The sequence below is a fragment of the Paraliobacillus salinarum genome (genome assembly GCF_014083865.1).
In the GTDB taxonomy this organism is placed as follows: domain Bacteria; phylum Bacillota; class Bacilli; order Bacillales; family Amphibacillaceae; genus Paraliobacillus; species Paraliobacillus salinarum.
The window spans coordinates 1-57,671 of record NZ_JACEFA010000003.1 but is presented as its reverse complement, the minus strand read 5'-3'; the positions used below and the strand labels follow the sequence as shown (position 1 = coordinate 57,671).

Annotated in this window: 63 protein-coding genes (1 of these 63 running past the window's edge); 36 read left to right on the top strand and 27 right to left on the bottom strand. The window is 34.4% G+C overall.

Annotation, left to right across the window (positions count from 1 at the left end; genetic code table 11):
• Positions 1-424: the final stretch of a potassium/proton antiporter gene (locus HP569_RS04345; protein ID WP_182199939.1), read on the top strand. 1,052 nt of this gene lie to the left of the window's left edge; only the last 424 of its 1,476 coding nucleotides appear in the window; its start codon lies off the left edge, out of view; it ends in the stop codon at positions 422-424.
• Positions 425-481: 57 nt separating this feature from the next.
• Here the strand turns inward: HP569_RS04345 and HP569_RS04340 are convergent, their stop codons facing one another.
• Positions 482-682, bottom strand: a complete 201-nt coding sequence (locus HP569_RS04340) for a cold-shock protein (protein ID WP_017471671.1) — start codon at positions 680-682, stop codon at positions 482-484.
• Between the two features lie 293 nt (positions 683-975).
• Here HP569_RS04340 and rlmN point away from each other — a divergent pair, with 293 nt between their 5' ends.
• From rlmN to HP569_RS04320, 4 genes are all read left to right on the top strand, one after another.
• The gene (rlmN, locus tag HP569_RS04335; protein WP_182199938.1) at positions 976-2,034 is read left to right on the top strand and encodes a dual-specificity RNA methyltransferase RlmN; all 1,059 of its coding nucleotides are present in this window, start codon (positions 976-978) and stop codon (positions 2,032-2,034) included.
• Between the two features lie 155 nt (positions 2,035-2,189).
• A complete protein-coding gene (locus tag HP569_RS04330) occupies positions 2,190-2,360 on the top strand; it encodes a hypothetical protein (protein WP_182199937.1) in 171 nt (56 codons plus the stop codon).
• Between the two features lie 244 nt (positions 2,361-2,604).
• Positions 2,605-4,302 carry a glycoside hydrolase family 13 protein gene (locus tag HP569_RS04325; protein ID WP_182199936.1) on the top strand — a complete coding sequence of 566 codons (1,698 nt, stop codon included), beginning with the start codon at positions 2,605-2,607 and terminating at the stop codon, positions 4,300-4,302.
• Positions 4,299-5,960 (top strand): glycoside hydrolase family 13 protein, encoded by a 1,662-nt coding sequence (locus HP569_RS04320; RefSeq protein WP_182199935.1) that lies wholly within the window; start codon positions 4,299-4,301, stop codon positions 5,958-5,960. The genes HP569_RS04325 and HP569_RS04320 overlap by 4 nt, the downstream gene beginning before the upstream one ends.
• A gap of 58 nt (positions 5,961-6,018) precedes the next feature.
• Here HP569_RS04320 and metA read toward each other — a convergent pair whose 3' ends face one another.
• The 5 genes from metA to HP569_RS04295 all read right to left on the bottom strand — a co-directional run bounded on the left by metA (position 6,019) and on the right by HP569_RS04295 (position 7,984).
• Positions 6,019-6,927 carry a homoserine O-acetyltransferase MetA gene (gene metA / locus HP569_RS04315; RefSeq protein ID WP_182199934.1) on the bottom strand — a complete coding sequence of 303 codons (909 nt, stop codon included), beginning with the start codon at positions 6,925-6,927 and terminating at the stop codon, positions 6,019-6,021.
• Between the two features lie 138 nt (positions 6,928-7,065).
• Positions 7,066-7,203, bottom strand: a complete 138-nt coding sequence (locus tag HP569_RS04310; protein WP_182199933.1) for a YvrJ family protein — start codon at positions 7,201-7,203, stop codon at positions 7,066-7,068.
• A gap of 60 nt (positions 7,204-7,263) precedes the next feature.
• Positions 7,264-7,476, bottom strand: a complete 213-nt coding sequence (locus HP569_RS04305; protein ID WP_182199932.1) for a DUF2922 domain-containing protein — start codon at positions 7,474-7,476, stop codon at positions 7,264-7,266.
• A 33-nt stretch (positions 7,477-7,509) separates the two neighbouring features.
• Positions 7,510-7,734, bottom strand: coding sequence for a DUF1659 domain-containing protein (locus HP569_RS04300; RefSeq protein WP_182199931.1), 225 nt, complete (start codon positions 7,732-7,734; stop codon positions 7,510-7,512).
• A 70-nt stretch (positions 7,735-7,804) separates the two neighbouring features.
• A complete protein-coding gene (locus HP569_RS04295) occupies positions 7,805-7,984 on the bottom strand; it encodes a YjzC family protein (RefSeq protein ID WP_182199930.1) in 180 nt (59 codons plus the stop codon).
• Positions 7,985-8,115: 131 nt separating this feature from the next.
• Between HP569_RS04295 and HP569_RS04290 the strand changes: the two genes are divergently transcribed.
• The 9 genes from HP569_RS04290 to HP569_RS04250 all read left to right on the top strand — a co-directional run bounded on the left by HP569_RS04290 (position 8,116) and on the right by HP569_RS04250 (position 16,818).
• Positions 8,116-9,078, top strand: a complete 963-nt coding sequence (locus HP569_RS04290) for a LacI family DNA-binding transcriptional regulator (protein ID WP_182199929.1) — start codon at positions 8,116-8,118, stop codon at positions 9,076-9,078.
• 59 nt (positions 9,079-9,137) lie between these two features.
• Complete coding sequence (locus HP569_RS04285) at positions 9,138-9,917, top strand: Cof-type HAD-IIB family hydrolase (RefSeq protein WP_182199928.1); 780 nt, start codon at positions 9,138-9,140, stop codon at positions 9,915-9,917.
• A 231-nt stretch (positions 9,918-10,148) separates the two neighbouring features.
• Complete coding sequence (locus HP569_RS04280; RefSeq protein ID WP_182199927.1) at positions 10,149-11,357, top strand: NAD(P)/FAD-dependent oxidoreductase; 1,209 nt, start codon at positions 10,149-10,151, stop codon at positions 11,355-11,357.
• A gap of 379 nt (positions 11,358-11,736) precedes the next feature.
• Positions 11,737-12,459 (top strand): YebC/PmpR family DNA-binding transcriptional regulator, encoded by a 723-nt coding sequence (locus HP569_RS04275; RefSeq protein ID WP_182199926.1) that lies wholly within the window; start codon positions 11,737-11,739, stop codon positions 12,457-12,459.
• A 176-nt stretch (positions 12,460-12,635) separates the two neighbouring features.
• Positions 12,636-13,259: a 3'-5' exonuclease gene (locus HP569_RS04270; protein WP_182199925.1), complete on the top strand. Its 624-nt coding sequence runs from the start codon at positions 12,636-12,638 to the stop codon at positions 13,257-13,259.
• A gap of 98 nt (positions 13,260-13,357) precedes the next feature.
• A complete protein-coding gene (locus HP569_RS04265; protein WP_182199924.1) occupies positions 13,358-14,518 on the top strand; it encodes a M20 family metallopeptidase in 1,161 nt (386 codons plus the stop codon).
• Between the two features lie 112 nt (positions 14,519-14,630).
• Positions 14,631-15,413, top strand: coding sequence for a transporter substrate-binding domain-containing protein (locus HP569_RS04260; RefSeq protein WP_182199923.1), 783 nt, complete (start codon positions 14,631-14,633; stop codon positions 15,411-15,413).
• A 30-nt stretch (positions 15,414-15,443) separates the two neighbouring features.
• Positions 15,444-16,103 carry an amino acid ABC transporter permease gene (locus tag HP569_RS04255; protein WP_182199922.1) on the top strand — a complete coding sequence of 220 codons (660 nt, stop codon included), beginning with the start codon at positions 15,444-15,446 and terminating at the stop codon, positions 16,101-16,103.
• Positions 16,096-16,818, top strand: a complete 723-nt coding sequence (locus HP569_RS04250) for an amino acid ABC transporter ATP-binding protein (protein ID WP_182199921.1) — start codon at positions 16,096-16,098, stop codon at positions 16,816-16,818. The genes HP569_RS04255 and HP569_RS04250 overlap by 8 nt, the downstream gene beginning before the upstream one ends.
• Before the next feature lie 88 nt (positions 16,819-16,906).
• Here HP569_RS04250 and ebgA read toward each other — a convergent pair whose 3' ends face one another.
• A complete protein-coding gene (ebgA, locus tag HP569_RS04245) occupies positions 16,907-19,900 on the bottom strand; it encodes a beta-galactosidase subunit alpha (RefSeq protein ID WP_182199920.1) in 2,994 nt (997 codons plus the stop codon).
• Positions 19,897-21,363, bottom strand: a complete 1,467-nt coding sequence (locus HP569_RS04240; RefSeq protein WP_182199919.1) for an amino acid permease — start codon at positions 21,361-21,363, stop codon at positions 19,897-19,899. Before HP569_RS04240 ends, ebgA begins: the two co-directional genes overlap by 4 nt.
• Before the next feature lie 172 nt (positions 21,364-21,535).
• Here HP569_RS04240 and HP569_RS04235 point away from each other — a divergent pair, with 172 nt between their 5' ends.
• Both HP569_RS04235 and HP569_RS04230 read left to right on the top strand, forming a co-directional pair.
• Positions 21,536-22,393 carry an AraC family transcriptional regulator gene (locus tag HP569_RS04235; RefSeq protein ID WP_182199918.1) on the top strand — a complete coding sequence of 286 codons (858 nt, stop codon included), beginning with the start codon at positions 21,536-21,538 and terminating at the stop codon, positions 22,391-22,393.
• A 269-nt stretch (positions 22,394-22,662) separates the two neighbouring features.
• Complete coding sequence (locus HP569_RS04230; RefSeq protein ID WP_182199917.1) at positions 22,663-23,106, top strand: DUF5392 family protein; 444 nt, start codon at positions 22,663-22,665, stop codon at positions 23,104-23,106.
• Between the two features lie 465 nt (positions 23,107-23,571).
• Here HP569_RS04230 and HP569_RS04225 read toward each other — a convergent pair whose 3' ends face one another.
• A complete protein-coding gene (locus HP569_RS04225; RefSeq protein WP_182199916.1) occupies positions 23,572-23,778 on the bottom strand; it encodes a helix-turn-helix domain-containing protein in 207 nt (68 codons plus the stop codon).
• A 9-nt stretch (positions 23,779-23,787) separates the two neighbouring features.
• Positions 23,788-24,312 (bottom strand): DUF2975 domain-containing protein, encoded by a 525-nt coding sequence (locus HP569_RS04220; RefSeq protein ID WP_182199915.1) that lies wholly within the window; start codon positions 24,310-24,312, stop codon positions 23,788-23,790.
• A gap of 182 nt (positions 24,313-24,494) precedes the next feature.
• On the opposite strand from HP569_RS04220, the gene HP569_RS04215 reads away from it, so the two are divergent.
• From HP569_RS04215 to HP569_RS04195, 6 genes are all read left to right on the top strand, one after another.
• A complete protein-coding gene (locus HP569_RS04215; protein ID WP_182199914.1) occupies positions 24,495-24,884 on the top strand; it encodes a GntR family transcriptional regulator in 390 nt (129 codons plus the stop codon).
• Positions 24,877-25,773 (top strand): ABC transporter ATP-binding protein, encoded by an 897-nt coding sequence (locus tag HP569_RS04210; protein ID WP_182199913.1) that lies wholly within the window; start codon positions 24,877-24,879, stop codon positions 25,771-25,773. The genes HP569_RS04215 and HP569_RS04210 overlap by 8 nt, the downstream gene beginning before the upstream one ends.
• Positions 25,748-27,727 carry a DUF6449 domain-containing protein gene (locus HP569_RS04205; RefSeq protein WP_182199912.1) on the top strand — a complete coding sequence of 660 codons (1,980 nt, stop codon included), beginning with the start codon at positions 25,748-25,750 and terminating at the stop codon, positions 27,725-27,727. The genes HP569_RS04210 and HP569_RS04205 overlap by 26 nt, the downstream gene beginning before the upstream one ends.
• A gap of 17 nt (positions 27,728-27,744) precedes the next feature.
• Complete coding sequence (locus HP569_RS04200) at positions 27,745-28,317, top strand: RNA polymerase sigma factor (RefSeq protein ID WP_182199911.1); 573 nt, start codon at positions 27,745-27,747, stop codon at positions 28,315-28,317.
• An 81-nt stretch (positions 28,318-28,398) separates the two neighbouring features.
• Positions 28,399-28,533 (top strand): hypothetical protein, encoded by a 135-nt coding sequence (locus tag HP569_RS14515; RefSeq protein ID WP_281366419.1) that lies wholly within the window; start codon positions 28,399-28,401, stop codon positions 28,531-28,533.
• 119 nt (positions 28,534-28,652) lie between these two features.
• A complete protein-coding gene (locus HP569_RS04195; RefSeq protein WP_182199910.1) occupies positions 28,653-29,702 on the top strand; it encodes a lactonase family protein in 1,050 nt (349 codons plus the stop codon).
• A 43-nt stretch (positions 29,703-29,745) separates the two neighbouring features.
• Here HP569_RS04195 and leuD read toward each other — a convergent pair whose 3' ends face one another.
• The 8 genes from leuD to HP569_RS04155 all read right to left on the bottom strand — a co-directional run bounded on the left by leuD (position 29,746) and on the right by HP569_RS04155 (position 39,694).
• Positions 29,746-30,336 (bottom strand): 3-isopropylmalate dehydratase small subunit, encoded by a 591-nt coding sequence (gene leuD, locus HP569_RS04190; protein ID WP_182199909.1) that lies wholly within the window; start codon positions 30,334-30,336, stop codon positions 29,746-29,748.
• 25 nt (positions 30,337-30,361) lie between these two features.
• Positions 30,362-31,777 carry a 3-isopropylmalate dehydratase large subunit gene (gene leuC, locus HP569_RS04185; protein ID WP_182199908.1) on the bottom strand — a complete coding sequence of 472 codons (1,416 nt, stop codon included), beginning with the start codon at positions 31,775-31,777 and terminating at the stop codon, positions 30,362-30,364.
• A gap of 28 nt (positions 31,778-31,805) precedes the next feature.
• Positions 31,806-32,870 (bottom strand): 3-isopropylmalate dehydrogenase, encoded by a 1,065-nt coding sequence (gene leuB / locus HP569_RS04180; protein ID WP_182199907.1) that lies wholly within the window; start codon positions 32,868-32,870, stop codon positions 31,806-31,808.
• 19 nt (positions 32,871-32,889) lie between these two features.
• Entirely contained in the window at positions 32,890-34,437 is a 1,548-nt protein-coding gene (locus tag HP569_RS04175; RefSeq protein WP_182199906.1) for a 2-isopropylmalate synthase, read from the bottom strand.
• Complete coding sequence (ilvC, locus tag HP569_RS04170) at positions 34,424-35,455, bottom strand: ketol-acid reductoisomerase (protein ID WP_182199905.1); 1,032 nt, start codon at positions 35,453-35,455, stop codon at positions 34,424-34,426. Before ilvC ends, HP569_RS04175 begins: the two co-directional genes overlap by 14 nt.
• Positions 35,456-35,514: 59 nt before the next feature.
• The gene (ilvN, locus tag HP569_RS04165) at positions 35,515-36,039 is read right to left on the bottom strand and encodes an acetolactate synthase small subunit (RefSeq protein ID WP_182199904.1); all 525 of its coding nucleotides are present in this window, start codon (positions 36,037-36,039) and stop codon (positions 35,515-35,517) included.
• Positions 36,036-37,769 carry an acetolactate synthase large subunit gene (gene ilvB / locus HP569_RS04160; RefSeq protein ID WP_182199903.1) on the bottom strand — a complete coding sequence of 578 codons (1,734 nt, stop codon included), beginning with the start codon at positions 37,767-37,769 and terminating at the stop codon, positions 36,036-36,038. The genes ilvN and ilvB overlap by 4 nt, the downstream gene beginning before the upstream one ends.
• A 596-nt stretch (positions 37,770-38,365) precedes the next feature.
• On the bottom strand, positions 38,366-39,694 hold the full coding sequence (locus tag HP569_RS04155) for a TrkH family potassium uptake protein (RefSeq protein WP_182199902.1): 1,329 nt from the start codon (positions 39,692-39,694) through the stop codon (positions 38,366-38,368).
• Between the two features lie 206 nt (positions 39,695-39,900).
• Between HP569_RS04155 and HP569_RS04150 the strand changes: the two genes are divergently transcribed.
• Together HP569_RS04150 and HP569_RS14510 are read left to right on the top strand one after the other, a co-directional pair.
• On the top strand, positions 39,901-40,134 hold the full coding sequence (locus HP569_RS04150; RefSeq protein ID WP_182199901.1) for a phage holin: 234 nt from the start codon (positions 39,901-39,903) through the stop codon (positions 40,132-40,134).
• A gap of 36 nt (positions 40,135-40,170) precedes the next feature.
• Positions 40,171-40,986, top strand: coding sequence for an N-acetylmuramoyl-L-alanine amidase family protein (locus tag HP569_RS14510; RefSeq protein ID WP_343051104.1), 816 nt, complete (start codon positions 40,171-40,173; stop codon positions 40,984-40,986).
• Positions 40,987-41,017: 31 nt separating this feature from the next.
• On the opposite strand, the gene HP569_RS04140 is transcribed toward HP569_RS14510, so the two are convergent.
• Complete coding sequence (locus HP569_RS04140; protein WP_182199900.1) at positions 41,018-41,299, bottom strand: hypothetical protein; 282 nt, start codon at positions 41,297-41,299, stop codon at positions 41,018-41,020.
• A gap of 87 nt (positions 41,300-41,386) precedes the next feature.
• Here HP569_RS04140 and HP569_RS04135 point away from each other — a divergent pair, with 87 nt between their 5' ends.
• Complete coding sequence (locus tag HP569_RS04135) at positions 41,387-42,376, top strand: zinc-binding dehydrogenase (protein ID WP_182200145.1); 990 nt, start codon at positions 41,387-41,389, stop codon at positions 42,374-42,376.
• A 19-nt stretch (positions 42,377-42,395) separates the two neighbouring features.
• Here the strand turns inward: HP569_RS04135 and spoVAE are convergent, their stop codons facing one another.
• From spoVAE to HP569_RS04115, 4 genes are read right to left on the bottom strand one after another with little or no spacing between them, the layout of a single operon-like run.
• Positions 42,396-42,746, bottom strand: a complete 351-nt coding sequence (spoVAE, locus tag HP569_RS04130; RefSeq protein ID WP_182199899.1) for a stage V sporulation protein AE — start codon at positions 42,744-42,746, stop codon at positions 42,396-42,398.
• Between the two features lie 3 nt (positions 42,747-42,749).
• On the bottom strand, positions 42,750-43,760 hold the full coding sequence (gene spoVAD, locus HP569_RS04125; protein ID WP_182199898.1) for a stage V sporulation protein AD: 1,011 nt from the start codon (positions 43,758-43,760) through the stop codon (positions 42,750-42,752).
• Positions 43,760-44,227, bottom strand: a complete 468-nt coding sequence (gene spoVAC / locus HP569_RS04120) for a stage V sporulation protein AC (protein WP_182199897.1) — start codon at positions 44,225-44,227, stop codon at positions 43,760-43,762. Before spoVAC ends, spoVAD begins: the two co-directional genes overlap by 1 nt.
• Before the next feature lie 17 nt (positions 44,228-44,244).
• On the bottom strand, positions 44,245-44,670 hold the full coding sequence (locus HP569_RS04115) for a YhcN/YlaJ family sporulation lipoprotein (RefSeq protein WP_182199896.1): 426 nt from the start codon (positions 44,668-44,670) through the stop codon (positions 44,245-44,247).
• A gap of 215 nt (positions 44,671-44,885) precedes the next feature.
• Here HP569_RS04115 and HP569_RS04110 point away from each other — a divergent pair, with 215 nt between their 5' ends.
• Positions 44,886-45,335 carry a hypothetical protein gene (locus HP569_RS04110; RefSeq protein WP_182199895.1) on the top strand — a complete coding sequence of 150 codons (450 nt, stop codon included), beginning with the start codon at positions 44,886-44,888 and terminating at the stop codon, positions 45,333-45,335.
• Between the two features lie 44 nt (positions 45,336-45,379).
• Here HP569_RS04110 and HP569_RS04105 read toward each other — a convergent pair whose 3' ends face one another.
• The gene (locus HP569_RS04105; protein ID WP_182199894.1) at positions 45,380-46,129 is read right to left on the bottom strand and encodes a hypothetical protein; all 750 of its coding nucleotides are present in this window, start codon (positions 46,127-46,129) and stop codon (positions 45,380-45,382) included.
• 168 nt (positions 46,130-46,297) lie between these two features.
• On the opposite strand from HP569_RS04105, the gene HP569_RS04100 reads away from it, so the two are divergent.
• Positions 46,298-46,465, top strand: a complete 168-nt coding sequence (locus HP569_RS04100) for a Spo0E family sporulation regulatory protein-aspartic acid phosphatase (protein ID WP_246366914.1) — start codon at positions 46,298-46,300, stop codon at positions 46,463-46,465.
• Between the two features lie 4 nt (positions 46,466-46,469).
• On the opposite strand, the gene HP569_RS04095 is transcribed toward HP569_RS04100, so the two are convergent.
• Positions 46,470-47,624: an aminotransferase A gene (locus HP569_RS04095; RefSeq protein WP_182199892.1), complete on the bottom strand. Its 1,155-nt coding sequence runs from the start codon at positions 47,622-47,624 to the stop codon at positions 46,470-46,472.
• Between the two features lie 222 nt (positions 47,625-47,846).
• Here HP569_RS04095 and HP569_RS04090 point away from each other — a divergent pair, with 222 nt between their 5' ends.
• Both HP569_RS04090 and HP569_RS04085 read left to right on the top strand, forming a co-directional pair.
• Entirely contained in the window at positions 47,847-48,701 is an 855-nt protein-coding gene (locus tag HP569_RS04090; protein ID WP_182199891.1) for a patatin-like phospholipase family protein, read from the top strand.
• A gap of 72 nt (positions 48,702-48,773) precedes the next feature.
• Complete coding sequence (locus tag HP569_RS04085) at positions 48,774-49,139, top strand: hypothetical protein (RefSeq protein WP_182199890.1); 366 nt, start codon at positions 48,774-48,776, stop codon at positions 49,137-49,139.
• A gap of 2 nt (positions 49,140-49,141) precedes the next feature.
• On the opposite strand, the gene HP569_RS04080 is transcribed toward HP569_RS04085, so the two are convergent.
• Complete coding sequence (locus tag HP569_RS04080; protein ID WP_182199889.1) at positions 49,142-49,606, bottom strand: YkyB family protein; 465 nt, start codon at positions 49,604-49,606, stop codon at positions 49,142-49,144.
• A gap of 312 nt (positions 49,607-49,918) precedes the next feature.
• On the opposite strand from HP569_RS04080, the gene cbpB reads away from it, so the two are divergent.
• The 4 genes from cbpB to HP569_RS04060 all read left to right on the top strand — a co-directional run bounded on the left by cbpB (position 49,919) and on the right by HP569_RS04060 (position 52,703).
• Positions 49,919-50,383 (top strand): cyclic-di-AMP-binding protein CbpB, encoded by a 465-nt coding sequence (gene cbpB / locus HP569_RS04075; protein WP_182199888.1) that lies wholly within the window; start codon positions 49,919-49,921, stop codon positions 50,381-50,383.
• Positions 50,384-50,454: 71 nt separating this feature from the next.
• On the top strand, positions 50,455-51,177 hold the full coding sequence (gene dapD, locus HP569_RS04070) for a 2,3,4,5-tetrahydropyridine-2,6-dicarboxylate N-acetyltransferase (protein ID WP_182199887.1): 723 nt from the start codon (positions 50,455-50,457) through the stop codon (positions 51,175-51,177).
• 85 nt (positions 51,178-51,262) lie between these two features.
• Positions 51,263-52,378: an N-acetyldiaminopimelate deacetylase gene (locus tag HP569_RS04065; protein ID WP_182199886.1), complete on the top strand. Its 1,116-nt coding sequence runs from the start codon at positions 51,263-51,265 to the stop codon at positions 52,376-52,378.
• 85 nt (positions 52,379-52,463) lie between these two features.
• Positions 52,464-52,703: a YkuS family protein gene (locus HP569_RS04060; protein WP_182199885.1), complete on the top strand. Its 240-nt coding sequence runs from the start codon at positions 52,464-52,466 to the stop codon at positions 52,701-52,703.
• Between the two features lie 44 nt (positions 52,704-52,747).
• On the opposite strand, the gene HP569_RS04055 is transcribed toward HP569_RS04060, so the two are convergent.
• Positions 52,748-53,575 (bottom strand): mechanosensitive ion channel family protein, encoded by an 828-nt coding sequence (locus HP569_RS04055; protein ID WP_182199884.1) that lies wholly within the window; start codon positions 53,573-53,575, stop codon positions 52,748-52,750.
• 252 nt (positions 53,576-53,827) lie between these two features.
• On the opposite strand from HP569_RS04055, the gene HP569_RS04050 reads away from it, so the two are divergent.
• The 3 genes from HP569_RS04050 to HP569_RS14595 form a co-directional block, all read left to right on the top strand.
• On the top strand, positions 53,828-55,579 hold the full coding sequence (locus HP569_RS04050) for an ABC transporter ATP-binding protein (RefSeq protein WP_182199883.1): 1,752 nt from the start codon (positions 53,828-53,830) through the stop codon (positions 55,577-55,579).
• Between the two features lie 15 nt (positions 55,580-55,594).
• Positions 55,595-57,424, top strand: coding sequence for an ABC transporter ATP-binding protein (locus HP569_RS04045; protein WP_182199882.1), 1,830 nt, complete (start codon positions 55,595-55,597; stop codon positions 57,422-57,424).
• A 72-nt stretch (positions 57,425-57,496) separates the two neighbouring features.
• Positions 57,497-57,671 (top strand): transposase (locus HP569_RS14595; RefSeq protein ID WP_182199881.1); only part of this gene is annotated, 175 nt, incomplete at its 3' end.

Here is a 57,671-nt window from a genome sequence, read left to right as displayed (position 1 = left end):
TTTAGCCACGTTTCCTATGCTTGCTAATGTAGAAGGAAGCCAGCAAATTTTCAATGTTGTCTTTTTTGTTGTATTAACTAGTTGTCTGATTCAAGGAACAACAATTACTGTCTTAGCTGATAAATTAGAGCTTTTCGGTCCGAAGAAATCGATGCCAATTCATACATTAGAGCTTATCGCATTAGGAAAGGCTAAGGCTGAAATGATTGAGTATGAAATGGAAGAAGAAGCAATCATTAATGGAAAGACATTAAATGAGATTTCATTCCCTGAGCATACTTTAGTTAATGCGATTATTCGAGACCAAAGCTTGATCACGCCTTCAGGTGATACTGTAATTCAATCAGGGGATTTTTTGTATATTTTGACATCACGAGATAATAAAAAAGCGTTACAAAGGTTATTGAATAAGAAAAAACAGTAAAAATGGTAAAAAAAAATACCAGTCAAGAGACTGGTATTTCTTATTTAAAAGCTGTTATTAGTTTTTTTCAACGTTAGCAGCTTGTGGTCCGCGGTTACCTTCTTCGATATCGAATGTTACGCTTTGACCTTCTTCAAGTGTTTTAAAGCCTTCGCCTTGGATTGCAGAGAAGTGTACGAATACATCGTCTTGTCCTTCAACTTCGATAAATCCAAATCCTTTGTCTGCGTTAAACCATTTAACTGTACCTTGTGCCATATTACTTTTCCTCCTCGTGTGGTCGATCCACACAATGTATTACTATTCTTGCTCATGCATCAAAACGAAACCTTTCACGTTGCAAGTTACTTGAAGTGTTTTGTCGAACAAAATAGCTACGTTCATTATAACAACTTGATTTAAATAAAGCAAACTTTTATTTAAAAATTTTTTTTAGTATTGCGAGAATATTAACTAATTACGGAATAACACTTGATAGATCAATGGATTCTAGGTACTATAGGAAAGGAAATTATTTAAAAAATTTTAATTTAACTGAGTGAGGGTTCATCATGATTGAAAAGATTTCTATTTACGGTTTGACAAAGCCACAATTAACACAATGGCTTGAGGATAATGGACAAAAAAAGTTTCGAGCAAAGCAAGTTTGGGACTGGTTATACAAAAAGAGAGTAAGAACATTTGATGCAATGCATAATTTAAATCAAGAGTGTACCGATCTTTTGAAAAATAATTTTTATATTGAAACTTTAGATGAAGAGATCAAACAAGAATCAAAAGATGGAACCATTAAATTTTTATTTAAGCTAGCAGATGGTAACTTAATTGAAACTGTACTAATGCGTTTTTCTTATGGATTATCTGTATGTGTAACAACACAAGTAGGTTGTAATATTGGTTGTACATTTTGTGCTAGTGGGTTATTGACTAAAAATCGTGATTTAACAAGTGGGGAAATTGTTGAGCAAATTATGAAAGTTCAACACCATCTAGATGACAAGGGAAAAGAAGAGCGAGTTAGTCATATTGTTGTCATGGGAATAGGAGAACCGTTTGATAATTATGATCATACAATGAATTTCTTGCGAGTCGTTAATGATCAAGACGGACTTTCTATTGGCGCACGTCATATTACGGTCTCTACTAGTGGTTTAGCTCATAAAATTCGTCAATTTGCAGATGAGAATATTCAAGTAAACTTAGCAGTATCACTACACGCTCCGAATGATGAGCTAAGAACGAGAATTATGAAAATTAATAAAGCATTCCCAATTAAAAAGTTAATGGATGCAATTGATTATTATTTAGAGAAAACAAACCGTCGTATAACATTTGAATACATTTTGTTAGATGATGTAAATGACCATAAAGAGGAAGCGTTAGAACTTGCAAAGCTGTTAAAGGATAAACGTCATTTATCGTATGTTAATTTAATACCTTATAACCCGGTTGAAGAGCATAATCAATACAATCGTAGTCAAAAGAACGCTATTCTAGGTTTTTATGAAACATTACTAAAAGAAGGAATAAATTGTGGTGTCCGCGTTGAACAAGGCTCTGATATTGATGCAGCTTGTGGGCAATTGCGAAGTAAACAAATGAAGAAGTAAATAATCTGTTTGTTCATACAGGTGTTGGTGAAAATTTTTGATGAGTGAATGTTAGCTTATTGGGAAGATATTCACCAGCACCATTTTTTGTAGATAAGTTAACTATGTATTACATAGGGATATGAATAGATATTAAATACGAAAGGGGTGATTGAATGGAAACGTTCGGGAGAGGCTGTTTGTATATTATTATTGGTATGGGGGTGTTGTTTTTCCTTGCCATAATTACGAGCAGTCATATTAATATTCCTTTTATTATTTTCATACCACTTGTTGTATTAGCTTTTTATATCGCTAAAAAGAAAACAGATGAAAAAAACAAGTGAAATATAGAACGCGATATGGTTTAAATAAATATCAATAAGTAACAGATAGATAAAGGTCATTTGACGATCTTTATCTATTTTTGTGCAATCGATTGCGTCATTGTTTAAAAATGATCTTAACCTTTTTGAGGTTAGGGTATATTTTAGATTGAATATAAATGCTCTCTGTGCTAAACTTTAATCAAGTTTAGTGCAAACGGTTTCCTAAAATAAAATGATGCCGTTAACAATGGAGGTGCATAGGATGGAATGGTGGAAAGAAGCGGTTGTTTATCAAATATATCCTAGAAGCTTTAATGATAGTAATGGGGATGGCATTGGTGATTTGATAGGAATTACTCAAAAATTGGATTATTTAAAAAAATTAGGAGTAAATGTGTTGTGGATATCACCTGTCTATCAATCTCCAAATGACGATAATGGTTATGATATAAGTGATTATTGCGAAATAATGGAAGAGTTCGGGACGATGTCAGATTTTGATCAGATGCTAAAAGAGGCGCATAAGCGTGACATTAAAATTATGATGGACCTCGTTGTAAATCATACATCAGATGAACATCAATGGTTTGTTGAGTCTCGATCATCAAAAGAAAATCCATATAGAGATTATTATATTTGGAAGAAACCTAATGAAGATGGCACACCTCCCACGAATTGGGGAGCTGCATTTGGTGGAAGTGCTTGGCAGCTTGACGAGGGAACTGGTGAATATTATTTACACTTGTTTAGCAAAAAACAGCCTGATTTAAACTGGGAAAATGAAAGCGTGCGACAAGACATATATAAGATGATGTTGTATTGGTTAGACAAAGGTGTAGACGGCTTTAGAATGGATGTCATTAATATGATTTCAAAAGACCAACGTTTTCCTGAAGGGGAAGATCACGGTGGAACATATGGAGATGGCTCCCCTTATTATATGAATGGACCACGTGTTCATACTTTTCTTCAAGAAATGAATCAACAAGTATTAAGTAAGTATGATGCAATTACAGTTGGAGAAATGCCTGGTGTTGACGTAGAACAAGCAAAACGATATACAGGAAATGATCGAAACGAGTTAAACATGGTTTTCCATTTCGATCATGTTGATATAGGAAATGGAAAGTTCGGAAAATGGACACCTGAGCGATGGAATTTAACAGAACTAAAGCGTATTTTTTCTAAATGGCAAAAAGGGCTTGAACATGATGGATGGAATAGTTTGTATTGGAGTAATCATGACCAACCAAGAGCAATCTCAAGATTTGGTGATGACTCCTCATTGTATAGAGAAGCATCAGGGAAAATGCTTGCAACTTGTTTGCACATGATGAAAGGAACACCATACATTTATCAAGGGGAAGAAATAGGAATGATAAATGCAGCATTTAATAAAATAGATGATTATCGTGATATTGAAACATTGCATGCCTTTTCTGATTTTCAAGAAAATGGACTATTATCAAAAGAACAATTAATGTTTGCCATCCATAAAAGAAGCCGGGATAATGCCCGAACACCGATGCAATGGTCAAACACCAAAAATGCAGGCTTTACGACTGCAGTTCCATGGATACCAGTTAATCCTAATTTTCAAGAAATAAATGCAGAAAAAGCATTAAACAATAATGATTCTATTTTTTATTATTACCAAAAATTGATTCAATTAAGAAAACAATACCGTGTTATTGTGAATGGATCTTATGAATTAATTCTTGAAGATGATGAACAAATTTATGCATATACTAGAAAGTTAAATGAACAGCTACTTCTTGTGATATGTAATTTTTCTAAAGAAAAGGCATTGTTTCAGTTACCAAAGAAAATTCAATACACGAATAGCGAGTTAATCATTGCAAATATGGATATAGATGTGGATGCGTGTATTGAAGAAATTAAATTAAAGGCTTATGAAGCTCGTGTATATCATCTCAATGTATTGGAGGAGCAAGCATGACAAAACAGTGGTGGAAAGAAGCGGTGGCATATCAAATATATCCAAGAAGCTTCATGGATTCGAACGGTGACGGAATTGGAGATATTAAGGGGATTATTTCTAAATTAGATTATTTGAAAGATCTTGGAATTGATGTCATTTGGATTAGTCCCATTTATCAATCGCCAAATGATGATAATGGTTATGATATTAGTGATTATCAAGCGATAAGTCCTGAATATGGAACTATGGATGATTTTGATGATTTACTTCAGTTAGCGCATCAAAAAGACATGAAAATTATTATGGATCTCGTTATTAATCATACATCAGATGAGCATCCTTGGTTTATTGAATCAAGATCATCAAAAGAGAGTCCGTATCGTGATTACTATATTTGGCGTGAGGGAAAGAACGATAAAGAACCAAGTAATTGGGAATCTATTTTTGGTGGGTCAGCTTGGGAATACGATGAACATACGAAGGAATATTTTTTGCATGTATTTTCGCGAAAGCAGCCTGATTTAAATTGGGAAAATCCACAAGTTCGTGCAGACTTATATAAGATGGTAAATTGGTGGTTAGATAAAGGTATTGATGGTTTTCGTGTAGATGCAATTTCTCACATTAAAAAAGCAGAAGGATTTCCAGATATGCCAAATCCGAATAATCTTGACTATGTGCCTTCGTTTGATGGACATATGAATCAACCTGGTATAGATAAATTTTTAAGCGAATTTGTTGATAAGACCATACGGAATTATGATGTGATGACAGTCGGTGAAGCGAATGGTGTTGAGTTGGAAGCTGCCGAACAATGGGTAGGTGAAGAAAATGGATATTTCAATATGATTTTTCAATTCGATCATTTGGATTTATGGGGTAAAAGTACTGCTGGAAAATTAGACATTCAGAAATTGAAAGAAGTATTAACCAAATGGCAAAAAGGATTGGAGAATGTTGGGTGGAATGCGCTGTTTTTAGAAAATCACGATCAACCACGTTCAGTATCTACATGGGGAAATGACAAAGCATTAAGGAAGACTTCTGCAAAAGCATTAGCGACCCTGTACTTTCTAATGAAAGGTACCCCATTTATTTATCAAGGGCAAGAAATTGGTATGACTAATGTTAAGTTTGAAAGTATAGATGATTACAATGATGTAGCAATAAAGAATTTATACAAGCAAGAAAGAAGAGCAGGTAAAACGCATGATGAAATAATGAAAGTAATATGGAAAAATGGTCGTGATAACTCAAGAACACCAATGCAATGGTCGAATAAGGAATATGCTGGTTTCACTACACACAATCCATGGATGAAAGTTAACCCGAATTATGGTGATGTTAATGTAGCTGATAATTTGTCTGATCCAAATTCCATCTATCATTATTACAAAAAATTAATTGCATTACGTAAATCATCAGAAACACTTATTAATGGACAGTATGATTTGGTGTTAGAAGATCATCCAAACGTATATGCTTATATTAGATTCGACGAGAACCATAAATATTTAATACTAGTTAATATGTTTGAAAAAAATACCACTATTCAATTAGACCAAGATATAAAAATGGTAGATGCTATGTTAATTCTGTCTAATTACACTGTTTCTACTTGTGCGAATGAAATGATTTTACGTCCATATGAAGCGAGAGTTTATCAAATTCGCTAAAAAGCTATAAAAAACCATCATTCATAAAGCATGAATGATGGTTTAAAATAAAGTTTGGTTATTCCCACTTAAACGGTGTTTCTTGATATACATAGTAATTTAACCAATTCGAGAATATGAGATAAGCTTGTGATCGCCAACGGTTAATTGGTGCATGATTAGGGTTATCTTCTGGAAAGTAGCCTGTAGGTAAATGACTATCTAAGCCACGATTTAAATCACGATTGTATTCCTCGGCCAATGTATCCGCATCATATTCAATGTGACCAGTAATCATAATATGTTTTTCATCTTTGGATACAATTAAAAAAGGTCCGGCTTCCTCTGAGTAATCTAATGCTACTAAATCAGGATGTCCAGTAACATCATCGAGTCTTATATTTGTATTTCTTGAATGTGGTGCTAAGAATTGGTCATTTATCCCCCGGACTAACTTAAGGGTTGGCTCTGTTAATTCATGATTAAAAATACCACTAAGCTTTTGAGAACGTTCATTTTTATCAATGCCATAATGGTAATATAAGGCCGCTTGAGCTCCCCAACAAATATGCAATGAAGAAGTAACATGTTTTTTTGACCACTCCATAATTTCAGAGATCTCTTGCCAATAGTCGACCTCTTCAAACGATAAATGTTCTACAGGAGCACCAGTAATAATCATACCGTCATATCGTTTTGTTTTTATATCATCAAACGTTTTGTAAAATTGTTTGAGATGTGAGTCGGTGACGTTTTTTGATTGATAGCTTTGCGTATGAATAAAATCAACATGCACTTGTAGTGGTGAATTACTTAGTAAGCGTAACAACTGTGTTTCTGTGCGTTCTTTTTCAGGCATGAGATTTAGAATAACGATATTTAATGGACGGATGTCCTGTGTCGTCGCTCGTTCGGAATCCATTAAGAAAATATTCTCTTTCTCTAATATACTTCTAGCTGGTAATTGTTTTGGAACATTAATAGGCATATGATGAACCTCCATTACTTTTCGAGACTTTGTATTATTATAGCTATGATCAGAAAGAAGAGCAACTATTCTAACTATTTAAATAAATAATAATAAAAACGCTATTTTCAATTAGGAGGAAGAAAATAGCGTTTTCACTTATTTAAGTCTTTCTGGTAAGGATAATATTGATTCAATTAAAGTGTTTAATTTGTTTTCAATTCTGTGTAATAAATAGAAAGTTACAGCAACAGGAAATCCAATATCAGTTATAATTGATATCCAAGTATCCTCCATAAAAAAACTCCTCTCTAACAATAATGGAAAGAAAGGAGCGTATTTCAGCTCCCTTATAGATTAAATGTTAATATCTGTTACATGGCGCTCTACGATTCTTGCACCCTTTTTGCTTACAAGATTGCCATTGGATGAATAGATTGCTTGTTGCGCAAGGATTTGATCCATTGCATTATTTATAGCTACAGCATCAACTGGTTCTTTTGGTGAATCGAGCGCAATCGTTACTGTTTTGTCCTGTTCATCAATGAATTTCAATTCAAGACGTTTCATTTGTACCCTCCTTTCTTTTTACTGAAGGCGATTTTACACTTCAGAAATTAATTCTGTGTCATTACGCTTCACCATAAGTAATGGTAAAGTTTGCAATGGAACAAGCGCACTTGAAATTGCTAGCAGCTGTTCAGCTGTTGCGGTGGTTTTAATATTATTAAAACTCTTTGTTTTTGTTAGTGCCTTTCCACTAATTTCATCTACCCCATTGTCGAATACAAGTTGCAGGCGAGTATCAGTTCTTTCTACTAATGCCATAAAAAATCACCTCCTTTCACTTCTATAATCGTTTATAGAAGGAAAAAAGGTGTATAAGACTTTTTAAATATTAAGGCTTGCGTTTAGGCATCCATTTTCTATCTTTATTCGTTGTTTCGGGAAATTTTTCGCCAGCAGTTAATTTGACGGATTTTGGATTATTTACCGTACTTCCCGTCTCGCCAATCTCCACGTAGATGCCGTTGTTTGGCGCCTTTTGTCCTGGTTCAAATTGATGATTCATCCCCATTTAAACACCTCCTTTTTTGAATAGAATGCCCAAATTGTTTATAATTAATGAATGCATCGTTGACATGAAACGCGTTTCATAAACTAATCTAACTAAGGGAGCAGGTAAAACCTGTTGAAAGAGGTGAGTGTATGGCTAACATTCATGATATCGCAAAGATGGCAGATGTATCAGTGACCACCGTTTCACGTGTGCTTAATCATCATCCATATGTTAGTGATGCAAAGCGTGAAGCGGTGTGGAAAGCTGTTAAAGAAAGTAATTATTATAAAAATATAAATGCGGTTAACTTAAGCACAGGAAAGACGTATTTAATTGGTGTCGTCTTGCCATATTCTGATCACCCATACTTTAGTAAATTATTGCATGCAATTAGTAATCAAGCATTAGCGAATCAGTATAAGTTAGTTCTTTTTCAAACAAATTATCAAAAAGAAAAGGAATTAGAAGCATTAGAAATGTTAAAACAAAAGCAGATCGATGGATTAGTCATCTGTTCACGTGCAAATGAGTGGAATACAGTGGAAAAATATGCGATCTATGGACGAATCGCTTTATTGGAAAATTCTTCATCTAAATTTATTTCAACGACATCTATCAATCATTTTGACACGTTTTTAAAAGCATTAGAATTTTTGTATCAACATAACCATCGTAAAATAGGCTATTGTATTAATCGGAAAACAGGTGTAAGTAGTCAAGAGAGAGAGGCTGCATATATAGGATTTTTAAAGCAGAAAGACCTTACTTTTCATTCTGATTACGTGTTTGATCAATGTTTACATTATCAAGACGGAGAGAAGGTTTACCAACAATTGCTTGAGATGAAGGATCCGCCTACTGCGTTGGTTATTACGAGTGATCAAGTTGCTGCCTGTTTAGTGACATGTTGTCAGCGAGGTGGAATAGATATACCGAATGATTTGGCTCTAATTAGTTATGATAATCATCCTATGGCAAAGTACATGGAGTTGACTACGATGGAAATTCCATTTGATGTGATCGGAAAAAAATTATTTGAACAAGCGATTGAACCAGATTCTGTTACCCATCATCAACTTGAGGTACGGTTAATAAAGAGGAATACCGTTTGATTTAGAAAGACATGCTATACTAAACTTTATAAGAAATGATGTATTAAAGGAGATATAAAATGGCTAAACGAAATGTAATATTTTTCGATATTGATGGGACACTGCTAGATCATGAAAAGCACCTACCAGAGAATACGAAAAAAGCAATTAAACAGTTGCAAGATAATGGTGAAATCGTAGCAATAGCAACAGGTCGAGCACCTTTTATGTATGAGGATTTAAGAAAAGAGTTAGATATTGACACATTTGTTAGTTTCAATGGTCAATATGTCGTGGTAAATGGCGAAGAAGTTTATAAAAACCCGTTGAATATATCAGCTTTATTAAAGTTATCAGAAATGGGTCTCAATCATAATCATCCAATTGTTTATATGGATCATAAGGATATGAAAGCTAATGTACCAAGTCATGATTATATTAACCAAAGTATTGATACGTTAAAAATCAACAATTTTCCAACACATGATCCTTTATATTATGAAGGCAGAGAAATTCTTCAATCACTATTTTTCTGTTCAGAAGGAGAAGAGGTCGCATATGAGAAACATTTTCCGGATTTTGACTTTATTCGTTGGCATCCACTATCTGTAGATATTCTTCCTAAAGGCGGTTCTAAAGCGAACGGAATTCAAAAAGCAGTCGAAGCATTGGGCGTTTCAAATGAAAATGTTTATGCTTTTGGTGATGGATTAAATGATATCGAGATGCTATCTACTGTAGTAAATAGTGTAGCAATGGGGAATGCAGAAGATGAAGTGAAACGTGTGGCAAAATTTGTTACAAAAAGCGTTGATCAAAACGGGATCTTACATGGGTTAAAAATGGTTGGATTACTCTAAATTTATCGAAAATATAGTTTAATAGAAAGAAAAGAAAAATCTATTGTAAAAATGAGCCATTAAGTTAGACGTTCCTATTTGTTTTTGTTAAAATAAAGTTGTGATCGCTTTTATATGGGGATGAAGCGAGAAATAAGTTTCTGTGCTTGGTATTTTCTACATATTTTATAGAATGAGTAAAAGAAATACCGGCAACAAAATTTTTTTGTAATTAGGAGGGGTTGTAAGTCTATGGGTAAACCAAGAATAGTTGTTTTAGGTGCAGGTTATGCCGGCATGATGACAACAAAAAGATTAGTACAACAATTATCGAAAGAAGAAGCTGAAATTGTTTTAGTGAATAAACACAATTATCACTATCAAACAACATGGCTACACGAAGTTGCAGCCGGAACAATTGATCCGAATCAGTCAAGAATTATGATTTCTGATGTAATTAATTCGAATCGCGTATCTATTGTTCAAGACACAGTGGAAAAAATATTCCCTGATCAGAAGAAAGTTAAGCTGGAAAATGGAGAGTTGGATTATGATTATCTAGTAATCGGTCTAGGGTTCGAAAAAGCAACATTCGGAATCCCGGGTATGGCTGAACATGCGTTATCTATCCAAAGCGTTGATAAGAGTCGTTATATTCGAAATCATATTGAGCATCAATTTGCTCGTTATCACAATGGAGAAAGTGATAAAGAAGAACTTCTTACATTTGTAGTTGGTGGTAGTGGATTTACAGGAATCGAGTTTGTGGGTGAACTAGCTGAACGTATACCACAACTTTGCAAAAAATATGATATTGATCCTAGCAAACCAAGAATTATCAATATCGAAGCAGCACCTACTATTTTGCCTGGATTTGATGAAGAATTAATTAATTACGGTAAGAAATCATTAGAAGACCGTGGTGTTGAATTCAGGTTAGGTACAATGATTAAAGAATGTAAAGAAGATGCTGTTATTGTTGGTGAAGATCATGAAGAAATTAAAGCTGGTACAATTGTTTGGACTGGTGGAGTACAAGCAAATGCTGTTATTGGCGAATCAGGATTTGAGCTAACTAAAGGAAAAGTGAATGTTGATTCAGACTTGCGTTCACCTGATCATGATGATGTATTCATCTTAGGTGATTGTGCTTGGGTAATGAACAAAGAAGCTGGAAGACCATACCCTCCAACTGCACAAATTGCTATTCAAGAAGCAGATGTATGTGCTGCTAATATTGCAGCGCTTATTCGTGGTGGTGCATTAAAAGAATTTGTTTTTGATAACAAAGGGACTGTAGCGTCTCTAGGTGGACGTCATGCAATGGGTACTATCTTTGATGGTAAAAAATTATTCGGATTCTCTGCAAAAGTGATGAAGAATGTGATTGATGATCGTTATTTATTCATGTTAGGTGGCCCAGGATTAGTGCTCAAAAAAGGTAAATTTAAACCTTTCTAAGAAATATTAAAGTTAGATCTTTTAAAAAATATAATGAAAAGCAAGCTAAGATTGTAATGATTGAAGGAGGATTCCGTTCATGAAAAATACGTTGCTTGTCACACTTTTTACACTGCTATCAACTGTGGTGTATGTTGTATGCTCAAGAGAAGCAGAACATAAAAGAGAGTTTCATTAATAAATTAGCCTAGCAGATTCTGCTAGGCTAATTTTATGTATAAATGTATGAATCAACTATCGTTATTCACAAAACTGTACTCGTTTTATCTTCTTTATTAGAAATCAGCTTAACATTTATCCATTTTAAGGTATAATAATGTTATGCTTAAGTTATAGTTTTGCGTGTAATTCGTATTTAATAGAAAGTGAGAGGATCCAATTGGGACGAAAATGGAACAATATTAAGGAAAAAAAAGCTTCAAAAGATGCAAATACAAGTCGCATCTATGCAAAATTTGGTAGGGAAATTTACGTTGCGGCAAAACAAGGGGAGCCAGATCCAGAATCGAATCAAAACTTAAAGTTCGTTTTAGAACGTGCAAAAACGTATAGTGTACCAAAACATATCATTGATCGTGCTATTGAAAAAGCAAAAGGCGGAGCAGATGAAAATTATGATGAGTTACGGTATGAAGGGTTTGGGCCAAGCGGATCCATGTTAATTGTTGATACATTAACGAATAATGTTAATCGAACTGCTGCTGATGTACGCGCAGCATTCAATAAAAATGGTGGAAATATGGGAGTTAATGGTTCTGTTGCATATATGTTTGATGCAACAGCAGTAATTGGATTCGAAGGGCAAACTGCCGATGAAGTATTCGAATGGTTAATGGAAGCAGATATTGATGTTAGAGATATTTCAGAGGAAGATAATGCTATCATCATTTATGCTGACCCAGATCAATTTCATCACGTGCAAGAAGAATTGAAAAAGCAAGGGGTTACAGATTTTACGGTGGCTGAATTAACGATGTTAGCTCAATCAGAAGTGCAGCTATCAACAGAAGATCAAGTACAATTTGAAAAACTAGTTGATGCTTTAGATGATCTTGAAGATGTACAACAAATTTATCATAATGTAGACCTACAAGATGAATAATTTAAAAAACTGGACAGATGTTCAGTTTTTTTTAGTTTTGGTGGAGAAATTATTGTGGTGAGATAAACAGTATGCGGTTTTTTAAAAAGTGAAATCTTAAAGTCTTCCGCTTTAGTTCAAAACAATAGTTTGATAAAATAGAAACAATTATTTAATCAATTCAGGAGTTGATAACGTTGGATTTTGTTGCAATAGATTTTGAAACAGCAAATAGGTATCGAAATAGTGCTTGTGCAGTAGGTGTTGTTGTTGGGAATGAAAATGGCGTTATTGACAAATATTATAGTTTAATTAATCCACAAAGTCCGTTTGAAATGCAAAATATACGCGTGCATGGCATTACAGAGGCAGACATTCAAGAAGCTCCAACCTTTCGTGATATATGGCCAACAATAAAAAGTTATATTAACAATCAAGTCGTTGTTGCTCATAATGCTAGCTTTGATATGAGTGTATTGCGCGCATCGTTAGACCAATATCGTTTATACTACCCGACATTGCAGTATTTGTGTTCTGTCATGTTATCGCGTCAAGTTTGGCCTAACTTACCGAATTATAAACTCAACACCTTGGCTGATGTGCATGGCATTATTCTTGATCACCACCATGCCTTAGCAGATTCACGAGCAGTGGTTGACTTGTTAGTTAAAGCAATGAGTGATACTCGTGCGTCTGATTTAAATCAATTATTACAGGATCAATCCATTGTTTATGGACAAGTATTTGAGCGTAATTATCGAACACCGAGGCGAAACAAGAAATTGGTACAAAAAGTAACGAAAGGTTCTTCGACAAAATAATATTTTAAAACAAGATTATTGTAAAAATAATTCGATTATATTATATTTATACAAAGTAATGAATATGCATTCGTTATCGCGATTAAGGAGAGATGAATATGGAACAATTACATACGATAGTGGATCAAATAAAGACGAAATTATGGGAAATTAGTGATGATTTATTTGAACATCCAGAGTTAGGAGATCAAGAATACCGCTCAATGGATGTTTTAGTAGACTTTTTAAAAGAACATCATTTTGAAGTAGAAACAGGTCTTGTGAATCGTGAAACATCATTTAGAGCAACATATGATAGTGGAAAACCGGGACCTGCGATAGGGTTTATGGCAGAATATGATGCACTACCAGGTGTAGGCCATGGTTGTGGACATAATATGATTGCAACAATGGGGACTGGTGCAGGAGTCTCATTAAGTAAAGTTTTAGATCAAATTGGCGGCAAAGTTGTTGTTTTTGGAACACCTGCAGAAGAGACAAATGGGGCAAAGGTTCCAATGGCGGAAGCAGGATTATTTGATGGTATAGATGTGGCGATGATGGTTCATCCTGGAGATGTATCGACAGAAAGTGGAGCATCACTGGCAATGGATGCGATTCAATTTGATTATTCAGGTAAAACGAGTCATGCAGCTGCAGCACCTGAAGAAGGAATTAATGCATTAGATAGTGTGATTCAATTATTCAATGGGATTAACGCATTGCGTCAGCATGTTAAATCAGATGTTAGAATTCATGGTGTCATAAAAGAGGGCGGTCTTGCAGCGAATGTTGTTCCAGATAAAGCTGTTGCACAATTTTATGTGCGAGCAAAAGATCGTACTTATTTAAATAAAGTCGTTGCACAAGTGAAGGAAATTGCTCATGGTGCTGCATCAATGACAGGGGCAACACTTGAAATTAGTAATTATGAATTAAGTTATGATGATATGCGCACAAATAAAGTATTATCAGATCAGTTCACAAAAAATTTATACAAATCAGGTGAAACAACGGTTTTACCACAAAAAATATCCTATGGCTCTATTGATATGGGGAATGTAAGTCAAGTTTGTCCAGCTATACATCCATATATCGGTTTTGATCAGCCTGGAATCGTTCCTCATACGACAGAATTTGCAAACATGACAGTTACTGAAACTGGTCATACAGTTATTGCACGAGGAGCATTGGCTTTGGCACTTACAGGTGCTGATGTTATTCAGCAACCAGATTTACTGAAAAGTATTAAGGAAGCATTTAATAAGCAACAAAAATAAAAATAAATTCAACTTTGCTCTTCCCAAATGTATAATTATTTGTTAAAATACATAATTATGAATAAATATACGTTTTGAAAAAGAAAAGAGACAAGGGAAGGGAAGAAAAAGAATGAAAAAACAAATTTTTTTACTTGTAGCATTTATTAGTACGTTATCTTTACTGTTAGCAGGGTGTGGAACAGCCAGTGAGGATAATTCAAGCGGATCAGATGGTCAGGATAAAAAAGTATTAGAAATGGCTACATCAGCTGACTTTGCACCATTTGAATCACGTGATGCATCTGGAGAAATTGTTGGCTTTGATGTTGATTTAGCGAAATATGTCGCAGAAGAGCTTGGATATGAGCTTGAAATTAAGGATATGAAATTTGACGGTCTTGTTGGAGCGTTACAAAGTGGTCGTGTAGATATGGTATTAGCTGGTATGTCAGCTACGGAAAATCGTAGTGAAAATGTTGACTTCTCAACGGCATACAATCACTCTGGAGAAATGTTTGTAACATTAAAGGATTCAAACGTTAAAAAACTTGAGGATATCGAAGGCAAAAAAATCGGTGTTCAATTAGGAACCATTCAACAAGAAGGTGCTGAAACGCTTCAAGAAGATTATGACTTCGAATTAAAAACAGTGGATGATGGAACTACACTTATTCAAGAGTTGATTTCTAACCGTATAGATGTGGCATACATGGATAAATCGGTTGCTACTGGATACATTGAAGAACAAGGATTAGCAGGTTTTGATGATCCAACTACAAGCTCTCCGGGAATGGCTATTGCTTTTCCAAAGGGAAGTGATTTAGTAGAAGATGTAAATGAAGTCTTAGCTAAAGCTGAAGAAAATGGCAAGCTTCAAGAATTAAAAGATAAATGGTTAAATGAAGAACAGTAAAATTATAAAGAAAGAAATGAGGTGTAAGGCATGAATTTGGATTTTACTCAAATTGTGCCTTATATTCCTTTTATGTTAGAAGGAATATGGGTTACTTTAAGATTTGTATTTTTTGCAATCTTATTTGGTTTTATTATTGGAACAGTCTTAGCACTATTTAAAATAGGTAGTATACGTCCTTTACGCTGGTTTGCCGATGCGTATACGTCCATATTTAGAGGAACGCCGTTAATATTACAATTAATGATAATTTACTTTGCCGTACCACAATTAAGCGGCTATGATATATCACCATTTTTATCAGCAATTTTAGCTTTTGGGTTAAACTCATCTGCGTATGTATCTGAAATTATACGTGCTGGTATTCAAGCGGTTGATAAAGGACAAACAGAAGCTGCATTAGCATTAGGTGTCCCTTATCGCCAAATGATGACAGATATCATCTTACCGCAGGCAATGAAAAATATATTACCAGCATTAATGAATGAATTTATTACATTAACAAAAGAATCTGCTCTAGTTTCAACGATTGGATATTTAGATTTAATGCGACGTGCACAAGTTGTAGGAGCTGATCTATATCGAAACTTTGAACCATTACTATTTGTTGGTGTATTATACTGGTCAATGGTTATGGGTCTTACGTTAATTGGAAGATTTGTGGAACGGAGGCTGAGAGTAAGTGATTAAGGTAGAAAATTTAACGAAGAAGTTTGGGAATAATGAAGTATTATCTAATATTTCTACAGAAATTAAAAAAGGTGAGGTTGTTTCTATTATTGGCCCTTCAGGTTCAGGGAAATCTACTTTCTTACGTTGTATGAATCTTTTAGAAAAGCCTACTAATGGGAAAATTTATATTAATGATAAGGATTTAACTGATCCAAAAACAAATATTATGCAGGTGAGAGAACAAATCGGTATGGTATTTCAGCACTTTCATTTATTTCCTCACTTGTCTGTTTTAGATAATTTAACGTATGCGCCAATGAAGGTGAAAAAAATGTCTAAAGCGGCCGCTCAAGAGAAGGCTTTAGATTTACTTGAGAAAGTTGGCCTTTCTGATAAAGCTGATGCTTACCCAAACAGTTTATCTGGAGGGCAGAAGCAACGTGTCGCTATCGCACGTGCGTTAGCAATGGAGCCTGAATTAATGCTATTTGATGAGCCAACATCAGCATTAGACCCAGAAATGGTAAAAGAGGTACTTGATGTAATGAAAGACCTTGCTCATTCTGGTATGACAATGGCTGTAGTTACGCATGAGATGGGATTTGCACGTGAAGTAGCAGATCGTGTCTTGTTTTTAGATCACGGTGTACTTGTAGAAGATGGAGAGCCAAATAGCTTCTTTGATGCTCCAAAAACAGAGCGTGCAGCAACATTTTTAGAAAAGATTTTATAAGAAAAAAAGTTCTTCCGCTCAATGCAGAAGAACTTTTTTTGTTAAGCTATTTATAACAGTCTGTAAAGGATAAAATGGTTCAGAACTATTATAATAGTATTTCAAATGATAGGGTAAAATCATCAAATTTACATCTGTATTTATCTAATTGATCTTGACCACATGAATTACTACCAAGTCCGTTTTGTTGTTTATCAATGTGCAATACTAAATAGTCTCTAGGATTTAAGTCAATTGTATGCTTTGCCTTTTCAAGATCACTATCTTCGTAGCGAGAAACGCTAAAATTAAAAGATTGATCTGTTTGGCATCTCAAGTTGTAGTCTTTGTTGTTACTTAAATTCACCCAATCACAGTCCAAATGATTCCCATTTTCTTGCGGCATGACGTAATTTACAAATAGGTCATCAACATTTTTATGAAAAACACCCGGATAACTCGACTGACAAGAATCAGCATAATTTTCATGAGGTCCTAAACCACGCCAAGATACCTGTTCAAGATTTTCATTTACATGCATACTTACACCTAATCGTGGTAACATAGATGGTGCATTTTCCTTTCGTCCAGAAGCAATTCCATTTAATTTCACACTTATTTTCCCTTCTGGGCAGATAATATAGGTATAGGTTAAATCATAATACCAAGAACTATTCGTTGTACCATAGAATGTGTTTACCTTCCAATAGAATGTACGATCTTCCATGCCATAGCTTACATCACGAACCATTTCATGATCCAGTTGCATAAAGTATTTATTTTGATAATCCTCTAGTATATACATATCATTGTCGATTGGCGCACGCCAAAAAGTGAACGCTGGCCCTTGCTCGATAAGTTGTTTTTGATGAGAATCTGCAGTTAATAACTGTCCTCGTACTTTGTCAAACACGACTTTAAAATCATCACCAAACACAGTAACAAGATGATTTTCTTCTTTAAAATTTAATTCTTTCTTGTTTACAGGAGGTGTAACTATAGCAGGTTCTTTATGGTATTCAAACACACTTCTAGTAATTTCAAAATCTTTATCAGCCCAAAGTGTTGCTTTTTTTAATTGATAAACAAAATGTACCGTATAGTTTGCACCAGGTTTGTATCCTTTTAATGCTGGATAATTAATAGTAATTTGTGTTGATGCGTGTCCGGAGATGTGTGGAATAGTTACTTCCTTCGAATCTATTAATTTATCATCTTCGTAAAACTGGCAAATAAGTTTGGATGCATCTAGCGTGTTAAAATCAAGTCGGTTTGTTAGTTGGTAGATGCCTGCTTGCGTATTAATTGCATCTGTTTGAACAGGCTCAATTACTTTTTTATATTCTATGAGACTAGTAGAAGGTGTACGGTCAGGCATTAGTAGTCCATCAATACAGAAATTTCCGTTTGTTGGAACATCACCGAAATCGCCACCATATCGATAATATACTTGACCATCATCAGTTACTGTCTCTATTCCATGATCAAACCATTCCCAAATAAATCCACCTTGCATATGTTCATGTTTATAAAAAATATCTTGATATTCTTTCAGATTACCAGGTCCATTCCCCATCGCGTGACCATACTCACATAAAATATGTGGTTTTTTCGTTGTTGTAATAATATCATCCATTGTTGATATCTCATTACTTTCTAGCCATGTATACATTGTTGTATATACATCACTGACTTCTGCTTCGAAATCACCCTCATAATGAACGAGACGAGTTGGATCTGTATTTTTTACGTAGTCCGCCATTTTTCTAAAATTGTAACCGAAAGCAGACTCATTTCCTAACGACCACATAATGATGGAAGGGTGGTTCTTATCACGCATTAGTGTGCGTTTCATTCGATTAACAAATGCATCTTCCCAATCAGGGTTATCTGTAATCCATTTATAGTCTTCTGTTAGTTCAAAACCATGGCACTCTAAATCCGCTTCCGCAATAACATACAAGCCATAGCGATCGCATAATTCGTAAAGAGCAGGTTCATTTGGATAGTGTGCTGTACGTAATGCATTGATATTATGTTGTTTCATTAATTTAATATCATCTTCTATACTTTCTCTTGTTGTCACACGACCATTTTTTGGACTATAATCATGTCGATTAACACCTTTTAGTTTAATAGGCACGCCATTAACTAAAAAGGTTCTTCCGCTTATTTCTATTTGTCTAAAGCCAACGGTTTGATCAATAACTTCAATTTCTTCTTGTTTCGATCTAACTGTTAACGTTAACGTATATAAATATGGATCTTCTGCAGACCATTTCTTTGGATTGCTTACTTGTTTGATTAAACTATCGTTACCGTTAAGTTCTTGTTTAAAAACCGTCTCGCCTTGTTGATCTTTTAAATGATAATCTATTTGTTGATCTTGATAGAACTCAAATATAGGATTTACTACTAATGTAGCATTTTCGTATTTGTCATCCAAATATGTTTCTACCTTGTAATCATACAATCCGTTTTTGGGACGAGCGAATAATTCTACATCACGGAAGATACCACTTAACCACCACATATCCTGATCCTCTAAATACGTACCGTCTGACCATTGAAACACACGAACCGTTAATGTGTTTGTACCTTTAATAAGATAATTGCTTAAATCAAATTCACTTTGGATACGAGCTCCTTTACTGTAGCCTACAAAGGAATCATTCGCGTATACTTCGAATGCTGAATCGACACCTTGAAATCTTAAAATGTATTGATGCACATCTTCCAATTCCTCTATTTCAAATGTTCTTCTATAGATTCCAGTAGGATTCTCCGTAGGTACATAAGGAGGAATGATAGGGAAATTATACCATAAATCAGAATAATGCATCTTTCCATATCCACGCATTTGCCAATTACTTGGAACATCTATCGTATCCCATTGTGTATCATCAAATGTTGATTTATAAAAATTTTCTGGGCTATATTCAGGGGCATCTAGAAATAAGAATGCCCATTGCCCATTTAAATTCAAATGAAAATGTTCTTTTTCTGTATTTGTAGGCTTCGTGCTAATATAGTGTGCACGAGGTTCCATTCTATTTATTCCGTCTAGTTGTTGATTTTCCCAACGTTTTTTGTTACTTATCATTTTTTATTCTCCTGTTCTTGTTTTTTTTCATATCGTTTATAGCAAATAAGAGCAATACCAAGAAAGACGACAATTCCTAATACATTGTAGAACAAGCTAAATAATGGATTCATTGCACCTTCTAATACAACACCTGATTCAAGATATTCCATCAATGCATATGGAGATGGGAATGTTGAAACAAAGAAAGCAAATAAAAAGAAAATAAGTAACATGACACCAAGTATCATCCCTGTCATTCGATTTCCTACTCTAAAGCTTCTAGGAATATGATCTTTCTTTGCTCGAAAGACAATGTAGGCAATCAATAAAAACAACACTGGTATTAACGAAGTTGCTGCAGTCATGTTGATTAATGTTTTTAGTAAAGAATTCATCGAACCGATTCCTAATGCAGGAATAATTAATAAAACGGTTACAACAATTGCTTGTAATGTTAGTGCATTGGTAGGATTTCCCTCATTATTAGTTTTAGCAACCCATTTACCAAAAATACCATCTGGAATCTCTGAGAATAGAATTTTTACAGGTGCTGCTGTCCAAATAACAAGTGATCCAACCGCACTTAATAACATAATTAAGCCAACAAAATGCGTAATACCTTCACCAATACCGAAATGAGCACCTAAAATAGCGAATGCTTCAAATAACGCATCGGAATAGTTGTTTTGTAAAGCTTCTTCAGGCATAATCAAGCCAACTGCAACCGATCCTAGTGCATACATAATCCCGATGGAAAAGGCTGCAATAACAATTGTTTTGATAAAAGTCTTGTTTCCACCTTTCAAGTCTTTTACATACACACCAATCGCTTCTGCACCACCAACAGCTTGTAAGATCCAAGCTAATGTAGCAAAATAGTTCCAATTGTTAAATGAAGGGGTCACAGTAGAACTATTAAAAGGCTGTGCGGATGGTTCTTTTAATATGAAATAGACAGCGAGTGCAAATACGATAAACCCAACACCCATAAGTATTCTTGCAATACCTGAAGCATCTGTTACTTTAGAGATCCATGTTACCCCTTTAATGGATATGAACGTTGCCATCCAAAATAAGAAGATAGAAAGAATTGCAATCGTTATTGTTGCACTAGAACCACCAAATGCATTCCTACCTAAAAAAGTATAAGAAGCATAAATTAGTATTTGTGGTAATAGGGCGGTGAAATAAAATAAATTAACAAAAAAGTATGACCAGGACCCAAGAAAAGCCCATTTTTCACCTAATGATGTTTTTATCCAGCTATAAACACCAGATTCCGATTGTGTGTTAGCTGAAGAGAACTCACCAATCATTAAACTAAAAGGTATAAAATAAAAAGCTGTAGCAAATAAAAAAGTAAATACTGCTGATAGACCGATACTTGCTGTTGCATTTATGATGTTATTAAATGCAAATACTGCTGTAAAAGCCATCAATAAAAATGATACGGAATTGATTCTCTTTCTGTTGTCAGTCATGATTTTCACTCCTCTTTTGTCTTTTGAAATGCGCATCTCAATATAATTTGAGAATAAAAAAATATTTTTTATTCGTGATCACGCTTTCATTATAAAAGTAATCCTGTTATTATTTAATTAACTTACGTTGTTTGTTTTTGACATTTTGTTGCATAGAGGGGGGAGAAGTGAGTTGTCTCAATCGATCGGCACTTTTCAAACAGAAGAAGCACTAAATCAAGAATTTTATGTATATGAATGTGGTTACGAAGATGTTAAACCTAGAGATCCCTATCAGTATGAGCCAATTGATTATTATTTGATTCATTATATTGAAGAGGGGGAAGGATTATTTTTTATTAATGATGAGGTGCATCACCTTGGTGAAAAAGAAGGTTTTATTATTCCTCCAAATACAAAAAATAATTATTACCCGCTAGTCGGTAACCCTTGGAGCTATAGATGGATCGGATTTAAGGGCACACGTTGCCAGGAGCTTTTTCAGAAATGTGGTTTTTTAAAGAATTCTAATACAGGGACAGGTAATTATATTTATCGTTTTGATGATATAGAAAAACTAAGCACGATTTTTAAAAATGTCTATGAGTATTCTGATAATCAAATGCCTTATGCAGCTCTAGGTGAATCGTATCATTTGATAAATGTATTGATCGAACAACATGAAGCAGATTTACGCTATAAAGTAACCAATGCTGAAAATTACATTCAACAGGCAATTGATATCACCATAAAACGTTTCAATGATCCTAACTTTTCAATAGAAGTACTCACTAGTGAATTACAAATTGAGCGTTCTTATTTATTTCGTTTATTTAAGAAATATTTAAATATAAGTCCCAAAAATTATTTAATTCAAGCAAGAATTAAAAAATCTACTGAACTATTAAGGAGAAGTAGTTCTTCAGTAGAGGAAATTGCATATCTTGTAGGTTTTAATAATCCATCTCATTTTTCAAGACAGTTTTCAAAATATAAAGGGATTTCCCCTTCAAAATATCGTTCGCAATTTAAGACCATTCGAACGTTGTAATATATTTTGACGCACATATCCTTAACAGGCAGAACAATTGACGCTAGAGGGTTCTAGGGATATAATAGATACAAATAGAATATTATTTCCTTAAGGGGAGTAGCTTTTACAATAAAGTCGTCAATACAGAATGAACACACCGTCATTCTCGGCTTTGTTGGCAACCAATGTTGTTAGCAAGACCTTACCAGTGTATATGGGGAGGTCTTTTTTCATACGATGGAATAGTACAGGAATTAACCTATAAAATAAAAAGGAGAGGTGAAGAGATGAATCCTTTATTATTTGATAATATGCCGCCTTTTATTAAGAGAGAGATGGAAAAGATTACACAGCAAATTCAACCTTTAATGAAAAAGAATTCTAAATACGTTATGTTTGCTTTTCCGCTCATGCTTGTTGGTGGATTTAATTTGATTGTTATGTTTTTCCAAGGGGCATATAGTTTTGACATGTTGCCTATGACTGGACTATACGCCTTAATTACTGCCATTGGGATTGCTTTGTTTAAAGAATCTAAATTTATGAATAGAAAAATTCATCAGGTGGGTAAAGATCAAATTATTGAAAGAATTCAAATGAGTCGAATTCTTGGGGAAGAAAAAAAGAACGCATATATTGAAATGGTGAAGAACCAATCAAAAATGAGTCTTCAAGTTTTCTTTAACTTTTTAACTGAAGAGAACAAAGAGAAGCAAAATATGTATTCATAAAATGATAGGTTCACATAATAATAGATGGAAGACTAATGCAAAAGTAAGGATTAGTCTTCCATTTTTTTATTATTAAATAGTTGTTTCTTTTTTTAAAATACTATAATATAGTTTTGTACTAATCCCGTGTCAAAGAGGTGATAAGTTTGCTAGAAGTTATGAGCTTACCAGTAAGCAATCTATTAGGTATGTTTATATATCTCCTAATTTTTGTTGGTCTTTCAGCTACAATTACTAATGTTATTTTATATTTTATACCAAGAAAATTCAATTTTTCCTTTCATAGTACGATTACTGGCATAGTAGTCTTCATATCCATTTTGTTATGGTGGTTTATTATTGTCCGCTAACATCCATCTAGTTAATTACATACATTGTCTAATATATATATAAATAGTTTAGATAAGTGAGCGGAGTATTACGCATGGTTATGCGTGATACTCCGCTTATATTTATTTTTATTGATTATTCATTTCTATATTCTAAAATATCAGCTGGTTGACAATCTAAGCTCTCACATATTTTTTCCAAAGTTGAAAATCTTATTGCTTTCGCTTTCCCTGTTTTTAAATTTGATAAGTTAGCTTGTGTTATATTCACTTTTTCTGAAAGCTCATTTAAGCTAATTTTTCTCTTTGCCATCATGACATCTAAATTCACTATTATCGCCAATTGTATCACCTACACCGTTAAATCATTTTCTTCCTTTAAGTTTAATCCTTCTTTAAAAACTTCTACCATCGCTATAATGATTATGATAATAGACAAAATAGCTATGATAAATACGGAAAAATTTAAACTAATTCCTGAAAAATCAAGTGCTCCGTTTCGTATGCTCCATCTAGAAAATTCAATGGAAAACTCATTACTAGTTGATATTCCTAATATTGCTAAAAAAGCAAAGACAACTAACGCTCGTACTATTCTTTGCATAAGTTTAATGTTCTCACCATTAAATATCTTATCTTTTTCCAAGTTTTTAATTAAACGAATCATTAAATACAGTGGGTATAAAATTGAAGCTGACGTTAGTAATAATAATATCATTACTTTTATTTGAAGTGCTCCACTCATTACAACCATTTCATTATTATGATTGAATGTAGGATTATCAACGACTCTCCACAACGTGGCAACTGTGAAACCAACCATTAAAATAATGTGAAACAATAAAATGCTTATCAAACCTTTTCTTTTAATACTCATTTTAATAACCTCCCTTTATAATCCCTTTCTTAATTATTAATTATAAATGTATTTTTATTGATAATCAATAAAAAATAAAAATATATGGAAAATAACTATTTACAATTTAATTTTTCAAGCGTATAGTATTAACTGTACTATGATTAATAATACAGTTAATACAGTTGAAAGGGAGGTTAGATATGTTTGATCTAGATTTGCGCAGCCGAAAGCCAATATATGAACAATTAGTTGATAAGTTTAAAGAATTCATTATCAATGATGTAATGCAGACAGATGAAAAGCTTCCATCTGTACGAATATTAGCCCAACAATTAACTGTTAATCCAAATACAATTCAAAAAGCGTACCGTGAATTAGAAGTGCAAGGTTTTATCTATTCTGTAAAAGGAAAGGGAAGCTTTGTTGATGGATCAGCAAAAAAAGTTAGTTCGGATGAGGTGAAAAGAATTAAATCAGATTTAGAGAAACTTTTAGCCGAAGCCTTTTTTGTAGGAATAACAAAGAATGAAATAAATGAATTGATTGATTTAACGTATGAACAAATTGGAGGTGGCAATGGTAATGATTAAATTAACAAACGTCTCAAAGCAATTTGATAAAGAAATGGTCTTAGACAATGTTTCTTTTGAAGTAAATAAAGGGTCGATTTACGGTTTGTTAGGTTCCAACGGCGCTGGAAAGACGACACTATTAAAAATGATAGCAGGGATACTTAAACAAAATCATGGGGAAATAACAATAAACACACATCCAATATACGAAAATCCTGCATTAAAACAAACAGTTATGTTTATTCCTGATTTGCCATTTACCTTTCCACAATATACCGTGAAACAAATGGCTGAATTTTATGCAAATGTATATGATACATGGGATCAAGAACGATTTCACAAGCTACATGACCTACTAGGCTTAGATGTAAATCGAAAAGTTGCTCGTTTTTCTAAAGGGATGCAAAGACAGGTAGCCTTTTGGTTAACTTTATGTACGATGCCGGATGTATTAATTTTAGATGAACCATTTGATGGGTTAGATGCGGTTGTACGTCAAAAAATTAAGAATTTGATCATTCAAGATGTTGCTGACAGAGAAATGACGGTAATGATATCATCACACAATCTCAGGGAAATTGAAGACATTTGTGATCACATTGGCATTCTGCATCACGGATCATTCATATTAGAAAAAGACTTGGATGACTTGAAATCGGACATTCATAAAATACAAATTGCTTTGAAAACAGAAAGCGATGAATTATTCGATCAGCTAGAAATTGTCCATCAAGAAAAAAGGGGCAGTGTTCATTTGCTGATTGTAAGAGGTGGTCGAGAGGATATTGACCAAATCATAAAATCCTTTAACCCTGTTGTATATGATTTATTACCGCTGACATTAGAAGAGATATTTGTTTATGAAATGGGAGGTGTGGGTTATGCAATCGAAAACATCTTGGTTTAAGAAGGAGCTAGTAAAACAAGACTTTCGCCAAGTTGGTTGGATCAGTCTTGTGTACACAGTTATATTGTTTATTGTAATGCCATTAAATATCGCCATGTATTTAAGTCAAGATAATATGTATACTTATATAACCGATAATACGTACAATAATTTATTTGAATTTGCACCTCCTATTCAATTATTAACTATATTTGTTGCACCAGTAATATTAGCTATAGCATTATTTCGTTATATGCAAGTAAATCACTCCGCTGATTATATGCATAGTTTACCGATGAAAAGGCAAACCATTTTTTATCATAAATTTGGTTTAGGGATGTTTTTATTAGTAGCTACTGACCTGTTTATTAGTTTAGTTTTAGTTGTCATTAGCTTTACTTTCGATGTATCACATTTTTATACATTCAGTGATATTGGAATATGGTTTAGTCTAAGGTTGCTGTTACAATCCTTGGTATTCTCCATCACTGTATTTGTTGGTATGTTAACTGGACTATCTACTATTCAAGGAATTTTCACTTATATATTTATGTTTTTCCCTGTTGGTATAACAATGCTGATCATGTTCAATTTGGATCAGATTCTAATTGGATTTCCAACAAATTATTTGCTAGAAGACCAAATTTATCGTTATTCACCAATAACTTATAGTTGGGAATTACTTTATGAGATGAATGGTACGATCGTTGATATCATGAGTTATATTCTATTCACTTTGTTTTTCACTGGGATTAGTTTGTGGTTATACACGAAAAGACGGACAGAAGCAGCTTCTCAAACAGTTGCGTTTGCACCATTACGCCCAATATTTAAATATAGTTTTACTTTTTGTATGACATTAGTAGGGGGCTCTTATTTTGGTGGGTTACAAAACCAATATGGATGGTTGATTTTTGGTTACGTATTTGGTTCGATCATTGGTTATGTTATAGCACAAATGATCTTGAAAAAGACATGGAGAGTATTTTCAGATTGGAAAAGTTATTTTTATTATGTACTGGCTTGTAGTATTTTATTTGTTCTAATTTCGTTAGATATAACGGGATATGAAAGTCGTGTACCTAATTTAGATGACATTGAACAAGTATATCTAATGGAACAAGAAACAGTGAATTGGCAAGAGGGAGCTAATGATGAGCAATATGAAGGGATTAAATCACAATCGTTGATTAATGAAGTGAGAGATATACATCAAAAGCTAATCGCTTCATCAGAGCGTTCGAATTTGGATCGATATTATTCAAATACAATCGAATTAAAATATGATTTAAAGAGTGGTCGTCAAGTAGTAAGAAAATATAATGTTCCTGATACTGTTTCATTGGATGAACAATTAAAACCAATTTATGAATCAAAAGCATACAAAAAAATGAACTATCCAATACTTTCGATAGATCAAAGTAAGATCAAAGAAATTGAAATATTTCAGCACATAAATTCGTTTGAAACCGTATATATTGGTTCGAATGACAAACGTATTGAATCTTTAATTCAAGCTTTACAACAGGATGTTATAAATAGAACATTTGATGATATACGGTATCCTACTAATTCGTTTGTAGATGTAATGGTTCATTTGAAAAACAATGATACCGCAATAAACATAAGGGTTCAACCCACGGATGCATTCTTTATGAATTGGTTGAAAAATGAAGGTCTATATGATGAAGTGATGGTTACAACTGATCAAGTAGATGCCATTTATTTAAAAGAATTTAATCGAAATAGTCATGATCTATATAATGACAAATCGTATTTGAATAATAAAGACGCGATTAAAATTACAAACGATAAAGAGATTAGCGAATTGTTACATTCAATTAGCCAGCGAGGAGCTTATGAGCAAGAAAGAGTCTATGGTATAGCGATTGATATAAAAGGTGTAAACCATATGATTGTTGAATTATTAGAACCAACTAAGCTTCCTGATTTTGTCTCCAAAAAGATGGATTAAGTTGAGGTGAAGCTACAATGCCAATGGTGGAAGTAAATAGAGAAAAGCACCTTACCTTTGATGCGTGCTTTCAAATTTACTATCAAGAAATGCTTGCAATAGCAACACGCATAACTAGAGACAGCTATTTAGCAGAAGATGTTGTACAAGAATCTTTTATCAAGGCTTACTCTCATCAACATAATATTGAAGACAAATCGAAATGGAAAGCTTGGTTAAAAACAATTGTCAAACGCACTGCTATTGATATGTTACGTAAACAACAGAAAATACAAATGATTCCTGCTGATGATTGGACTCAAAATAGCTGTCTTCTTGAACATAAAAGCTGTTCTTTTGTAGAAGAAGCAATAGAGAAAAATTTTGAGTATGAACAAATTACTAAAGCGATTGAAGCACTTAATTCTAATTTGCGTGATGTAATGTATTTGAAATGGAACTTTGATTTATCTGATAAGGAAATTGCTAAAAAATTAATGATTTCGATATCAGCTGTTAAAACTCGCTTATATCGAGCAAGATTTAAACTGCGAGAGGTTCTGATAGGCGAGATAGACATGAACGTTCAAGTATGGTTTCATGCATCTTGATTGAATGAAAATATCCTGTTAAATATTTCTTGTAGTAAAACCACGTGTTATGGAAATAGTATTAACAGGAGGTGAGAAAGCATGAAAAACAAAAACATGATACTTCCTATTTTAGCATCAATCGGTGTTGGAGCAGCAACATATTACAGTATGAGAAATAAAGACATGGGTAATATGATGTCAAATATGACAAAAACGATGAACCAACATCAGTAATAAGTATATTAAAAACAAAGCAGGCGAATCAAGCTATTCGTCTGCTTTTCTAATTCATAGCTTCTCTTTCGTTGTTTTGTTATAATGGACAAAAGTATTTAAAAGGGAGTGGAGTTCAAATGGGAAATCAATTTATTGGTTATGTTGGAACATACACAAAGCAAGATAGTGAAGGGGTGTATAAATTTGTACTCGATACAAAAAAATCAATGATTACAAGTGTAACACCTGCTGCAAAGCTTGATAACCCTACATATCTTACCGTATCAAATGACAATCAGTATTTTTACGCGGTGTCTAAAGACGGTGAGAATGGTGGCGTAACTTCATTTACGATTGACAATCAAACAGGGGAGCTTACTAAATTAAACAGCCAATCTTCAGCTGGTTCACCTCCTTGTCATGTGAGTATAAAAAGTGATAACTCTAACGTAGTTACAGCTAATTATCATACTAAAAAGGTTGAATCTTACCTAACTAACTCAGATGGTTCTTTACAGCCCACTACAGATGTTGCTGAACATGATGGTTCGGGTCCTCATGAACGTCAAGAAAAGCCACATATGCACTTTGCTGGTTTTACTCCAGACGAAAAATTCGTAATTGCAATTGATTTAGGTAGTGATAATATCATTACTTATAAAGCGGAAGCAGGTAAGTTAACAAGGGTACAAACATTTGAGACAAAGCCTGGTAGTGGGCCACGACACATTGCTTTTCATCCTAATGCTTCTATTGCTTATGTTATGACTGAGCTGAGCTCTGAAGTGATTGTATTATCCTATAATGAAGCAGACGGTTCGTTTACAGAAAAACAAACAATCAAAGCAATACCTTCTGATTTTGAAGATACGAATGATGGAAGTGCGATACACATTTCAAAAGATGGTAAGTTTGTTTATGTAGCGAATAGAGGGCACAATAGTATTGCAGTATTTGCAGTTGATGAAGCGAATGGTGAACTTACTTTAATTGAGTGGGTATCAACAGAAGGGAATTGGCCAAGAGACTTTGTACTGGATCCAACAGAAAAGTTCTTAGTTGCATCAAATCAAAAATCAGGCACATTAACACTTTTTCAAAGAGATGAACAAACAGGGAGATTAACAGCATTGCAAACAGATGTAGCTGCTCCAGAAGCAGTATGTGTGAAATTCTTGAATTACTAATAAATAAAAAAAGAGTTGCTCTGAGCAACTCTTTTTTCTTAATTTAATGCACGGTATGTTTAGTTTCGAATGCATCGATTTTACTTGAGTGGGATAGTGTAACTGAAATTTCATCCCAACCATTCAATAGCATTTCTCTTGGATATTCAGCTAAGTCGAAGTCTGCTTCAAAACCAGTAGAATCAAACACTATTTTCTCCTCTAAATCAACAGTCAAATAATAATCATCTGCTTCCGCATTTGCAATGAGCTGTTGTACTTCCTCATCTGTTAATTTAACCGGTAATATACCATTTTTCGTGCAGTTATTATAAAAAATATCAGCAAAGCTAGGGGCGATAATAACTTTGAAACCGAAATCTTGTAACGCCCATGGCGCATGTTCTCTGGAAGAGCCGCAACCAAAGTTATCACCAGCCACCAGAATGGATGCATCCGTATATTTAGGATCATTTAATGAAAAATCAGGTTTAAGCTGATCTTTTTCATCGAATCTCCAATTATAAAAAAGAAATTGACCAAATCCTTGCCGCGAGATACGTTTTAAGAACTGTTTAGGTATGATTTGATCTGTATCCACATTTGCTCGATTAAGTGGATAGACTAAACCAGTGTGTTTTTTTAATGGCTCCATTTGAACAACCTCCTTTGATTCATTGTTAAGCAGTAGGGATAGGTAGGCTTCTTACATCGACAAATTTACCTTCGATTGCTGCAGCTGCAGCCATTTCAGGACTTACTAAGTGCGTACGAGCGCCAGCACCCTGTCGACCTTCAAAGTTTCGGTTTGATGTAGAAGCACAGCGTTCGCCTGGAGGAACAATATCTCCATTCATCGCTAAACACATACTACAACCTGCACCTCGCCATTCAAAACCAGCGTCTTTAAAGATAATATCTAATCCATTTTCTTCAGCTTCTGTTTTAACTGATTGTGATCCAGGAACAACAATCGCTCTGACTGAAGGATGAACCGTTCTTCCTTTTATAATACTTGCAGCACGTTCAAGATCAGCTAATCGTGAGTTGGTGCATGAGCCGATAAACACATGCTCAATAGGAACTGTCGATATTGGTTGATCAGCTTCAAGGCCCATATAAGCTAAAGCATGATTGATTTCATTACGATCACTTTCTGTTTCAGCGTTATCTGGATTCGGTATGTTGCCACTAATCGGAATACACATGCTTGGATTCGTTCCCCATGTGACTTGAGGTTCGATTTCATTCGCATTGATTTCAACCGTTGCATCATAGACTGCGCCTTCATCTGTGGCTAAATCTAACCATTCACTTGCAACTTGATCAAAATCCTCTTCTTTTGGAGCGTATTTTCTGCCTCTTAAAAACTCAACCGTCTTTTCATCGGGGCTAACTAGTCCTGCTCTAGCACCAGCTTCAATGGACATATTACATATTGTCATTCGTCCTTCCATGGACAAATCTCTAATCGCCTCGCCAGTGTACTCTATCACATAACCGGTTCCAAACTTGACTCCAAATTTACCAATAATAGCTAGAATAAGGTCTTTTGCAGTTACACCTGTACCTAGTTTACCATCCACTTTAACATTTAAAGTTTTTGGTTCTGATTGCCATATCGTTTGTGTTGCCAAAACATGTTCTACTTCACTTGTTCCGATACCGAATGCCAATGCACCAAAAGCTCCGTGGGTAGAGGTATGGCTGTCACCACAAACAATCGTTTTTCCGGGTTGTGTAAGTCCTAGCTCTGGTCCAATAACATGCACAATTCCTTGATGTTTATGATGAATGTCTGCTAGTGGAATTCCAAACTCATCACAGTTTTTTTGTAGTTGGTCCATTTGCTTTTTTGATACCTCGTCTTTGATGACATTACGATGGATGGTAGGAACATTGTGATCCATCGTAGCAAACGTTAGATGAGGTTGTCGTACACGACGCTTCTTCATTCGAAGGCCTTCAAACGCTTGGGGAGAAGTTACTTCATGGACTAAATGAAGATCGATATATAAGAGGTCTGGTCTACCAGCTTCATGATGAACGACATGTTTATCCCAAATCTTCTCTATGACCGTTTTAGGCTTACCCATGATTGTTTCACTCCTTTGTTTTATAAGTTTAAATATATTCTTTAATGATTTCTGTTAATTCCTTTGTACCTAAACACTTTCCATTCTCGAGCTTTAAATCAGCTGTATGGTAACCTGCTGCGATCGTTTTGTCTATCGCTTTTTCGATGGCTTCAGCTTCCCTTTCCATATTGAAAGAATAGCGTAATAGAAGGGCCGCAGATAAAATGGTTGCAATTGGATTAGCAATACCTTTTCCTGCAATATCAGGTGCCGATCCATGAGCAGGTTCGTATAATCCAACACCATTTTCTGCAAGACTTGCAGAGGGCAGCATACCTAAAGAACCGGTTAGTACAGATGCTTCATCACTTAAAATATCACCAAACATATTTTCAGTAACAATCACATCGAAGTCAGTAGGGTTGGTTATTAATTTCATAGCAGCAGCGTCTACTAACTCATGATGGACTTCTACATCTGGATAGTCTAATTTCTTTTCTTCGACAATCTCTCGCCATAACTTACTTGATTCCAATACGTTTGCCTTATCTACTGAGGTTAATTTTTTTCTGCGAATTTGCGCACTTTGAAATGCTTTCTCAATAATACGTTCCATTTCATAACGTTTGTAATACAGTGTGTCTACAACAGCGTTTCCACTTTCAACTCGTTCACTTGGTGTACCAAAATATAATCCACCTGTCAATTCACGAACAATTAATAAATCACTGCCCTTAATGATATCTTCTTTCAGTGGGGAAGCACTGACTAAAGCAGGAAAGCCTTTAACTGGACGTAAGTTTGCGTATAAATCAAGTGCCTTACGAATGCCCAATAACCCTTTTTCTGGTCGTAAATGGGAAGGGTTCTTATCCCATTTTGGTCCGCCGACTGCACCTAATAGGACTGCATCCGCTACTTTACAAGCCTCTACAGTTTGATCAGGAAGGGGAGTGCCATATAAATCAATTGCACTTCCTCCAATATCCTGTTTTTCAAAAGTGAAGGTATGGTTGAATTTATTTGATAAATGAATGAGTACATCTTGGGTGGCATCAATGATTTCTGGACCGATTCCATCTCCAGGAAGTAAAACAACATGCTTTGACATTTATAAGTCTACCTCCAATCTAAGCCTTCGTATCTATAACTGTTGATTCAAGATTTTTATTGATAAAAATTCGATTAATTGCATTTAAATAGGCATGAGCAGCAGCTTCTAATACGTCCTGTGCATTGCCTCTTCCACTAACAGGTGTTTGATTTACATTCATGCTCACGTGTACTTCAGCTAATGCATCTTTTCCTTTACCAATAGAGCTTAGATTAAAGTCGGTTAATTGAATTTCTTCTTTAATTAATGATTCAATTGTATTGTAAAGTGCTTCTACACTACCTTGACCAGTTTTTGAATTGCTGACCTCTTTGTCTTCTGGTGTATGAAGAGACACCGTTGCTTTTGGTAAATTATTCGAATCGTATTGGACTTGAAACGATATTAGTTTATATCGCTTTATATTTTGAATGTCTGTTTGGATATCTGTTAAGATAACAAACAAATCATCGTCAGTTACTTCTTTTTTGCGATCTGTTAATTGTTTAAATGCCTTAAATGCCTCTGATACTTTATCTTCGTCAAGTTTAAAACCTAATTGTTCAATTTTATCTTTAAAAGCATGACGTCCGGAGTGTTTTCCTAATACTAGATTATTAGAATGAATGCCAACGAGCTCAGGCGTGATGATTTCATATGTTTCTGTATGCTTTAACACACCGTCTTGGTGAATACCTGATTCGTGTGCGAAGGCGTTTCTACCAACTATTGCCTTATTTCCTGGGACGGCCATCCCAGTTAATTTACTAACTAAGTCGCTTGTGCGTTTAATTTCTTTTAACACCATGTTCGTAGTAAATGGATAAAAATCTTCTCTTATTTTTAAAGCCACCGCAATTTCTTCTAACGCTGCATTGCCTGCGCGTTCTCCTATCCCATTAATTGCACCTTCAATTTGTGTTGCTCCATTCTGTATCGCGGCAATAGAATTTGCAATTGCCATACCTAGATCATCATGGCAATGACAAGAAAGGTCTACCTTTTCAATATTAGGGACATTCTTTTTTACATAGCTAAACATTTCGCCATATTCTTTAGGGGTTGTATATCCAACCGTATCAGGTAGGTTAATGACAGTTGCACCTGCTTCAATTACTTTTTCAATAATTTTCGCTAGAAATGGTAATTCTGTACGCGAGGCATCTTCTGCTGACCATTCAATGTCTTCACATTTTTGTTTCGCATATTTTACCATCGAAACTGCGATGTCAATGACTTCTTCAGGTGTCTTTTTTAATTTGTATTCCATATGAATAGGGGAGGTAGCGATAAATACATGTATTCTAGGTTTTTCCGCACCTTTAATCGCTTCCCATGCTGCATCAATATCTTTTTTATTTGCTCTGGCCAAAGCAGCTACAGTAACTGAATTAATGGTATTTGCAATCCTTTGTACTGCTTGAAAATCACCAGTGGAGGAAGCAGGAAAACCTGCTTCCATGACATCCACACCTAATCGTTCTAATTGCTTGGCGATTTCTAGCTTTTCTAATTGGTTTAAGTTTACACCTGGAGATTGCTCACCATCTCGAAGTGTTGTATCAAAAATCTTAATTTGTGCCATCCGAGCTCACTTCTTTCTTTGCATTTGCTTTTTGTTTTACAAATGGCATTAATTCACGCAGCTCTCTACCTACTTTCTCAATTAAATGATTATTTTCTTTCGCATTTGTCGCATTGAACTGTGGGCGATTTGCTTGGTTTTCCAAAATCCATCCTTTAGCGAATACACCTGTTTGAATATCTGTTAAAACGTCTTTCATACGAGCTTTCGTATCTTCGTTAACGACTCTAGGTCCTGAAACAAAATCACCCCATTGTGCTGTATCAGAAATAGAGTAACGCATGCCTTCAAGTCCACCCTCATACATAAGATCTACAATCAGTTTTAGCTCGTGTAAACATTCGAAATAAGCAACTTCTGGTTGGTATCCTGCTTCTGTTAATGTTTCAAAACCAGCTTTAACAAGGCTAGTTAATCCACCACACAGTACTGCTTGCTCACCGAATAAGTCAGTTTCTGTTTCTTCTTGGAAGGTGGTTTCTAGTATTCCAGCACGCCCTGCACCAATTCCTTTTGCATAAGCAAGAGCTGTTTCTTTCGCATTTCCTGTATGATCTTGATAAATACCATATAGTGCAGGAACTCCTGCGCCTTCCTCATACGTACGACGAACAAGGTGGCCAGGACCTTTTGGCGCAACTAGAAATACGTCTACGTTTTCGGGTGGTACAATTTGATTAAAATGAACATTAAAACCATGTGCGAATACGAGTGCATTTCCGTCTTCTAGATTTGGTTCGATACTTTCTTTATAAATAGCTGGCTGATATTCATCTGGTAATAGCACCATAACAACTTCTGCTTCCTTCGTTGCTTCTGCTACTGTTTTAACTTCAACGCCATCTTCAACTGCTTTGTCCCATGATTTACCTTGACGTAAACCCACAACAACATCAAATCCACTTTCTTTTAAATTCAATGCGTGCGCATGACCTTGTGATCCATATCCGATGATTGCGATTTTCTTATTTTTTAATACCTCTTCTTGAATATCATTGTGATAAAGTACTTTTGCCATTTGTTCTACATCCTCTCAGTTATAATTTTTTATAGTAAATGATTGATTCATTTAACTTCTTAATGTAATAAAGAAAATGGTATATTTTCTTGTGATTGCTGTGGCTGTTGCCCTCTTAAAAATGCGGTAACACCAGTTCTAGCTAATTCCTTAATCCCATAAGGGCGTAATAAGTCGATTAATGCCTCGACTTTATCTGATTTTCCAGTAACCTGGACAGACAAGGTGTCTTTACTTACATCAATAACAGTTGCTCTAAATGGTTCAATAATTCCTTGTATTTCTGATCGAAGCTGACTGTTGCTAACGATTTTTATTAGCGCCAGCTCGCGCGCGACAATTGCTTTATCTGTAATATCAGATACCTTTAAAACATCAATTTGCTTGTTTAATTGTTTTGTTACTTGCTCTAATTTTTGATTGTCTTCAATTTCTACAACAAAAGTCATCTTAGAAATTCCTTCGACTTCAGTACGACCGACAGAAATGCTTTCAATATTGAATTGCCGTTTTTGAAGTAATCCGGTGATACGATTGAGTACACCACTTCGATTTTGCACGGTTGCGGTTATGATGCGTTTCATGGTTTCACTCCTATCATTTCATGAATTCCTTTACCAGGTGCAATCATTGGATAAACATTTTCTTGTTGCAACACACGGGCATCAATAAGAGCAGGTCCTTCATCTGCAAGAAGGGAAGGGAGTTGCTCTATTAGTTCTTGCTCTGTTTCAAACTTGGCTCCTTTGATGTCATATGCTTCAGCTAGCTTTACAAAGTCTGGTTGTATTGAAAAAATAGACTCAGAATAACGCTCTTCGTAAAATGTTTCTTGCCATTGTCTAACCATGCCTAATGCAGCGTTATTGACGATAATAACTTTAACTGGTAGCTTTCTTTCCTGGAGAATAGAGAGCTCTTGCAATGTCATTTGAAAACCACCATCACCAACAATAGCTACAACTTTATCGTTTGGTGCTGCTAACTGTGCACCAATAGCAGCTGGGAAACCAAACCCCATCGTTCCTAGTCCACCAGATGTAAGCCAACGATTTGGTCTATTAAACTTGTAGTATTGAGCCGCCCACATTTGGTGCTGTCCAACATCAGTTGCAACAATTGCTTCTCCTTTTGTAGCTTTGTAAACTTGTTCGATAACCCATTGACCAATCATGCCTTCTTTCGGTTGTTTGTACCACAATGGATATTCTTTTTTATTTTCCTGTACGTATGTTAGCCATTCGTGATAATCACCTGAACTGTTGATTTGCTTAAGCATTAAGGTTAGAGCATTTTTTGAATCCGAAACAACAGGTATATGCGTGGTAATGTTCTTACCAATTTCAGCGGGATCAATATCCACGTGAGCAACAATTGCTGATGGGGCAAAGTGATCTAAGTTTCCTGTTAATCGATCATCAAACCTTGCTCCAATGTTGATTAAAAGATCACATTCATATAGCGCATTATTGGATGTGTAAGTTCCGTGCATACCCGCCATCCCTAAAAATAACTCATGTGTTCCAGGAAAGGCTCCCAAACCAAGTAGGGTTGAAGTAACAGGAATTTGGTGTTGTTCTGCAAACTTAAATAATTCGTTTGTCGCTTTTCCAATAATTACACCGGCACCTGCAAGTATGATAGGTTTTTTTGCTGTTTGAAGTGCATCAGCTAGTTTTTTTATTTGCATTGGATTTGGCTTCGTTGTTGGTTGATAACCTGGTAAGTAAAAATCTGTATCATATTGATCGCTGCAAGGGTTTGCGGCAAGATCTTTTGGAATATCAACCACAACTGGACCTGGTCGGCCTGTAGAAGCAATATGAAACGCTTCTTTAATTACTCTAGGCAAATCACTAATTGAACGGACTTGATAATTATGCTTTGTAATGGGTGTTGTAATCCCCATTACATCTGCTTCTTGAAAGGCATCTGTTCCAATAACGTTTTGTGCTACCTGTCCAGTGAATACAACTAGTGGGATAGAATCCATCATTGCATCAGCTATTCCGGTAACTAAGTTAGTAGCTCCGGGTCCAGAAGTAGCGATAACAACACCAGGTTTACCGGAAACACGAGCGTATCCTTCAGCAGCATGAATAGATCCTTGTTCGTGACGAGCCAACACTTGGTTAAAAGATTTTTTGGCTTTATATAATGCATCAAAGATTGGCAGTACTGCTCCTCCCGGATAACCAAATAAAGTATCTACATTAGCTTCAATAAGCGATTCAACTAATAAGTCGGCTCCCGTTTTTGGTGCATGATGTGAAGTAGTAACTTTTTTCTCTTGCATGTTTTTTGTTTGTACCATTTTATCCCTCCTAAGAGTATTAAATTACCTTTTTCTAACCTGTTATAATTAAAAAAGACCTTTCTCTCCTAATAAAGCCGATATATTCAGCATTACAAGGGAGAAAAGGTCTAACTTTTCACGGTACCACCCTGATTTACAGTACCTTTACAGATACTGTCTTAGGAAGCTATTTGGTTAAGCAAATAGCTTCGATTTTTAATAACGAGTGTTTTCAATACACCCGGTTAAATATACTTAGTTTCACCTGTTCCATTTAACACTCCGAGACGATGTCAGAATAATTTGTATTTCCGGGCTTCCAGCAACCCCGGCTCTCTGTGAATACAAAACTTTTATTCCTTTTTTCTCATCAATGATTTAAATCCTATTTAGTTTTAAAGTTTAAAAATAGTTTACTCTAAACAAAATTTTTATAGTTGGAAAAATTCTGATTATTAATTGTTTAACAATTACGAATAAATTATTTATTTGGTTGTCGACAATCATACAATTAATTTTAAAGAAGGTCAACAGGTTTAGTGAAAATTTTCTGATATTTTTAAAAAATGGGCAAAAAAATAAAAACAAGCTATCAAGAGTGGTAGCTTGTCTTGTTATCCAGTATAGATATTTCCTTTTGGATAGCGGATATTTGTTTGATGCGGTTTGGCTAATAAAAAGGCAAAAGTTAATGGTCCGAGCCTACCAATAAACATTAATAGTATAATTAATAGCTTTCCAGTCACAGATAAGCTTCCAGTTAATCCAGTAGACAGTCCAACCGTACCAAACGCAGATATAACTTCAAAAAGGATAGATAAGAAAGGTGCATTTTCCGAAATGGTTAACAAAAAAGTAAAGGTGAAAACAATTACTATTCCTATACTAACAATCGATAGAGAGCGAGTAATAACTTCTCTAGAAATGCTTCGTTCAAAAATGACAGGTTCTTCTTTAGTAGTTAAGAAAGAATAGGTAGCTAAAATAACTACAATGACAGTAGTTAGTTTAACTCCACTTGCTGTTGAACCTGTACCGCCACCAATAAACATTAATAGCATGGTATACATTAAAGAAGCGTCTTCCATTGATGCAATGTCGATTGTATTAAATCCAGCAGTTCGAGGTGCAACGGCTTGAAAATAAGAAGCAATTAATTTATTAAAGTCGTTAAAGGGTCCAATTGTATTTGGATTGCTGTATTCAAGTGAAAATAAGACAAGAACAGATATTACATTAATGACTAAAGTACCTGATAACATCAGTTTTGTATGTAATGACAATGCTCGCCAGTTTTTATTTAATCTTAAATCAGCAATTACCGTAAAACCTAGACCACCTAAAATAAACAAAGCTGTGATAACAAGATTAATAATTGGGTCGTGCACATGATCGATAAGATTGTTCGTCCAAGTTGAAAAACCTGCATTATTAAATGCTGAGATTGTATGAAATAGGCTGTGAAATAAGCCATCCCCAAAGCCGTATTTAGGGATCCATACGATGGAGAGAATAAAAAAGGCTGTCAATTCTACAATAAAAACAAATAACATCAATAATTTTATTAAACGAATAATTCCACCTGGATGATCTTGATTAAAACTTTCTGATAAAAACAGTCGTTGCTTCAGTGATATTTTACGACCAATTATCAATAAAGTGAAAAAAGCAAAGGTCATTAAGCCAATCCCGCCTAATTGGATCATAATCATTATAAATATTTGACCAATTCTAGTAAAAGAGGTCGCTGTATCTACAACAATTAATCCGGTAACCGTAGTAGCCGACGTAGCGGTAAATAATGCATCCAACCAGCTTAAGGGTTCTGTAGTTGATATTGGTAATTTTAACAGTAATGTACCTGTTGCTATAATAACCAAAAAACTAATTGCTAAGATTTTTGGTGGTGAAATAGTAAAAAAAACTTTTTTTAGTTTATCCATAGTATACTTCCTGCTTTTGTTATTTTATTTATTATTATAAAACAATGAATAAATTATGCAATTCTTTTATAGATAGACACTTTATTGTTTAGATGTTTCTATCATAAGAGTAGCTGAGATTGATAGATGCCGTGCCATTTTTTGATAAAAAAACTATAAATATTGTAGTGCATCGATGCAACTTTTAAATATAGAGGAGGGAGTATATGAACAAAGGCACGGTCATTCGAACAACATTACTTGTATTGGCATTAGCTAACCAAATGCTTGTTTTGTTTGGGAAATCACCACTTCCTTTTTCTGAAGAATTGGTAGAGCAAGTAATATCAACGATCTTTACTATTGTATCATCGGTCTATGCTTGGTATGGCAATAACTATGTAAGCAAAAAGGGTAAAAAACAATTAGATGTTCTAAGGAAAAATGGTTTATCGAAGTAGAATGGTAGATGTATATAACTAACAGACAAAGGAGCGATCACTATAATAATAATTGATCCTGGCCATGGTGGAAAAGATAACGGTGGTGGTAGCAATTCAATATGGATAGAAAAGGAATTTGTTTTGAGAATTTCATTATATCAATATGCGCGTTTGCAAGAGTTGGGTATTCCTGTAGAAATGACTAGGTATTCAGATAAATATCTTGCTAGTGAAGAACGGGTAAATCGCGTTATATTTAGTAAAGCGACATATTGTATTTCTAACCACATTAATTCAGGTGGTGGCATCGGTGCAGAGTTGATTCATTCCATTCATACAGATGGGAATCGTGCAAGAGTTTTAGCTAAGAAAATTAAAGAAGCAAATCAAAATGTTAGAAGAGTATTTACTCGAAGTCTTTCTAACAATGAAAAAAGAGATTATTACTTTATGCATCGAGAAACAGGGCAGGTAGAGACAATTATTATTGAATATGGATTTGCTGATTCAATTCAAGATCAAAAGAAATTGAGTAAAGATTGGATCAAGCTAGCAGAAGCAGTCGTTGAAGGGATCTGTTTACTAACGAACACACCATATAAAGAAAAGACCAATATATCAGGTGAAGGAGAGCAGCCAACTGCATGGTATATCGGGAGGCGTGTCGAAAGCATTGTTGATGAATTACGTTATTATCGTCAACCGGGCTGGGGAGATCAATACTTGGTTAACACAATCAACAAAGGGATCGGTTTTCCAAAGATTGTAGATAAAATAAAAGTAGAAAATGGTGAACAATACAAAGTGAAAAATTCGAAAGGTGATATTTATTATATAACTGCAAATGATAAATATGTCATTGTAAAATAGTTAGAAGCAAACTATTAGAAATGACATAACTCTATGCATGTTTGATTTGTTTAAATGATTGCACAAAAGCATTTGGATTTTCTTTTGTTTGAAATGCAGTTACTCCTTTATTCGTATGGAGATATAGAAAGTAATTAATATTGACTTTTCGATAGGTCATATCATATACATGGTCAATATTGTATTGTTGGCTGTAACTTTCTATGCAATGATTATGCAAGGTGAGTGTGTACTCATCTTGCGTGATACATTGTTGATTTTCTTTAATTTTACGATCAACGATTATATATGTATGTGTCGCTAACTTTGACAAGTTATTCATCCTCTTCTAGTATTGATATTATTAGTATGACAAAATTAAATCATGAAATCAAAAATAGTGATTTGGAGTGTTAATATGATTAAAGCGTTTGTGCATGAGGAAGAAAGTATTCTAATAAGGAAAATACCAGAACCTACACTTAAAGATAATGAGGTGAAAATTGCTATTAAGGTAGCTGGTTTGAACCATCGCGATTTACATATTCCAGAAAGAAGAGGAAATGTTTCTACTCCATTAGTTTTAGGTTCAGATGGCGCTGGAGTGATTGAACAGGTCGGAAAAAATGTGACAAACTTTGCTCCGGGCGATGAAGTAATCGTAAATCCTGGTCTAGGCTGGTTACATCAATCAGACGCGCCACCAAAGTCATTTGAAATTGTAGGTATGCCAAATGATGGAACATTTGCTGAAAAATATGTGGTTGATCAAAACTATGTTGAGAGAAAGCCAAGTTATTTAAGTTGGGAAGAAGCTGGTGTTTTAGTATTATCTGCCTTAACTGGGTATCGAGCATTGTTTACAAAAGGGAATGTTAGTGCGAACTCAACCGTATTTATACCTGGTGCTGGGAGTGGTGTCGCAACGTATATCATTCAGTTTGCGAAAGCGATTGGCGCTAGAGTAATTGTTACTTCTCGATCTCCAGAAAAAAGAGCAAAAGCGATTGCTTTGGGGGCGGATCTAGCAATTGATACAGAAGCAGATTGGAATGCAGAGCTCAAAGACGAATCCATTGATTTAGTTATAGATAGTATAGGAAGAGCAACGTTTAATCGTTCCTTATCCGTACTTAAACGGGGAGGAAAAATCGTTACTTTCGGTGCGACAACAGAAGATCAGGTAACCATTGATATCCGTAAATTTTTCTATGGACAATATCAATTGCTTGGTTCAACAATGGGGAATAGAGAAGAGTTACGCGATCTATTGCAATTTATTGAGAAGCATCAAATTCACCCTATAGTAGACAGTGTTTTTGTACTGGAAGAAACAAAAGAAGCATTTCAATATCTACAAAAAGCACAACAATTCGGTAAGATAGCGATACAAGTTGCTCAGAATGACTAGAAGTAATTTTAACTTCTAGTCATCCTTTTGGTTTAAAAAATATTGCTCCAATCATCCCAAAAATAATTGCGGCTGTAATTCCAGAACTAGTTACTTCAAACATACCAGTAACTACACCTATTAATCCGTGTTTCTCTGCTTCTTGTAATGCACCATGCACTAGAGAGTTACCAAAGCTAGTGATCGGAACAGTTGCACCAGCTCCAGCAAAATCAATTAAAGGTTCATATAAACCAAAACCATTCAAGATCGCACCTGCAACTACTAGTATGCTTAAGGTATGTCCAGGCGTCAATTTCAAAACATCAAACATGAGTTGTCCAATAACACAGATCATCCCACCGACTATAAAAGACCATAAAAAAACCATCGCTTATCGACCTCCGTTCTCGATTGAAACTGCATGTGCAATACAAGGAATAGATTGTTTTTGTTGTACAGTTAAAGGTGATAATAGGGCACCTGTTGCAACTACTAAAATTTTGTTTAACTTTTTATCATTTAATTGATTGATTAAATGACCATAAGTTACTACAGCAGAGCAACCAGACCCGCTTGCACCTGCGAACACTTGTTGATCCTTCTTATAAAGCATTAAACCGCAATCCAAAAAAGTATCCGTGTTTAATAGGATATTTTTTTGTTTGGCCAACTCTAGTGCAATGGATCTACCTATTTCTGCTAAATCACCAGTAATAATACAATCATAATACGAAGCATCAATCCCGCGATCCATTAGGTGTGTAGCTATTGTATCAATTGCAGCTGGAGCCATTGCCTCTCCCATATTAAAGGGATCTGTCATTCCCATATCAACCACTTTTCCGATGGTTGCACTTGTAACTTTTGGTCCGTCCCCTTTATTTGCTAATAACCCTACACCCGCTCCTGTAACTGTCCATTGAGCTGTAGGTGGCTTTTGACCACCATATTCTGTTGGATATCTAAATTGTTTTTCTACTGCAGCGTTATGGCTACTTGATCCTGTTAACACGTAATTAGCATTGTTTGAATTTATTAAGTTGGCGGCCAGTGCTAGTGATTCCATTGACGTTGCGCAAGCACTAAATGTACCTATATATGGGATTTGATAAGTTCTAGCGGTGAAGCTTGTAGGAGTAATTTGATTAATTAAATCCCCTGCAATTAAAAATTGAACCGCTTCTTTGGTTATATTACTTTTTCTAAGTGCGTGTTGACATGCTGATTCAAGGAGTAATTGATGAGCTTGTTCAAAAGAATTTTGTTCTAATCGTAAATCATTATACAACTGATCAAATGTGGCTGTTAAGTTACCTTTTGCTTCGAATGGACCTCCTGTAATCCCAGTTGAAATAATAGTTGGACGATTTTCGAACTCCCAAGTTTGTTTACCACGTAACATTATATGACGCCCCATTCTAATAAGATTGTTTTTATTAATGCTACAACAAACGCAGAAAATACTCCGAATAAAATAACAGACCCGGCTAATTTAAACATATTTCCTCCAACACCTTGAACAAAGCCTTCTGATCGATGTTCAATAGCTGCCGAAATTACAGCATTACCGAAACCCGTTACCGGAACTGCTGTACCCGCTCCAGCAAACTGAGCTATGTGATCATAGACTCCAAAACCTGTTAATAACATGGTGATGAAGATTAACGTTGCGGTTGTAGGATTACCTACTGTTTGTTCAGTGAAATCAAAAAAATACATGTAAAAAGTAGAGATACCTTGTCCGATTGTACAAATTAATCCGCCAAAGAAGAAAGCGTATATGCAATTCTTTAAAATAGGACGTTTACGTTCTTGTTGTTGTGCTATTTTTTGATATGATTTTTTTGTTGTGGAAGGTGAGTTGTCCATATATGTAAACCTTCTTTCTATGCGTTATCTTTTAATAATTTTTTGATATGATTAAATTTCTTTTCTAAGTTTTCGGGAGATTGATGTATTTTATTTATCTCAATAAATATTTTTTGATCGGAAGAGACGTTAATTTCTTTAAAATTAAATTGTTCTTCTAAACTTTTCTTCACTTTTTTTTCGATAGATTGTTCATTGATTTGTTGAAAAGTAGTTGCTTTTATCGCAACAATTAATTCCTTGTCATAAACAATTGCTTTTACATCTGAAACGGAATCAAATTTTTTTCGAATATAGTATGTTACATCTGAATTGGTTGTTTGTTGGTAATTAATTTTCTCGACATTATCTAGTTGATTTGTTGATTCATTATTTTGGTTACATCCAAACAAACTAGTTAGCAGAAGTAAAGCGGAAAAAAAAGTCAATAGTTTGTATTTCATGTCATCACCTATATTCTTGAATTTTTTTCTTAATTTATATAAGAAAAGGTGTAGTTAGTTTGGTTTAAATCAATGTAATTATGCAAGGTATAAAAAAAACGTAAAGAATTTAGTGAATTGGACAAATTATTATTTTTTTACATAATTGTGAAACTTTTTAGAAGATTAATACGTCTTATATATTGAATAGAAAATAGTTGAAGGGAGGGTGTTTGGTGATTAGGCGATTAGCAATCATGTCTTTTATACTTATATTGATAGGCTCTGGAACAGTACTCTGGTTAAGAGCTAGTTCAACAACAGCATTAGCTGAGCCAGTTGTGATACATAAACAAGAAGGCGATTTCATTTTACATATGAGGATGGAGAATGGTGCAGAAGGATTAAGGATTTTACATTCGTTGGAGTATGTGGGAGAAGAGCCAGTAACACTAAAGCATCGAACACCATTAACTTACCTTTCATTTGGAGCGAATAAAAGTAATTTCACTGGAAGTCCTATCAGTAAAACGATCCAACCTGGTGATATTTATCGAACGACTCCAACTAGAAAAATATTTCATCCTCTTGAAAACGGATCAAATGCTTTATATGTTCACACACAGTTTTATGTAGAGGACGAAGTTGTAAATATCAAAATTGAAAAAAATATAGAAATAAAATAAAAAAAGCTAATTTCTACAGTGAAAGTTAGCTTTTTTTATATCTTTCATTTGTTATTGATAGAAAGTTCAACTTGTTTTATTGGTTGTCCTGTGTTGAACCAATTTGTTAGTTCTTGTTCTGTTGGCTGCTCGACATTAGGTATAGAAGCTTGAATGGTTGTATCATCTATCCAGTCTACAGAAGAAATTGGTGTATTAAATTGGCTTAAATCTACATCAATAACTTCTTCCTGATAAGTTAGTTTCTTGTTTCCCCAACTTTGCAAGTCCAATACCATTATTTTATTTAAATTCCAAGGTTTATCATTTACTGTACGTTCAAAGTAAAACATTAATTTGTTTTTATCCGGTGATGGTAAAACTTCGATGAATTTTGCGCGATCTGTTAATAAAAATGAATGTCCTTCGTCGGTAGGATCTAATAACAAATAGGAATAAAGATCATTTGCTTTAGCGAATCCTAGTAAATAAATAGATTCTGTTGACTGGATATCAAGTTTATTGATTTCCATTTGCTCAATTTCTTTTTTTCTGTCACTTATTTGAGCTAAGTAATTTTTTAGAATTGGAATTTTATTTAAGTTAATCGTTAATTGTTCTTCCTCTAACATAAATTCAATTGTCATTTGCGTCTCTTCTGTATCTTTTTTATCTGTTTCCTCAACTAAAGTTGCGCCTTCTTCAACTGGACTTGTCATTTCCTCCTTGACAATTGCAGGATCACTATCGGAAGAGCAAGCAGCAAAAATCATACTAAGACTTAATATGGCAAAAAAAGCTAATTTATTTTTCATGTTTCCAGCTCCTAGAATTGTAATAAATATAGACTGTTAAGGTTTTTATTTTTTTGAAAATGGGTATATTAATAACAATCACAGTTTTTCAGGTTTTGCTATGCGCTTGGTAATGTTTGAAAAAACTAAATGTATTCTAACCATTTATTTTTAAGGAGGAGTCTCGATTTGAATAAATTTGAAGCTAGAAAGACATTAAGTCAAATAGAAACAATTCGAAAAAGAATGATCGAGATTGCCCTTATTAAAGGGTTTACTAGCAAAGAATCAATCCTTTTAAGCCAAGAGCTAGATTTATTATTAAACAAGTATGAAATAAACAAAAGTCTTCAATAAGTTATTATTGTTTTTTTGAAAAGGCTTCCAATCGATTCAACCCATCTTCTAATGTTTCTATGCTATAGGCGTATGACAAGCGTAAATATCCCTCTCCATAATTACTAAAAGCACTACCGGGTACTAATGCTAGACCAACATCTTCAACTAAATCTAATGCGAAATCAAAAGAAGATAAATTTGTATCAATTTTTATAAAAAAATAAAATGCACCGTCTGGTTTAACGACGTCTAATCCCATATCAGTCAAACGATTATACACGTAATCCCTTCTGGAATGATATGACTGTTTCATTGTGACTGGATCTTGTTTCCCATTGGTCAAAGCTTCAATAGCAGCGTACTGACTGATTGATGTCGCACAAGAAACATTGTACTGATGAACTTTAAGCATATGTTGTGTGAGCCAAGAAGGGGCTAATGTATAACCGATACGCCAACCTGTCATTGCATGTGATTTGGATAGCCCGTTTATCACAATTGTTTTCTGTTTCATTTGTTCGTTAATGCTAGCAATTGAATAATGAGGTATATCGTAAGTAAGCTGACTATAAATCTCATCAGCTATGACAAATATATTCTCGTGCTCAATTACTTTTGCGATTTCTTCTAACTCTTTTTTCATTAACGTGACCCCGGTTGGATTAGATGGATAAGGAAGAATGACACATTTCGTTTTACTTGTAATGTGTTTTTTTAATTTTTCAGGCGTTATTTTAAAGTTTGAGTCTGTTGTGTCAATATATATTGGTTTACCACCAGAAAGTTTAATTAATGGTTCATATCCTGGATAAACTGGACCGGGAAGTAAAACTTCATCACCTACTTCGATGATTGTTCGTAATGCAATATCAATTGCTTGCGATGCACCAACCGTAACAATTATTTCATTATTTGGATTGTATTCTAACTGATAATCTGCGTGAACCGCATTTGCAATCTCTTCCCGTAGTTGCAGTAGTCCAGCGTTGTGGGTATAAGTAGTTTTGTTCATATCAATTGCATGTTTAGCTGCTTCTTTAATGTGATCTGGCGTGTAGAAGTCTGGCTGTCCAATGGTTAAAGAAAGCGTGTCTTTTTTATCGCTTACCATATTGAAAAACTTCCTAATTCCAGATATTTCAATTTCCTTTACGTTTTTATTTAGTAAATGCTCCATAGTTAAAGCTCCTTTAGACAAATAAATGAATTAGCACAACCGAATATAAATTTATGATAAGGTTGTGATATAAACAATGGAAATAGTTCGTATTACAATACAAAAGTATAAAACACATGTAATTCGATCATACCATAAGTAAATAACATGCACCAAAAAAATTGAATAGCCGAGCTGTGAAATGACAAAATAGATAATTAAAAAAGGAAGAAGGTAAAACAAATGCAGGAAATTGGTTTGATTTTAGAAGGTGGAGCAATGAGGGGAGTCTATACTGCTGGGGTTTTAGATTATTTTCACGATAAACAAATAGACTTTCCATTTGTCGCTGGTGCATCAGTTGGCGCTTGTGTTGCCACATCTTATGTTGCAAATCAAAGAGGGCGAAACTATAAAGTATTTGTAGATTACAGTAGTCACCCGGAATATTTATCATTTAAGCGTTTATTAACAAAAAAACCATTATTCGGAATGGATTTTATCTTTGATACACTTCCCAATCAATTAGTTCCATTCGATTATGAGTCATTTTTAAAAAATAACAAAAAGTTAGTTGTTGCTACAACTGATATATATACGGGTGAACCTGTATATTACGATTCATTTGAAAGTAAAGAAGAATTATTTAAAATAGTACGAGCATCAAGCTCATTACCGTTCGTATCTGAAAGTGTTTTGCATAAAGGGGTTGAGCTAATGGATGGTGGAGTGAGCGACCCAATCCCAATCAATGCTTCCATTCAAAACGGTAACAAGAAGCACGTTGTCATTTTAACTAGGAATCAAGGTTATATAAAAAAGAAGCTGAAATTCAACAGAGTAGTAAAGCATACATATAAAAAGTATCCAGAGTTAGTACGTATATTGGAGCAAAGGCATGAGAAGTACAATCAAACAATTGAAAATCTGGAAAATATGGAGAAGAATGGAGAAGTGTTTATTATTCAACCAGAACAACCATTAAAGGTTAGTAGAGTAGAAAGGAACAAGGATAAGCTACATCATTTATATATGGACGGATATCGACAAGCAGAGCAGATTAGCGATGCATTACTAAATTTTATAAACGAAAGTTAATAATCAAGAATAAATGCCAATTTACTAGTGAATACTATAATCATAATAATGATATAGTAAGGAGAAGTAGTAATGATTTCTATTAAAATGCCTTTCTACTTGTTGGCCAGTTGGATTGACAAGCTAAACACGACATTTCTTTTGATGGAGAAAGAACAGCTTTGGTTTATTATATTTGTAGTACTTCTTATAACATTATATTTCATCATTAAACCAGTCATTCGACTGCTTCAGCGATTAGGTTGGAATTACTTCACAACTTATGTAATAACTATTTTGCTGTTCTTAAATATCATGTTAACGATGCAAAACCAACAGCATATAGATGTAATTCCTAGTTCCATTTCTATCATGCTATTGTCTATTGTTTCACTTGGTATTATTGTTATGATTATACGTGTCACACAGTTGTTGTTAGTCTATTTAAAACGAAGGTAGCATTATCTTTTTCGTCTTTTCTTAAAATAAGATGTGTTCCAACTACCTAAAGAAGAAGGAGTGTAATAGGAAGAATAAGTTCTTTTTTGCTTAGGTATATCAATTTTTAAATAACAACATATAATTTTTTTCGCCTGTGTTAGAGACATTTTTGTTTTTGGGTTTCTATAGTTTTTATCTGTTTTCCCTAAATGTTTAACTTCTTTAAAATCCTGTTTGTTAGGTAGTATGTGGAAATAATAGCTACCCACCTTGACAAGAAGAGTGGAGTGCTGGTGGCTTAATTTTGGATGATCAGAATAATGTAATCCAATTTTTTGTGCGTCACCATTTTTAAGTAATTCAATAATTGCGCGTTTTTTTAAATTATATAGTTCTCTTGGATTAAGTGCTGTTTTAGCATGACGATTAATAACAAATAAAGCCTTGGCGATTTGATCCAAGTCTTCCTCACTTGCAATATTCATTAATGAAACCTCCCTTCCTTTTAAACGATGTTTCCAGACTGCTCAATATAGTTAATAAACACTAATTCATATGTATTTAAAAAAGCAAGTTTTTCTAATTGACCATTATTCTAACATTTTCTAGTTGAAAAAACTATATAAGTAAGAGAGAATTTTCTCCGCTTTCCAAATGTATAGAAAAAAGATGTTATTCTCATATGCCGAAAGTTGGTTTAAGTTACATAAATATGCTAAAATATTATTGTATGTGTGATTCTGATGAATGATCAGTATGAAGAACTCCTTCAGCTGTTAGTAAAGGGAGTGAAAGGTATGAATAATATACAAGAATTAACTTTATTAGATTTGAAAGCAGAACACTTAATGATAGCTTCTGAGAAAGTAGCTCACGTTCAAATGAATAATCCCCTTGAGCATGCATTGTTGATCCTTGTCAAATCGGGATATTCAGCTGTTCCAGTGTTAGATACATCCTATAAATTTAAAGGCACAATTGGAAAGAACGTCATTTTAAATCGAATCCTTGGTTTGGAAAGGTTCGAAATGGAGAAACTAAGTGAGATTGAAGTCCACGAGGTAATGAACAAGACTATTCCATGTTTAAATAGAGAAGACGACTTCTTCACATGCTTAAAAACAGTCATTGATTATCCATTTGTCTGTGTTGTGGATGATGAAGGGTATTTTGATGGGATTTTAACAAGAAGAGCAATTTTAAAGCAACTAAATAAATATTTGCATCTTAATAAAGCTTTATTTCAACTAAATGATAAATGAAATAACTTGTCAATGCTTATGTTATTCTGATAGAGTTGTAAAAAAAGAAACGTATGTTGGAGGTATGTATAATGAACATGATGGATGCAAAGGAAATAATTTCTTTTATTTCTAATAGTACAAAGTCTACACCAGTAAAAGTATATGTGAAGGGTGAAAACTTAGATCAAATAGATTTTGATCAAGAAATTCAGGCTTTTGTTCAATCAAATACAGGCGTGCTTTTTGGCGAATGGAAAGTAATAAATAATGCTTTAAATACTTATAAAGAACAAATTCAGGATTACGTGTTAGAAAATGATCGTAGAAACTCTGCTATTCCTTTATTAGATCTAAAAGGAATTAATGCTAGAATTGAACCAGGTGCTGTTATTCGCGACCAAGTGGAAATTGGAGATGGAGCAGTGATCATGATGGGTGCGATGATCAACATTGGTTCTGTTATCGGTGAAGGAACAATGATTGATATGAATGCTACGCTTGGTGGAAGAGCTACAGTGGGTAAGAATTGCCATGTTGGAGCAGGTGCTGTTCTAGCTGGAGTAATTGAACCACCTTCAGCAAAACCGGTTGTCATTGAAGATGGTGTTGTAATTGGGGCAAATGCAGTAGTTCTTGAAGGAGTAACCGTTGGAGAAGGAGCAGTAGTTGCTGCGGGCGCAATCGTCACATCAGATGTTGAGCCTCACACAGTAGTTGCTGGCACACCTGCAAGAATGATAAAGAAAATTGATGATCAAACGAAAGCAAAAACAGAAGTTATGCAAGCATTACGTAAGCTTGATGAAGAATAATGTAAGGTAGATGATAATTGAGCAGGAGATAATATTCTCCTGCTTTTATCATATCTAATATTAGATTATGAATGAGGTTGAGCATATGAACATAGAACAATTAAAGCAAATTAGGCGAGAGTTACATCAAATTCCTGAATTAGGATTTAAGGAATTTAAAACACAAGCATATTTATTAGCTGAAATTAAAAACTTTAATCAACAAAATTTAGAAATTACTATTTGGAAAACAGGAATTTTAGTAAAAGTTTCGGGTAGAAATCCATCAAAGGTAATTGGTTATCGAGCTGATATAGATGGATTACCGATTAAAGAAGAAACTAATTTAGATTTTGCTTCTCAGCATCGAGGTCAAATGCATGCGTGTGGACATGATTTTCATATGACCATCGCTTTAGCGGCTTTAGAACGATTAGCTAATGATCCAATCGATGACGATGTATTATTTATTTTTCAACCAGCAGAAGAAGGTCCTGGTGGTGCATTACCAATGTTACAGTCTAAGGAGTTTCAAGCAGTAAAGCCTGATGTTATTTTTGGACTGCATATTGCACCGGAGCTGCCAGTTGGAACCGTATCAACAAGACCGGGATTGCTTTTTGCTAATACGAGTGAGCTTTTCATAGATTTTACCGGCAAAGGTGGTCATGCTGCTTATCCGCATCTAACACATGATATGGTAGTTGCTGCAAGTACATTTGTGATACAGCTACAGCACATCGTAGCAAGACAGGTGAACCCTATAGATAGTAGTGTTATCACAATTGGAAAGATTACTGGTGGAACGGTGCAAAATGTAATTGCCGAAAAAGCACGTCTTGAAGGGACCATTCGTACAGGAGAACCATCAGCGATCAGTGACGTGAAAAAGGCAATTGAACGACTAACGAAAGGATTTGAACAGAGTCATCATTGTAGTATACAAATTGACTATGGATCTAATTATTATCAAGTGTTTAATAATGAAAGTTATGTTTCGAAGTTTGAAGAAATTGTAAATAACTCTGACTTAACTTATCAAGAAGCAAATCCAGCAATGACTGGAGAAGATTTTGGCTACTTTTTGCGAGATATTCCTGGGTTTATGTTTTGGTTAGGGGTAGAATCTAAATATGGTTTGCATCATAGTAAATTAGAACCTAATGAAGCGGCACTAATTAAAGGTGTAGCTATTGTTGAATCAACTATCCGCCAATTGTAACTATCTGTTTCATTTCTATTTTGAATAGAATGTATTAGTGAAGCTTAAACTAAGCTTGATTTAAAATAGAAATGGAGGGATGAATTTGAAGCGTGTTGGAGTTGAAGGTACACTAACGGATGTAAAGGATGCATTACAACAAAAAGGATATGAGGTTGTTGATTTAAAACAAGAAGCAGATGTCAATGGATGCGATTGTTGTGTTATTTCAGGTCAAGATAAGAATGTAATGGGTATGCAAGATACGGGATACAAAGGTGCGGTCATTAATGCGAATGGAATGACTGCTGATGCTGTTTGTCAACAAGTTGACTCTCGATTCTAATGAAAAAGTGGTTTCTGAAATCAGAAACCACTTTTATTTTTTAATTAAGCTTGTTTTGTTATGTTAACTTGATGTGGGAATGGAATTTCAATACCATTTGCATCAAATTCCTCTTTAATACGTTTTCTAATGTCACGTTCTGCAGCCCATTGTTCCATATTGACTGTTTTCCCTAATACGCGTAGCACAACATCAGAAGAACCAAAGCTTTGAACGCCTAACACATCTGGCCCCTCAACAAAGCGCTCATCCTGTTGAAATTCATCACAAACTTTTTGAAGCACACCCATTGCGTGATCAATATTATCATCATAACTGATACCGATATCTACAAGTGCACGCATCGTTCCGCGTGAGTGGTTACTTACCCCTTCCATGAAACGATTTGGAATAAAATTCAATGTTCCATCGAAGCTCCGAATTTTTGTTGTACGTAAGCCTACTTCTTCAACAATGCCACTATACCCTGCTGTACTTACATATTCATCTACTTCAATTTGTTTTTCTAACAAAATGAAAAAACCGGTAACAATATCACTTACTAATCCTTGAGCTCCAAATCCAATCGCAAGCCCTAATACACCAGCTGTTGCTAGAAGTGGTCCTAAATCTAAGTCGAAGATTCCAAACAACATTGTAATAAAGATAAAAATTAATATATATGAATATATATTGATGAGTAGCTTCTCTAACGTTTTTATTCTTCCTTCAGAGATTCGATCTTTCTTCATTGTTCTTCTTAATGTTTTTGATATTACTTTCTTACCTAGTGGGTTAATAATTGCATATGCTATGATCAAAATCAGTATTTTAATAGCTATAGCCATGTATGTGTCCACAAAATTGCTTAAATCTACTCCAAAAACTGTCATGTACAATCTCCCTTTCTGTTGTCATAAATAAAAATTCCCCGTTGATAATTTACTATATTACGATGCGATATTCAACCTATACCCATTTTGGAAAACGTTTATTCATGAAAAAATTTACAATTAGTTAAAAATTTATCAGTCTTAAGGCTGATTTTTAAAAAAATCAGAAAAATTAGAGCAGATGGGTAGATATTTATTTCGGAACTCGATATATTTGTAATTACAAAATAAAAAAAAGAGGAGGGTAAGAGATTGGAAACCTTCAAAAAACTAAAGCAATTTTATTGGCCTTATAAGAAATATTTTTTTGCTTCATTATTTTTCGTTATTTTAGTTACAGCGATCACTGTTGTTTATCCAATAATATTACAAATTACGATAGATGATGTTGTATTAAAAGAGCAGTACAGTTTAATACCATACTTAGCAATAGGTTTTATTTTAATTATGGTTATAAAAGGTATTTCGAATTTTACACAGCAGTATCTAGGAGACTTGTTTGGAGTATCATCAGTTTATAGCTTAAGAGATGGATTATATAAAAAGCTACAACGACTTTCTTTTACTTATTATGATAATGCGCGAACAGGAGATTTAATGTCTCGTTTAACAATGGACGTAGAAGGATTCAAATTCTTTTTAGCAGCTGGTTTAAAAGAACTAATTCGGATTGTATTACTAATCGTAATTAGCTTGTCTGTCATGTTCTTTTACTCTGTTCCTTTAGCGTTAGTGACAATGGCAGCTATGCCATTTTTAGCGGTTGTTGTTTATAAGTTCGATCAGAAAGTACATCCAGCGTTTCGTACAGTCAGAAAGTCATTAGGTAAATTAAATACCCGTATACAAGAAAATGTTAGTGGGATGAATACGGTTAAATCCTTATCTAAGGAAGATTTTGAAATTGATCGTTTTACTGTAAATAATGAAAATTATCGTGAAGTGAATATAAAGACATCTAATATTTGGGCGAAATACTTCCCGTTTATGGAGTTTATTGGTAACGTTTCAATGGTTGCATTACTTATTTATGGTGGATTTTTAGTAATGAATGGTGATTTATCATTAGGTAAGCTAATCGCCTTTTTCAGTTTAGTGAATTATATATTAGGTCCACTTGTCCAACTAGGATTTATTGTAAACCAATTTTCCCAAGCAAAAGCAGCAGGAGAAAGGTTGTTAGAAATATTAGAAGCAGAAGAAGATACACAGGAAAAAGAAGATGCGATTTCATCTGGTGAAATCAAAGGACATGTAAGGTTTGATCATGTCACATTAAAGTATGTCGATGAAGATGATAAAGCTCTAAAGGATATTTCATTTGACGCCCCTCCAGGAAAAGTAATGGGCTTAATTGGTGCAACCGGTGCTGGAAAAACAAGTATTACACAATTAATGACTAGATTTTATGATCCAGTAAAAGGAAATGTCTATATTGATGAGCAGTCAACGAAAAACTATAGTTTGAAATTTTTAAGAAAGCAAATTGGCTTTGTTTTACAAGAATCGTTCTTGTTTTCAACAACGATTAAAGAGAATATTGCATATGGAAATCCTGAAGCGAAAATGGAAGATATAATTGCGGCAGCGAAACGCGCGCAAGCTCATGATTTTATTATGGAAATGCCAAATGGATATGAGACGATGCTCGGCGAAAGAGGAATGGGTCTTTCTGGGGGGCAAAAACAACGTATCGCTATTGCCAGAGCGATTTTAATTGATCCAAAAATTTTAATCTTGGATGATGCGACTTCGGCTGTAGATATGGAAACAGAATTTAAAATTCAAAAAGCTCTAAAAGAAGTTATGCAGGGTAGAACGACATTTATCATTGCGCACCGCATCTCATCTTTAAAGCATGCAGATGAAATATTGGTGCTAGAGGAAGGGCAAATAATTGAACAGGGTAAACATGAAGAATTAGTTGAAAATAATGGCCCATATCAACGAATCTATGACATTCAATATCAAGATAAAGAAGAGATAATGAATATATCGGGTTAAAAAGGAGGGAAGCAATTGGTAGAACAACAAACAAACAGAGAGAAAAGCACACATTTAAAACGTTTTTATTATCCGTTAGATCAAGCAGTCGAAAAACCTTTCAACTGGAGGCAGATGACAAGGCTGCTTGCATATGTTAAACCATATGCCAAAAATATTTTACCGCTAGCTATGTTAGCAATGCTTGTTTCTACGCTTGTAAGGTTAGCTGTACCTATTTTAATTGGTAAGGTAGTTATTGATGAAGCAATAGCTAATAAAGATACTACGCTATTGTCTTACTTAGTAATTATTATTTCTGTTCTATATTTAATTAGTTATGTTGGAAATCGTTATCGAATAAAGCTAGTCAATATATTAGGACAAAAAGTAATACATGATTTAAGAAAGCAACTCTTTTCACATGTCCAGCGTTTGTCTCATAATTTTTTTGATAAACGATCAGCAGGCTCGATTTTAGTTCGTATTCTAAATGATGTAAACTCGCTTCAAGAATTATTTACTAATGGTATTATCAACTTATTAACAGACATCATCATGCTAGTAGGGATAATTATTATTTTATTCTCATTGAGTCCACAACTAGCTATTGCTGTATTAGTTATCTTGCCAATCATGTTTTATATTTCAACGAAGCTACGAAGAAATATTCGACGTTCATGGCAAGATGTACGCATACAGAAGTCTCGTTTAAATTCACATTTAAATGAGAGTTTACAAGGGATTCGAATTACCCAGTCTTTTTCACAAGAGAAAGAGAATACAGAGTTTTTTAATGGAGTAAACTCTGATAACTTTGAGAAAGAACGTCTAGCAATGAAAAAAAGTGCCTATTTTGGTCCCTTTGTTGAAATGAGTAATGCCATAGGTACAGTAATCTTGATATCATATGGTGCGCATCTAATAATTAATGGAACGATAGAAATAGGTGATTTTGTTTCGTTTGCATTCTTCTTAGGAATGTTTTGGGAGCCTATTTCAAGGCTAGGTCAAATTTATAATCAGTTGCTTGTTGCAATGGCGTCATCTGAACGAATATTTGAATTTTTAGATGAACAACCAAATGTGGAAGAAAAACCAGATGCACGAGAGTTCTCAGACATGATGGGGCATATTGAATTTGATCATGTTCAATTTTCTTATGATGATGATCGAATTGCATTACATGAAATTTCAGTGGACATGAAAGCAGGGGAGACGATTGCACTTGTAGGTCACACTGGATCAGGGAAATCAACTATCGCCAACTTAATTAGTCGTTTTTATGACCCGACAAAGGGAAGTGTCAAAATCGACGGCAATGATCTGAGAGATATGAAATTAGATAGTCTTAGAAAAAATATTAGTGTTGTTCTTCAGGATACATTTATTTTTAGTGGTACAATTATGGATAACATCCGTTTTGGTAGACCAGAAGCAACAGATAAAGAAGTGATGGATGCAGCGAAGGTTGTTGGTGCTCATAACTTTATCATGCGTTTAGCGGAAGGGTATGACACAGAGGTTGAGGAGAGAGGTAGTATTTTATCAGCTGGTGAAAGACAATTATTATCTTTTGCAAGAGCGTTGCTAGCTAATCCGAAAATTCTTATTTTAGATGAAGCAACGGCAAGTATTGATACAGAAACAGAAATGAGAATTCAACAAGCCCTCAAAAAATTGTTGCATGGTAGAACGGCTATAATGATTGCTCACCGACTGTCTACTATTAGAGAGGCAGACAAAATAATTGTACTGGAACACGGTAAAGTGCTGGAACAAGGTAATCATGATGAGTTAATGCATTATCAAGGCGAATATTTTGATTTAGTTAAATCACAATTCGATATGTTAGATGCATTGTAAAATAGAAGAGCTGCTTTTATGTACTGCACCCCAAAAGTTAGAGTGAAAATCTAACTTTTGGGGTGTATTTTTATGGCTAAATATAGTGAACAATTTAAATTAATGCTAGTAAAAGAATATCAAGATGGAAAATTGGGTTATGATATATTAGCAAGGAAGCACGGTATGAAAAGCAGTTCACCATTAAAAAGATGGGTAAAGGTATTTGAGAAATTTGGAGTGGAGGGATTAATGAGGAAAAAACATA

Coding starts and splice junctions, on each gene's coding strand:
- HP569_RS04340 (WP_017471671.1), bottom strand. CDS start 682: ATGGCACAAGGTACAGTTAAATGGTTTAACGCAGACAAAGGATTTGGA.
- rlmN (WP_182199938.1), top strand. CDS start 976: ATGATTGAAAAGATTTCTATTTACGGTTTGACAAAGCCACAATTAACA.
- HP569_RS04330 (WP_182199937.1), top strand. CDS start 2,190: ATGGAAACGTTCGGGAGAGGCTGTTTGTATATTATTATTGGTATGGGG.
- HP569_RS04325 (WP_182199936.1), top strand. CDS start 2,605: ATGGAATGGTGGAAAGAAGCGGTTGTTTATCAAATATATCCTAGAAGC.
- HP569_RS04320 (WP_182199935.1), top strand. CDS start 4,299: ATGACAAAACAGTGGTGGAAAGAAGCGGTGGCATATCAAATATATCCA.
- metA (WP_182199934.1), bottom strand. CDS start 6,927: ATGCCTATTAATGTTCCAAAACAATTACCAGCTAGAAGTATATTAGAG.
- HP569_RS04310 (WP_182199933.1), bottom strand. CDS start 7,203: ATGGAGGATACTTGGATATCAATTATAACTGATATTGGATTTCCTGTT.
- HP569_RS04305 (WP_182199932.1), bottom strand. CDS start 7,476: ATGAAACGTCTTGAATTGAAATTCATTGATGAACAGGACAAAACAGTA.
- HP569_RS04300 (WP_182199931.1), bottom strand. CDS start 7,734: ATGGCATTAGTAGAAAGAACTGATACTCGCCTGCAACTTGTATTCGAC.
- HP569_RS04295 (WP_182199930.1), bottom strand. CDS start 7,984: ATGGGGATGAATCATCAATTTGAACCAGGACAAAAGGCGCCAAACAAC.
- HP569_RS04290 (WP_182199929.1), top strand. CDS start 8,116: ATGGCTAACATTCATGATATCGCAAAGATGGCAGATGTATCAGTGACC.
- HP569_RS04285 (WP_182199928.1), top strand. CDS start 9,138: ATGGCTAAACGAAATGTAATATTTTTCGATATTGATGGGACACTGCTA.
- HP569_RS04280 (WP_182199927.1), top strand. CDS start 10,149: ATGGGTAAACCAAGAATAGTTGTTTTAGGTGCAGGTTATGCCGGCATG.
- HP569_RS04265 (WP_182199924.1), top strand. CDS start 13,358: ATGGAACAATTACATACGATAGTGGATCAAATAAAGACGAAATTATGG.
- HP569_RS04260 (WP_182199923.1), top strand. CDS start 14,631: ATGAAAAAACAAATTTTTTTACTTGTAGCATTTATTAGTACGTTATCT.
- HP569_RS04255 (WP_182199922.1), top strand. CDS start 15,444: ATGAATTTGGATTTTACTCAAATTGTGCCTTATATTCCTTTTATGTTA.
- ebgA (WP_182199920.1), bottom strand. CDS start 19,900: ATGATAAGTAACAAAAAACGTTGGGAAAATCAACAACTAGACGGAATA.
- HP569_RS04240 (WP_182199919.1), bottom strand. CDS start 21,363: ATGACTGACAACAGAAAGAGAATCAATTCCGTATCATTTTTATTGATG.
- HP569_RS04230 (WP_182199917.1), top strand. CDS start 22,663: ATGAATCCTTTATTATTTGATAATATGCCGCCTTTTATTAAGAGAGAG.
- HP569_RS04220 (WP_182199915.1), bottom strand. CDS start 24,312: ATGAGTATTAAAAGAAAAGGTTTGATAAGCATTTTATTGTTTCACATT.
- HP569_RS04215 (WP_182199914.1), top strand. CDS start 24,495: ATGTTTGATCTAGATTTGCGCAGCCGAAAGCCAATATATGAACAATTA.
- HP569_RS04210 (WP_182199913.1), top strand. CDS start 24,877: ATGATTAAATTAACAAACGTCTCAAAGCAATTTGATAAAGAAATGGTC.
- HP569_RS04205 (WP_182199912.1), top strand. CDS start 25,748: ATGCAATCGAAAACATCTTGGTTTAAGAAGGAGCTAGTAAAACAAGAC.
- HP569_RS04200 (WP_182199911.1), top strand. CDS start 27,745: ATGCCAATGGTGGAAGTAAATAGAGAAAAGCACCTTACCTTTGATGCG.
- HP569_RS14515 (WP_281366419.1), top strand. CDS start 28,399: ATGAAAAACAAAAACATGATACTTCCTATTTTAGCATCAATCGGTGTT.
- HP569_RS04195 (WP_182199910.1), top strand. CDS start 28,653: ATGGGAAATCAATTTATTGGTTATGTTGGAACATACACAAAGCAAGAT.
- leuD (WP_182199909.1), bottom strand. CDS start 30,336: ATGGAGCCATTAAAAAAACACACTGGTTTAGTCTATCCACTTAATCGA.
- leuC (WP_182199908.1), bottom strand. CDS start 31,777: ATGGGTAAGCCTAAAACGGTCATAGAGAAGATTTGGGATAAACATGTC.
- leuB (WP_182199907.1), bottom strand. CDS start 32,870: ATGTCAAAGCATGTTGTTTTACTTCCTGGAGATGGAATCGGTCCAGAA.
- HP569_RS04175 (WP_182199906.1), bottom strand. CDS start 34,437: ATGGCACAAATTAAGATTTTTGATACAACACTTCGAGATGGTGAGCAA.
- ilvC (WP_182199905.1), bottom strand. CDS start 35,455: ATGGCAAAAGTACTTTATCACAATGATATTCAAGAAGAGGTATTAAAA.
- ilvN (WP_182199904.1), bottom strand. CDS start 36,039: ATGAAACGCATCATAACCGCAACCGTGCAAAATCGAAGTGGTGTACTC.
- ilvB (WP_182199903.1), bottom strand. CDS start 37,769: ATGGTACAAACAAAAAACATGCAAGAGAAAAAAGTTACTACTTCACAT.
- HP569_RS04155 (WP_182199902.1), bottom strand. CDS start 39,694: ATGGATAAACTAAAAAAAGTTTTTTTTACTATTTCACCACCAAAAATC.
- HP569_RS04150 (WP_182199901.1), top strand. CDS start 39,901: ATGAACAAAGGCACGGTCATTCGAACAACATTACTTGTATTGGCATTA.
- spoVAE (WP_182199899.1), bottom strand. CDS start 42,746: ATGGTTTTTTTATGGTCTTTTATAGTCGGTGGGATGATCTGTGTTATT.
- spoVAD (WP_182199898.1), bottom strand. CDS start 43,760: ATGTTACGTGGTAAACAAACTTGGGAGTTCGAAAATCGTCCAACTATT.
- spoVAC (WP_182199897.1), bottom strand. CDS start 44,227: ATGGACAACTCACCTTCCACAACAAAAAAATCATATCAAAAAATAGCA.
- HP569_RS04115 (WP_182199896.1), bottom strand. CDS start 44,670: ATGAAATACAAACTATTGACTTTTTTTTCCGCTTTACTTCTGCTAACT.
- HP569_RS04105 (WP_182199894.1), bottom strand. CDS start 46,129: ATGAAAAATAAATTAGCTTTTTTTGCCATATTAAGTCTTAGTATGATT.
- HP569_RS04095 (WP_182199892.1), bottom strand. CDS start 47,624: ATGGAGCATTTACTAAATAAAAACGTAAAGGAAATTGAAATATCTGGA.
- HP569_RS04090 (WP_182199891.1), top strand. CDS start 47,847: ATGCAGGAAATTGGTTTGATTTTAGAAGGTGGAGCAATGAGGGGAGTC.
- HP569_RS04085 (WP_182199890.1), top strand. CDS start 48,774: ATGATTTCTATTAAAATGCCTTTCTACTTGTTGGCCAGTTGGATTGAC.
- HP569_RS04080 (WP_182199889.1), bottom strand. CDS start 49,606: ATGAATATTGCAAGTGAGGAAGACTTGGATCAAATCGCCAAGGCTTTA.
- cbpB (WP_182199888.1), top strand. CDS start 49,919: ATGAATAATATACAAGAATTAACTTTATTAGATTTGAAAGCAGAACAC.
- dapD (WP_182199887.1), top strand. CDS start 50,455: ATGAACATGATGGATGCAAAGGAAATAATTTCTTTTATTTCTAATAGT.
- HP569_RS04065 (WP_182199886.1), top strand. CDS start 51,263: ATGAACATAGAACAATTAAAGCAAATTAGGCGAGAGTTACATCAAATT.
- HP569_RS04055 (WP_182199884.1), bottom strand. CDS start 53,575: ATGACAGTTTTTGGAGTAGATTTAAGCAATTTTGTGGACACATACATG.